Source organism: Photobacterium sp. GB-210, from assembly GCF_003026075.1.
Lineage (GTDB): Bacteria > Pseudomonadota > Gammaproteobacteria > Enterobacterales > Vibrionaceae > Photobacterium.
Window position 1 is genome coordinate 1 of record NZ_PYNU01000017.1, and the last position, 57,295, is coordinate 57,295.

59 protein-coding genes and 2 tRNA genes (1 of these 61 cut by a window edge) are annotated in these 57,295 nt (G+C 40.8%); 43 read left to right on the forward strand and 18 right to left on the reverse strand.

Annotated features, from left to right (window positions below):
• Positions 1 to 27 precede the first annotated feature (27 nt).
• Positions 28 to 103 (forward strand) — tRNA-Gly (locus C9J38_RS16110).
• Between the two features lie 52 nt (positions 104 to 155).
• Positions 156 to 231: transfer RNA gene (locus tag C9J38_RS16115), tRNA-Gly, on the forward strand.
• 748 nt (positions 232 to 979) lie between these two features.
• Here C9J38_RS16115 and queG read toward each other — a convergent pair.
• Positions 980 to 2,113 (reverse strand): tRNA epoxyqueuosine(34) reductase QueG, encoded by a 1,134-nt coding sequence (queG, locus tag C9J38_RS16120; RefSeq protein WP_107207998.1) that lies wholly within the window; start codon positions 2,111 to 2,113, stop codon positions 980 to 982.
• 201 nt (positions 2,114 to 2,314) lie between these two features.
• Between queG and C9J38_RS16125 the strand changes: the two genes are divergently transcribed.
• The 12 genes from C9J38_RS16125 (at position 2,315) to C9J38_RS16180 (ending at position 15,542) form a co-directional block, all read left to right on the forward strand.
• The gene (locus C9J38_RS16125) at positions 2,315 to 3,799 is read left to right on the forward strand and encodes an NAD(P)H-hydrate dehydratase (RefSeq protein ID WP_107207999.1); all 1,485 of its coding nucleotides are present in this window, start codon (positions 2,315 to 2,317) and stop codon (positions 3,797 to 3,799) included.
• Between the two features lie 4 nt (positions 3,800 to 3,803).
• A complete protein-coding gene (gene tsaE / locus C9J38_RS16130; RefSeq protein ID WP_107208000.1) occupies positions 3,804 to 4,268 on the forward strand; it encodes a tRNA (adenosine(37)-N6)-threonylcarbamoyltransferase complex ATPase subunit type 1 TsaE in 465 nt (154 codons plus the stop codon).
• A 5-nt stretch (positions 4,269 to 4,273) separates the two neighbouring features.
• On the forward strand, positions 4,274 to 6,016 hold the full coding sequence (locus tag C9J38_RS16135; protein WP_199187171.1) for an N-acetylmuramoyl-L-alanine amidase: 1,743 nt from the start codon (positions 4,274 to 4,276) through the stop codon (positions 6,014 to 6,016).
• Between the two features lie 2 nt (positions 6,017 to 6,018).
• Positions 6,019 to 8,190: a DNA mismatch repair endonuclease MutL gene (gene mutL, locus C9J38_RS16140; protein ID WP_107208002.1), complete on the forward strand. Its 2,172-nt coding sequence runs from the start codon at positions 6,019 to 6,021 to the stop codon at positions 8,188 to 8,190.
• A 2-nt stretch (positions 8,191 to 8,192) separates the two neighbouring features.
• Complete coding sequence (gene miaA, locus C9J38_RS16145; protein ID WP_045129185.1) at positions 8,193 to 9,128, forward strand: tRNA (adenosine(37)-N6)-dimethylallyltransferase MiaA; 936 nt, start codon at positions 8,193 to 8,195, stop codon at positions 9,126 to 9,128.
• A gap of 86 nt (positions 9,129 to 9,214) precedes the next feature.
• The gene (gene hfq / locus C9J38_RS16150; protein WP_005372819.1) at positions 9,215 to 9,481 is read left to right on the forward strand and encodes an RNA chaperone Hfq; all 267 of its coding nucleotides are present in this window, start codon (positions 9,215 to 9,217) and stop codon (positions 9,479 to 9,481) included.
• Positions 9,482 to 9,509: 28 nt separating this feature from the next.
• Positions 9,510 to 10,799: a ribosome rescue GTPase HflX gene (gene hflX / locus C9J38_RS16155; protein WP_005372817.1), complete on the forward strand. Its 1,290-nt coding sequence runs from the start codon at positions 9,510 to 9,512 to the stop codon at positions 10,797 to 10,799.
• A gap of 54 nt (positions 10,800 to 10,853) precedes the next feature.
• Entirely contained in the window at positions 10,854 to 12,020 is a 1,167-nt protein-coding gene (gene hflK / locus C9J38_RS16160) for an FtsH protease activity modulator HflK (protein ID WP_107208003.1), read from the forward strand.
• Between the two features lie 2 nt (positions 12,021 to 12,022).
• The gene (gene hflC, locus C9J38_RS16165; protein ID WP_107208004.1) at positions 12,023 to 13,024 is read left to right on the forward strand and encodes a protease modulator HflC; all 1,002 of its coding nucleotides are present in this window, start codon (positions 12,023 to 12,025) and stop codon (positions 13,022 to 13,024) included.
• Positions 13,025 to 13,097: 73 nt separating this feature from the next.
• The gene (locus C9J38_RS16170) at positions 13,098 to 13,292 is read left to right on the forward strand and encodes a DUF2065 domain-containing protein (protein WP_105061373.1); all 195 of its coding nucleotides are present in this window, start codon (positions 13,098 to 13,100) and stop codon (positions 13,290 to 13,292) included.
• A gap of 121 nt (positions 13,293 to 13,413) precedes the next feature.
• Positions 13,414 to 14,730 (forward strand): adenylosuccinate synthase, encoded by a 1,317-nt coding sequence (locus C9J38_RS16175; RefSeq protein WP_107208005.1) that lies wholly within the window; start codon positions 13,414 to 13,416, stop codon positions 14,728 to 14,730.
• A 182-nt stretch (positions 14,731 to 14,912) separates the two neighbouring features.
• A complete protein-coding gene (locus C9J38_RS16180; RefSeq protein ID WP_107208006.1) occupies positions 14,913 to 15,542 on the forward strand; it encodes a tetratricopeptide repeat protein in 630 nt (209 codons plus the stop codon).
• Positions 15,543 to 15,618: 76 nt separating this feature from the next.
• Here the strand turns inward: C9J38_RS16180 and hmpA are convergent, their stop codons facing one another.
• Positions 15,619 to 16,821: an NO-inducible flavohemoprotein gene (hmpA, locus tag C9J38_RS16185; RefSeq protein ID WP_107208007.1), complete on the reverse strand. Its 1,203-nt coding sequence runs from the start codon at positions 16,819 to 16,821 to the stop codon at positions 15,619 to 15,621.
• A 104-nt stretch (positions 16,822 to 16,925) separates the two neighbouring features.
• On the opposite strand from hmpA, the gene nsrR reads away from it, so the two are divergent.
• The 7 genes from nsrR to rplI all read left to right on the forward strand — a co-directional run bounded on the left by nsrR (position 16,926) and on the right by rplI (position 22,522).
• Positions 16,926 to 17,360, forward strand: a complete 435-nt coding sequence (gene nsrR / locus C9J38_RS16190; protein WP_005372804.1) for a nitric oxide-sensing transcriptional repressor NsrR — start codon at positions 16,926 to 16,928, stop codon at positions 17,358 to 17,360.
• A gap of 139 nt (positions 17,361 to 17,499) precedes the next feature.
• A complete protein-coding gene (gene rnr / locus C9J38_RS16195; RefSeq protein ID WP_107208008.1) occupies positions 17,500 to 20,058 on the forward strand; it encodes a ribonuclease R in 2,559 nt (852 codons plus the stop codon).
• A 3-nt stretch (positions 20,059 to 20,061) separates the two neighbouring features.
• The gene (gene rlmB, locus C9J38_RS16200; RefSeq protein WP_005372799.1) at positions 20,062 to 20,796 is read left to right on the forward strand and encodes a 23S rRNA (guanosine(2251)-2'-O)-methyltransferase RlmB; all 735 of its coding nucleotides are present in this window, start codon (positions 20,062 to 20,064) and stop codon (positions 20,794 to 20,796) included.
• 290 nt (positions 20,797 to 21,086) lie between these two features.
• A complete protein-coding gene (gene rpsF, locus C9J38_RS16205; protein WP_107208009.1) occupies positions 21,087 to 21,476 on the forward strand; it encodes a 30S ribosomal protein S6 in 390 nt (129 codons plus the stop codon).
• 9 nt (positions 21,477 to 21,485) lie between these two features.
• Entirely contained in the window at positions 21,486 to 21,788 is a 303-nt protein-coding gene (gene priB, locus C9J38_RS16210) for a primosomal replication protein N (RefSeq protein ID WP_005372796.1), read from the forward strand.
• A 15-nt stretch (positions 21,789 to 21,803) separates the two neighbouring features.
• Entirely contained in the window at positions 21,804 to 22,031 is a 228-nt protein-coding gene (rpsR, locus tag C9J38_RS16215; protein ID WP_002539422.1) for a 30S ribosomal protein S18, read from the forward strand.
• Between the two features lie 38 nt (positions 22,032 to 22,069).
• Positions 22,070 to 22,522, forward strand: a complete 453-nt coding sequence (gene rplI / locus C9J38_RS16220) for a 50S ribosomal protein L9 (RefSeq protein ID WP_005372794.1) — start codon at positions 22,070 to 22,072, stop codon at positions 22,520 to 22,522.
• A gap of 95 nt (positions 22,523 to 22,617) precedes the next feature.
• Here the strand turns inward: rplI and C9J38_RS16225 are convergent, their stop codons facing one another.
• Positions 22,618 to 23,376, reverse strand: a complete 759-nt coding sequence (locus C9J38_RS16225; protein WP_107208010.1) for a YdiY family protein — start codon at positions 23,374 to 23,376, stop codon at positions 22,618 to 22,620.
• Positions 23,377 to 23,625: 249 nt separating this feature from the next.
• Here C9J38_RS16225 and C9J38_RS16230 point away from each other — a divergent pair, with 249 nt between their 5' ends.
• The 3 genes from C9J38_RS16230 to C9J38_RS16240 are packed head-to-tail and all read left to right on the forward strand — an operon-like array spanning position 23,626 to position 27,427.
• Positions 23,626 to 25,023 carry a replicative DNA helicase gene (locus tag C9J38_RS16230; protein WP_005372791.1) on the forward strand — a complete coding sequence of 466 codons (1,398 nt, stop codon included), beginning with the start codon at positions 23,626 to 23,628 and terminating at the stop codon, positions 25,021 to 25,023.
• A gap of 27 nt (positions 25,024 to 25,050) precedes the next feature.
• Positions 25,051 to 26,130, forward strand: coding sequence for an alanine racemase (alr, locus tag C9J38_RS16235; RefSeq protein ID WP_107208011.1), 1,080 nt, complete (start codon positions 25,051 to 25,053; stop codon positions 26,128 to 26,130).
• A 28-nt stretch (positions 26,131 to 26,158) separates the two neighbouring features.
• A complete protein-coding gene (locus C9J38_RS16240; RefSeq protein ID WP_107208012.1) occupies positions 26,159 to 27,427 on the forward strand; it encodes a BamA/TamA family outer membrane protein in 1,269 nt (422 codons plus the stop codon).
• A 64-nt stretch (positions 27,428 to 27,491) separates the two neighbouring features.
• Here C9J38_RS16240 and C9J38_RS16245 read toward each other — a convergent pair whose 3' ends face one another.
• Positions 27,492 to 27,911 carry a secondary thiamine-phosphate synthase enzyme YjbQ gene (locus C9J38_RS16245; protein ID WP_045131110.1) on the reverse strand — a complete coding sequence of 140 codons (420 nt, stop codon included), beginning with the start codon at positions 27,909 to 27,911 and terminating at the stop codon, positions 27,492 to 27,494.
• 255 nt (positions 27,912 to 28,166) lie between these two features.
• On the opposite strand from C9J38_RS16245, the gene pgi reads away from it, so the two are divergent.
• Positions 28,167 to 29,819 carry a glucose-6-phosphate isomerase gene (gene pgi, locus C9J38_RS16250; protein WP_107208013.1) on the forward strand — a complete coding sequence of 551 codons (1,653 nt, stop codon included), beginning with the start codon at positions 28,167 to 28,169 and terminating at the stop codon, positions 29,817 to 29,819.
• Between the two features lie 86 nt (positions 29,820 to 29,905).
• On the opposite strand, the gene C9J38_RS16255 is transcribed toward pgi, so the two are convergent.
• The 3 genes from C9J38_RS16255 to zur form a co-directional block, all read right to left on the reverse strand.
• Entirely contained in the window at positions 29,906 to 30,112 is a 207-nt protein-coding gene (locus C9J38_RS16255; protein ID WP_005372779.1) for a cold-shock protein, read from the reverse strand.
• A 224-nt stretch (positions 30,113 to 30,336) separates the two neighbouring features.
• Complete coding sequence (locus tag C9J38_RS16260; RefSeq protein ID WP_005372777.1) at positions 30,337 to 30,798, reverse strand: chemotaxis protein CheX; 462 nt, start codon at positions 30,796 to 30,798, stop codon at positions 30,337 to 30,339.
• 24 nt (positions 30,799 to 30,822) lie between these two features.
• Positions 30,823 to 31,278, reverse strand: a complete 456-nt coding sequence (gene zur / locus C9J38_RS16265) for a zinc uptake transcriptional repressor Zur (protein WP_107208014.1) — start codon at positions 31,276 to 31,278, stop codon at positions 30,823 to 30,825.
• Positions 31,279 to 31,672: 394 nt separating this feature from the next.
• On the opposite strand from zur, the gene C9J38_RS16270 reads away from it, so the two are divergent.
• Entirely contained in the window at positions 31,673 to 31,915 is a 243-nt protein-coding gene (locus C9J38_RS16270; RefSeq protein ID WP_107208015.1) for a hypothetical protein, read from the forward strand.
• Positions 31,916 to 32,628: 713 nt separating this feature from the next.
• Positions 32,629 to 32,793 (forward strand): hypothetical protein, encoded by a 165-nt coding sequence (locus C9J38_RS21785; protein WP_158259512.1) that lies wholly within the window; start codon positions 32,629 to 32,631, stop codon positions 32,791 to 32,793.
• A 30-nt stretch (positions 32,794 to 32,823) separates the two neighbouring features.
• On the opposite strand, the gene C9J38_RS16275 is transcribed toward C9J38_RS21785, so the two are convergent.
• Positions 32,824 to 33,129 carry a helix-turn-helix transcriptional regulator gene (locus tag C9J38_RS16275; protein WP_107208016.1) on the reverse strand — a complete coding sequence of 102 codons (306 nt, stop codon included), beginning with the start codon at positions 33,127 to 33,129 and terminating at the stop codon, positions 32,824 to 32,826.
• A 294-nt stretch (positions 33,130 to 33,423) separates the two neighbouring features.
• Here C9J38_RS16275 and C9J38_RS16280 point away from each other — a divergent pair, with 294 nt between their 5' ends.
• The 12 genes from C9J38_RS16280 to C9J38_RS16340 all read left to right on the forward strand — a co-directional run bounded on the left by C9J38_RS16280 (position 33,424) and on the right by C9J38_RS16340 (position 44,166).
• Entirely contained in the window at positions 33,424 to 34,515 is a 1,092-nt protein-coding gene (locus C9J38_RS16280; RefSeq protein ID WP_107208017.1) for a DUF2806 domain-containing protein, read from the forward strand.
• 266 nt (positions 34,516 to 34,781) lie between these two features.
• On the forward strand, positions 34,782 to 35,381 hold the full coding sequence (locus C9J38_RS16285) for a recombinase family protein (protein ID WP_107208018.1): 600 nt from the start codon (positions 34,782 to 34,784) through the stop codon (positions 35,379 to 35,381).
• 259 nt (positions 35,382 to 35,640) lie between these two features.
• A complete protein-coding gene (locus tag C9J38_RS16290; RefSeq protein ID WP_107208019.1) occupies positions 35,641 to 36,969 on the forward strand; it encodes an S-type pyocin domain-containing protein in 1,329 nt (442 codons plus the stop codon).
• Between the two features lie 2 nt (positions 36,970 to 36,971).
• Positions 36,972 to 37,226: a bacteriocin immunity protein gene (locus C9J38_RS16295; RefSeq protein ID WP_107208020.1), complete on the forward strand. Its 255-nt coding sequence runs from the start codon at positions 36,972 to 36,974 to the stop codon at positions 37,224 to 37,226.
• Between the two features lie 223 nt (positions 37,227 to 37,449).
• Complete coding sequence (locus C9J38_RS22065) at positions 37,450 to 38,640, forward strand: PAAR domain-containing protein (RefSeq protein ID WP_233218517.1); 1,191 nt, start codon at positions 37,450 to 37,452, stop codon at positions 38,638 to 38,640.
• A gap of 595 nt (positions 38,641 to 39,235) precedes the next feature.
• Entirely contained in the window at positions 39,236 to 40,567 is a 1,332-nt protein-coding gene (locus tag C9J38_RS16315) for an S-type pyocin domain-containing protein (protein ID WP_107208022.1), read from the forward strand.
• 1 nt (position 40,568) lies between these two features.
• Complete coding sequence (locus C9J38_RS16320; RefSeq protein WP_107208023.1) at positions 40,569 to 40,853, forward strand: bacteriocin immunity protein; 285 nt, start codon at positions 40,569 to 40,571, stop codon at positions 40,851 to 40,853.
• Between the two features lie 217 nt (positions 40,854 to 41,070).
• Positions 41,071 to 41,244 (forward strand): hypothetical protein, encoded by a 174-nt coding sequence (locus C9J38_RS21790; RefSeq protein ID WP_158259513.1) that lies wholly within the window; start codon positions 41,071 to 41,073, stop codon positions 41,242 to 41,244.
• Positions 41,245 to 41,247: 3 nt separating this feature from the next.
• Positions 41,248 to 42,012 (forward strand): hypothetical protein, encoded by a 765-nt coding sequence (locus C9J38_RS16325; RefSeq protein ID WP_107208024.1) that lies wholly within the window; start codon positions 41,248 to 41,250, stop codon positions 42,010 to 42,012.
• Positions 41,987 to 42,433: a hypothetical protein gene (locus C9J38_RS16330; protein ID WP_107208025.1), complete on the forward strand. Its 447-nt coding sequence runs from the start codon at positions 41,987 to 41,989 to the stop codon at positions 42,431 to 42,433. Before C9J38_RS16325 ends, C9J38_RS16330 begins: the two co-directional genes overlap by 26 nt.
• A gap of 169 nt (positions 42,434 to 42,602) precedes the next feature.
• Positions 42,603 to 43,772: a PAAR domain-containing protein gene (locus C9J38_RS16335; RefSeq protein WP_107208026.1), complete on the forward strand. Its 1,170-nt coding sequence runs from the start codon at positions 42,603 to 42,605 to the stop codon at positions 43,770 to 43,772.
• Positions 43,765 to 44,166 carry a hypothetical protein gene (locus C9J38_RS16340; protein ID WP_107208027.1) on the forward strand — a complete coding sequence of 134 codons (402 nt, stop codon included), beginning with the start codon at positions 43,765 to 43,767 and terminating at the stop codon, positions 44,164 to 44,166. Before C9J38_RS16335 ends, C9J38_RS16340 begins: the two co-directional genes overlap by 8 nt.
• A gap of 271 nt (positions 44,167 to 44,437) precedes the next feature.
• Here C9J38_RS16340 and C9J38_RS16345 read toward each other — a convergent pair whose 3' ends face one another.
• Both C9J38_RS16345 and C9J38_RS16350 read right to left on the reverse strand, forming a co-directional pair.
• Positions 44,438 to 45,718 carry a Y-family DNA polymerase gene (locus C9J38_RS16345; RefSeq protein WP_107208028.1) on the reverse strand — a complete coding sequence of 427 codons (1,281 nt, stop codon included), beginning with the start codon at positions 45,716 to 45,718 and terminating at the stop codon, positions 44,438 to 44,440.
• Positions 45,715 to 46,422, reverse strand: coding sequence for a S24 family peptidase (locus C9J38_RS16350; RefSeq protein WP_107208029.1), 708 nt, complete (start codon positions 46,420 to 46,422; stop codon positions 45,715 to 45,717). Before C9J38_RS16350 ends, C9J38_RS16345 begins: the two co-directional genes overlap by 4 nt.
• Positions 46,423 to 46,822: 400 nt before the next feature.
• On the opposite strand from C9J38_RS16350, the gene C9J38_RS16360 reads away from it, so the two are divergent.
• The gene (locus C9J38_RS16360) at positions 46,823 to 47,260 is read left to right on the forward strand and encodes a PACE efflux transporter (protein WP_107208030.1); all 438 of its coding nucleotides are present in this window, start codon (positions 46,823 to 46,825) and stop codon (positions 47,258 to 47,260) included.
• 194 nt (positions 47,261 to 47,454) lie between these two features.
• Here the strand turns inward: C9J38_RS16360 and C9J38_RS22160 are convergent, their stop codons facing one another.
• The 6 genes from C9J38_RS22160 to C9J38_RS16390 all read right to left on the reverse strand — a co-directional run bounded on the left by C9J38_RS22160 (position 47,455) and on the right by C9J38_RS16390 (position 52,682).
• A complete protein-coding gene (locus tag C9J38_RS22160; RefSeq protein ID WP_107208031.1) occupies positions 47,455 to 47,589 on the reverse strand; it encodes a prepilin-type N-terminal cleavage/methylation domain-containing protein in 135 nt (44 codons plus the stop codon).
• 383 nt (positions 47,590 to 47,972) lie between these two features.
• Entirely contained in the window at positions 47,973 to 48,236 is a 264-nt protein-coding gene (locus C9J38_RS16370) for a hypothetical protein (RefSeq protein WP_107208032.1), read from the reverse strand.
• 118 nt (positions 48,237 to 48,354) lie between these two features.
• Positions 48,355 to 49,506: an iron-containing alcohol dehydrogenase gene (locus tag C9J38_RS16375; protein WP_005372756.1), complete on the reverse strand. Its 1,152-nt coding sequence runs from the start codon at positions 49,504 to 49,506 to the stop codon at positions 48,355 to 48,357.
• Positions 49,507 to 49,746: 240 nt separating this feature from the next.
• Complete coding sequence (locus C9J38_RS16380) at positions 49,747 to 49,989, reverse strand: hypothetical protein (protein WP_045085049.1); 243 nt, start codon at positions 49,987 to 49,989, stop codon at positions 49,747 to 49,749.
• A gap of 374 nt (positions 49,990 to 50,363) precedes the next feature.
• The gene (locus C9J38_RS16385) at positions 50,364 to 50,576 is read right to left on the reverse strand and encodes a cold-shock protein (protein WP_006647715.1); all 213 of its coding nucleotides are present in this window, start codon (positions 50,574 to 50,576) and stop codon (positions 50,364 to 50,366) included.
• A 915-nt stretch (positions 50,577 to 51,491) separates the two neighbouring features.
• On the reverse strand, positions 51,492 to 52,682 hold the full coding sequence (locus tag C9J38_RS16390) for a site-specific DNA-methyltransferase (RefSeq protein ID WP_107208033.1): 1,191 nt from the start codon (positions 52,680 to 52,682) through the stop codon (positions 51,492 to 51,494).
• A 20-nt stretch (positions 52,683 to 52,702) separates the two neighbouring features.
• Between C9J38_RS16390 and C9J38_RS16395 the strand changes: the two genes are divergently transcribed.
• A complete protein-coding gene (locus C9J38_RS16395; RefSeq protein WP_158259514.1) occupies positions 52,703 to 54,070 on the forward strand; it encodes a DNA adenine methylase in 1,368 nt (455 codons plus the stop codon).
• Positions 54,071 to 54,173: 103 nt separating this feature from the next.
• Here C9J38_RS16395 and C9J38_RS16400 read toward each other — a convergent pair whose 3' ends face one another.
• Positions 54,174 to 55,400, reverse strand: coding sequence for a phospholipase D family protein (locus tag C9J38_RS16400; RefSeq protein WP_107208034.1), 1,227 nt, complete (start codon positions 55,398 to 55,400; stop codon positions 54,174 to 54,176).
• 634 nt (positions 55,401 to 56,034) lie between these two features.
• Between C9J38_RS16400 and C9J38_RS16405 the strand changes: the two genes are divergently transcribed.
• Together C9J38_RS16405 and C9J38_RS16410 are read left to right on the forward strand one after the other, a co-directional pair.
• Positions 56,035 to 56,283: a pyocin activator PrtN family protein gene (locus C9J38_RS16405; protein ID WP_158259515.1), complete on the forward strand. Its 249-nt coding sequence runs from the start codon at positions 56,035 to 56,037 to the stop codon at positions 56,281 to 56,283.
• Positions 56,284 to 56,978: 695 nt separating this feature from the next.
• The gene (locus tag C9J38_RS16410; protein WP_107208036.1) at positions 56,979 to 57,218 is read left to right on the forward strand and encodes a hypothetical protein; all 240 of its coding nucleotides are present in this window, start codon (positions 56,979 to 56,981) and stop codon (positions 57,216 to 57,218) included.
• A 53-nt stretch (positions 57,219 to 57,271) separates the two neighbouring features.
• On the opposite strand, the gene C9J38_RS22070 is transcribed toward C9J38_RS16410, so the two are convergent.
• Positions 57,272 to 57,295: the final stretch of a tyrosine-type recombinase/integrase gene (locus C9J38_RS22070; RefSeq protein WP_199195427.1), read on the reverse strand. It continues 411 nt past the right edge of the window; only the last 24 of its 435 coding nucleotides appear in the window; the start codon falls outside the window, past its right edge — the gene reads right to left on this strand; its stop codon occupies positions 57,272 to 57,274.

A 57,295-nucleotide genomic window follows, 5' to 3' on the forward strand; every position in this document is an offset into this window, starting at 1 on the left:
TGAACGTTAGGTGAAAGACCTAGCTATGCGACACTAGCTCAGCTGGTAGAGCGCAACCTTGCCAAGGTTGAGGTCACGAGTTCGAACCTCGTGTGTCGCTCCAATTTGATAGTTCATGGCGAAAGCGATGAACGTTAGGTGAAAGACCTAGCTATGCGACACTAGCTCAGCTGGTAGAGCGCAACCTTGCCAAGGTTGAGGTCACGAGTTCGAACCTCGTGTGTCGCTCCAATTTGATTGTTTATTTCATTGTAGATAAACAGAGTTATCATCGAACTTATCGATGAACTATTGCTGTGAAGTAATAGTCCTAATGTAGTATTCCTGAGGTATTCGATTACCGATATCATCAGTGTACTGCTTCAAGTGTTTCTAGCTTAGCTACGAAGCCCACTTAGAAGCGATCGGCTTCGACAACAGAACTCACTTTGTATAAAGCAACCTTTAAGGGTTGTTTTTGCTGTCTCAGCAATACAGGGTATTCATGTTGTAACATCAATACTGCTGTATTGGCGCGATATAACTAACGCGTACGCTCTTTTCTTAGTAATGTTTATCTATTGCAACAGTAGTGCATAAAGCTGTGCCATCTGAGCGAATAACATTGCAGATAGTGCTAACACATTATTTTTATAATAGTATTTCACCGTTAGATCACAATGAAATTAACAGAGTTATCCACACTACATGTACTGTGGGTAAGTTGGTTGATTAGATGTGCTGATGCTATGTGAGTAACTTTGAATTTTAATTTGAATAGTGTTTAATTACCGTTATCCACAGGTGTTTTTATTTCATTTAACTTTATGTTTTATAATGTAAATATTGATTTTTATACCTGCTTTTCAACAGTTGTTGTGTCATACTCTTCTTCGGGATAACTATCTTGATTATGTTATCCACCTCCTGTGTTTAATCTTTACCTATCCCCAAGAAAAAACCTAACTTTAAAAAGTTTTCCACATATCCCCCGAGTGACTTATGCATCTCGAGGTAAGCCTTTCTCAATAATCCGTACTAAACGTTTTGTTTTAGTAGGTAAAATTTCGAGAGCGAGTTGATCTTTTCTTTGTTGTTGTTGCGATAGCGCCCAATCGATATGTGTATCAAGTAATTCAGAGATCCCTTGACGCTGCTGAAGTGCTTCAACAATTTCTATTTGATAAGAAGCATTACCCAGAGCAATTGTGATATTTCTGAGCCATTGAATATGGCCTATCCGGCGAATAGCTGAGCCTTCGGTATTTTTTAAGAATGTCGTTTCATCCCAAGCATAAAGAGTTAGCAAGTCTTGTTGGTATAAGCTGTCACGACAGTGGTAATCGTGCTCTTCTGTTAATTGTCCATGTCTGTTTATGGGGCAGACTAATTGGCAGTCATCGCAACCATAGATACGGTTACCGATAGCACTGCGGTATTGCTCTGGGATCACACCATCAAATTCAATCGTTAAGTATGAGATACAACGACGCGCATCTACGATTCCTTCTTCAACAATAGCACCTGTTGGACAGCTCGTTATACAAGCGACACATTTCCCACATTGCTCACTGCTTGGTTTATCAATTGGCAGTGGAATATCAACTAATAGTTCACCTAAAAAGAACCAAGAGCCTGCTTGTTCATTTAAGATAAGTGAATGTTTGCCTGTCCAACCAAGCCCTGCTTTTTGTGCCAAAGGGCGTTCTAGAATAGGCGCTGAGTCAACAAAAGGTCGGCAGCCAAACTGCCCGACGGCTTGCTCAATACGTTGCCCTAATTGTTTCAGTCGATTACGGATCAGCTTGTGGTAATCACGACCGAGTGAATAGCGACTAATAAACGCTTTTTGAGGTTGCTTAAGTGTTTGGGCAAACTCGGCGTGAGGCGGAAGGTAATTCATTCTTACGCTGATCACACGGATAGTGCCTGGTAACAGTTCAGCAGGGCGCGCACGCATCATGCCATGACGTGCCATCCAGTCCATATCACCGTGATAGCCAGCATCAAGCCAGCGTTGCAATTCAGCTTCGTGTTGTGACAAATCAATATCAGTGATACCCACTTGTTGAAAGCCCAGCTCTTGTCCCCAAGTTTTGATCTGCTCAGCAAGTTGATGGTAATCGATAGTCATAACCGAACTCTTTTATATTGCGCTAAATGAAAGGGGGCGCATTCTAGCATATTCTTGTTTTGATCATAGCGGTGAGAATGTGGATTGCTAAGAATAGACTGCGATAATGACCTCTGACGTTGCGATTATAGATGTATAAAATTAACACTGTGCATTTTGATTAGTTATAGTTGTTACACGTTTATTGAGGGCACTTTACCTATGATCACTCATGACATCCCCTTATTTCTCTATACCTCAGAGCAAATCAGGCAAGGTGAGCAATTACTCACAGAGCAACAAAATAGTCTCACGCTTTATCACTTAATGGAACGTGCTGGAGAGGCAACGTTTGATCTTATGAGGCAGCGGTATCCTCAATGTAATAAATTATTAGTGTGCTGCGGTAAAGGTAATAATGGTGGTGATGGCTATGTAGTGGCTCGTTTAGCACATGATCAGGGTATTGATGTTACTGTGTGGGAATCACCCAATGTTGAACATTTACCTGCTGACGCTCGATGTGCTCGTTCTCACTGGTTGCAATGTAATGGGAAAACGATCACTGATACGCCAACCACAAGTTATGAGTTAATTATCGATGCGTTATTAGGGATTGGGGTTAAAGGTGAAGTTCGCTCAGAAATCGCTGAACGCATTCGTTGGATCAATGATCAAAAGACGCCTGTGATTGCAGTGGATGTGCCTTCAGGATTATGTGCAAATACTGGTGCAACTTTTGGTGCTGTTATTAAGGCCTCACAAACGCTCTCTTTTATTGGTTTTAAACAAGGGCTGACAACAGGGCAAGCAGCACAATATTGTGGGGAACGTTACTTTTCAGACTTAGGATTTGATCTGCAATTCTCGCAAGTCATGAAACCATCAGCATTACACATTACAGAATCGCAGGTACAGTCATTACTTTTTCCGCGCTCACGTGTTGCTCATAAAGGGTGTTTTGGACGCGTGCTTTGTATTGGTGGTGATCTTGGAATGGCGGGAGCTATTCGATTATCGTCAGAAGCTTGTAGCCGTGCAGGTGCTGGCTTAACGTCTGTGATAACACGACCTGACAATGCACTGTCAATTGTGATGATGAGACCTGAGATAATGGCCATTGGTTGGCAAGAGTCTTCAAACATACTTGTTGATAAGCTTGCTTGGTCAGATGTGGTTGTATTAGGGCCTGGGCTTGGAACCAGTGATTGGGGACAATCTCTCTTTGCGCAGTGTCATCATATTGATAAACCTTGTGTCGTTGATGCTGATGGCCTTAATTTACTGGCAAAAACCCCTGACTACCGAGATAATCGAATCATTACACCACATCCCGGCGAAGCGGCGCGATTATTGGATGTCTCTATTAATGAGATTGAAGCCGATCGGTTTGTCGCGATTCAGCGCTTACAGCAAAATTATGGCGGTGTTGTTGTTTTAAAAGGGGCTGGCAGTTTAATTTATGATGGTAAAACATTATGGATTTGTACTTGCGGCAATCCTGGAATGGCAACGGGAGGGATGGGGGACGTATTATCAGGTATCATTGGTGCTTTATTCGGCCAAGGTTTAGCGTTAGTTGAAGCAGCCTATGCGGGAGTCTGGATCCATAGCCGAGCCGCAGATTTGTGTGCGCAAAGCGGAGAGCGTGGTATGCTGGCATCAGATCTCTTTCCGTTTATTCGTCAATTAGTCAATCCAAGATAAAAACATGCAAACATTTGAAACCTTTCTTGCTGATGAGCAGGCAACAGTAGATTTAGGCCTTAAATTAGCTAAAGCCTGTACGCAACAAACAACGATTTATCTTCACGGCGATTTGGGAGCCGGAAAAACAACGTTTAGTCGTGGTTTTATTCGTGCGCTAGGCCATCAAGGGAATGTTAAGAGTCCGACATATACCCTAGTTGAACCTTATGATCTTGCTCCTTGGCAAGTGTATCATTTTGATCTCTATCGCCTTGCAGATCCTGAAGAATTAGAATTTATGGGAATTCGTGATTATTTCACCCAGGATGCTATTTGCTTAGTGGAATGGCCAGAGAAAGGTGATGGGTTATTACCTCAACCCGATCTTGAATTAGAAATGTGTTATCACGGTGAGCAGAGAAAAGTATTGATCCGCGCCAATACGGAATATGGTGCAGCATTGATCAATCATTTGGAGTTGAGTTAATTAGGATGGCGTTACGGACGTATTTAAAGTTCCTGATAGTAGGAGCAGGATTAGTGAGTTCTGCTGCCTCTTGGGCAAATGAACTCAAAGGGGTGAGAATTTGGCCTGCGCCAGATGAAACTCGCGTAGTATTAGATCTGCAAAGTAAAGCAGACTATTCTCACTTTTCATTAGCAGGACCTTCTCGTTTAGTGGTTGATCTTAAAGATACAAAGATCAAAACTAAACTTCCTATTGCGGTTCAGAAAAGTGATATTTTAACCAAAGTTCGCACCAGTACAGCGCCTGCAAAAGGTACAACGCGACTGGTGTTTGAAGTTAAGCGTGGTGTAACGCCAACAATATTCTCTTTATCACCAACGGGCAGTTATGGTTACCGTTTAGTTTTAGACTTGCCGAATGGAACGTCTAAAACAGTGGGTGCTAAAGAAGAGCAAGCAGAAGAAAAAGCGACGGCAAATAACTTAGCGAAAATGCCATCTGGTACCGCTGATATCGTGGTAGCGGTGGATGCAGGTCACGGTGGTGATGATCCTGGCTCTATTGGTCCAACGCGTAAATATGAAAAAAATGTCACACTAGCGGTTGCGAAAAAACTGGCAGCTAAGATCAATGCAACAACGGGTATGCGTGCAGTACTAACTCGCCGTGGTGACTACTTTGTTCCATTGGGTAAGCGTTCAGAAATTGCACGTAAGAATAAAGCCCTTCTTTTAGTTTCTATCCATGCTGATGGCTTTACAAAACCGCAACCTCGTGGTGCTTCTGTATGGGTGCTCAACACACGCCGTGCGAATACTGAAATAGGTCGCTGGTTGGAGCAAAGTGAGAAGCAATCTGAGTTATTAGGTGGTGGCGATGTTTTATCAAGCAATACCAATGATAAATATCTTGGCCGAGCGGTATTAGACCTTCAATTTAGTTACTCGCAAAAAGAAGGCTACGATGTTGCTACTCGTGTATTACATGAGTTACGTAAAGTGGCACGTTTGCATAAAACGGTTCCGCAATACGCAAGTTTAGCGGTATTGAAATCACCTGATATTCCATCGCTATTGGTTGAAACGGGTTTTATTACCAATCCGACAGAAGAGAAATTACTTAATACGACATCACACCAAAACCAATTAGCGAATGCGGTTTATAAAGGGGTGTTGGAGTATTTTGAAGCAAATCCACCTGAAGGTACTTTATTTGCTTCTCGTTTGAAAGGACGTGGAAGTAAGCATAAAGTGACATCGGGTCAGTCATTAAGCGGTATTGCCCAGAAGTATGGCGTGTCGATGGCATCAATCAAAGCTTCGAATAATCTGAAATCAACCTCAGTGAACATCGGTCAAGTGTTGATTATTCCTGGCAACATTAAGACAGCGTCGGTTTCGACGCCAACGAAAACGGTGAGTACGACATCGAGCAGTGCTACAGTGAAACCTGTTGCCTCAACCAAGGTGATTGTGCATAAAGTCGTTCGTGGTGAATATTTAGGTAAGATTGCAGCAAAATATGGTGTTACCATGAGCAGCATCCGTCAACTTAATCACCTAAAATCAGACAATGTGATGCTTGGGCAAAAATTAAAAATTGCCGTTCCTGCGCCGAAATATGTTCAACATAAAGTAAAGCGTGGCGAGTTTTTGAGTAAGATTGCTGATAAATATGGTGTGTCAGTTGCAAGTATTCGTGCTACGAATAAGCTACGTTCTGATAAACTAGCTGTAGGACAGACGCTAATCATACCAAGAAGTTAATTATGCCGATTCAGATTTTACCCGCTCGGCTGGCTAACCAGATTGCAGCGGGTGAAGTTGTTGAACGCCCAGCTTCTGTAGTCAAAGAGCTTGTTGAAAATAGTCTTGATGCCGGTGCTACTCGAATCGATATTGATATCGAAAAAGGTGGCAGCCGGCTCATTCGTATTCGTGATAATGGAAAAGGGATCCCTAAAGATGAGCTTGCGCTCGCCCTTAGCCGTCATGCGACTTCTAAAATTACTACTCTGGATGATCTTGAAGCGATAGTCAGTCTTGGCTTTCGTGGTGAAGCGCTTGCCAGTATCAGTTCCGTCTCTCGTTTAACGTTAACCTCCCGCACCCAAGCGCAAGAAGAAGCGTGGTCAGCGTATGCTGAAGGGCGAGATATGGACGTCCAGTTAAAACCTGCAGCCCATCCGGTAGGTACAACGCTAGAAGTGCTTGATCTTTTCTTTAATACACCTGCGCGTCGTAAGTTCTTACGGACAGAAAAAACAGAATTTAATCATATTGATGAGTTGATCAAACGTATTGCGTTAAGCCGCTTCGATGTTGCTATTACTTTGCGTCATAACGGTAAGATCATTCGACAATACCGAGCGGCACAAACGCCGATTCAAAAAGAGCGTCGATTAGCAACGGCATGTGGTTCAGGCTTTTTGCAACATGCATTGGTGGTTGAATTAGCGCACGGAGACTTGAAATTATCCGGTTGGGTATGTAGCTCTCAAGGCGCTCGTGCACAAAATGATATTCAGTATTGTTATGTTAATGGACGGATGATGAAAGATAAGCTGATCAATCATGCGATCCGTCAAGCTTATGAGTCGAGTTTACGATCCGATCAGTATGCAGCTTACGTACTGTATATTGATGTTGATCCTCACCAAGTTGATGTGAATGTTCACCCAGCAAAACATGAAGTGCGTTTTCATCAAGCACGGTTGGTACATGATTTTATCTACCAAGCCTTACAAAGTGCATTGCAGCAAGGGGCATTAGAAGAAGAGCAGCATCAGTATCAATCACCGATACGATCGAGTGCTCACCGTATCGAAGTCGATGAAGATGGTGTCGTGATTGAACCAACAAACTCTGTGACGCAGAGGGTCGCTCAAGCGATAGATGCGACGCCAGAGTATCCTCATAAATCACCGTCATCGGAATGGAATAAGTCTGCATCGACACCGTCACATTCAGCAAGAGCACCCATTGATAGTGATATGCGTGGCTTAGCAGTATCAGCTGAATATGAGGTAAGTGAAGCGTCTGAACATAGTAAACCATCTTCTTATTCGGCTTCACCAAGCACAAATAATAGAGATCAGCATCAGTATGATCGCAGCCCTTGTGAGCGACAAGGCAGTGAGCAAACAATAAATACCACGAGAACTTCTGATGCTTCATCTGGCGCCTCACGTTCTCCTAAACCGGAAGGGCCGACGGCGGCTGAGATCAAAGCATACCAAAAGCTGTTACAAACGGAATCGCCGACAAAACATGTTTTAGCCGAACAACCGATAGAGCGTATTGCCGAGCCGCGTAGAGAGTGGCAAGCAATGCCTTCAACAGCAGTTGTTAAACAACATGCGATAGCGGGTAAAGCTATGGGGCTTGGTAAAGCATTATGTTTGGTGGCTGAGCGTTACTTACTAATGCAGCAAGAGACCAATATTGCCTTACTGAATTTAGATCATGCAGAGTTACTACGCTATGTTGGACAATTGCGTTTAGCGCAAACGGATGGATTAAAACCTCAACCGCTTTTGATCCCACTATCGGTACCTGTAGAGAGCGATTTAATTGCCTGTGCTGAACAACATGCGATGCTACTTAAACAATTAGGGATTCAACTGAAAGCGAAAGGGAGAAATGGCATAATAATCATGTCAGTATGTATGCCATTAAGACAACAAAACTTACAACAGTTGCTCCCGAATTTGTTAACCTACCTACTTACAGCTTGTGATGATCCAGAAGCACAAGGGTGGGATAAATTATTATATTGGTTAGCTGAACAATGTGTTGGTACAGTGGCAAGTTATAGTTTGTCGCAAGCCATTCAGCTAGTCTCTGAATTAGAGCAGCTATGGGGAGAGAATTTGGCAGGTCATGAAAGCCAATTACTTCGACCGGTAGATATGCAAGCAGCAATAGAAGCCTTTAAATAATGATAACTAAGCCACAACCTCAAGCCATTTTTTTAATGGGACCAACAGCTTCGGGTAAAACCGATCTTGCCATTCGATTACGAGAGCAACTGCCTGTTGAGTTGATTAGTGTTGATTCTGCCCTTATTTATAAGGGAATGGATATCGGTACAGCAAAGCCAGATGCGCATGAACTTGCATTAGCACCGCATCGTTTGATCGATATTCGTGATCCAGCGCAAAGTTATTCGGCTGCAGACTTTCGTGCTGATGCACTGAAAGAAATGGCTGATATAGTTGCAGCAGGGCGAATTCCTTTATTAGTTGGTGGTACTATGTTGTACTACAAGGCTTTATTGGAAGGTTTATCGCCTTTACCTGCTGCAGATCTTGAGGTTCGCGCAGGGATTGAACGAGATGCTGCTGAGCATGGATGGCAAGCATTGCATGATGAATTAGTAAGGATTGATCCCGTTGCCGGAGCAAGAATTCATCCCAATGATCCACAGCGATTATCTCGTGCATTGGAAGTTTTCCGAATTTCGGGTAAAACTTTAACTGAGTTAACAAAAACTCAAGGTGAATCTTTACCTTACAAGGTTCATCAATTTGCAATCACTCCCATGGATAGGGCTGTACTGCATCAGCGAATTGAGCTTAGGTTCAATAAAATGATCGAGGCAGGTTTTGAGCAGGAAGTACGTGCGTTGCACGAGCGTGGTGATCTTCACCTTGAGCTTCCTTCTATTCGTTGCGTTGGTTATCGTCAGATGTGGGAATATTTGGACGGGAATTATGACTTAGATGAAGCGGTTTTCCGTGGTATCTGTGCTACCCGTCAATTAGCAAAGCGTCAAATTACCTGGCTTCGCGGTTGGAAAGATTTGACCTGGTTGGATAGTAGTGATGTGGATTCCGCGTTACAAACAGTCACAAACTCAGTTAGATGTGATGTTTGATTAACGTGTATACTCTGAACTGCTTTGCGTATTTTTAGTTTTTGTTCGTTGCTAATACAACTACAAACAAATAAGGAAAAGAAATAATGGCTAAGGGGCAATCTCTGCAAGACCCGTTTTTAAATGCGCTGCGTCGTGAACGAATTCCGGTCTCAATTTACTTGGTAAACGGTATCAAACTACAGGGACAAATTGAGTCTTTTGACCAATTTGTGATCCTATTAAAAAACACTGTAAACCAAATGGTATATAAGCATGCTATTTCAACGGTAGTTCCTGCTCGTCCAGTGAACCATCACCATGCAGGTGATCGTCCAGCAGGTACTGAACGTCCAGAAAAAACTGAAGAATAATTTATTCTTCCATTAAGGAGTTAATGGCTTGTTTGACCGTTATGAAGCCGGTGAACAGGCGATTCTTGTTCATATTAACTTCACGCAAGATGGGGAATGGGAAGATCTTAGCGAATTTGAAATGCTGGTCTCCTCAGCGGGCGTCAATACACTGCATGTTGTCACTGGCAGCCGTAAGACTCCGCACCCTAAATATTACGTTGGAGAAGGTAAGGCACAAGAAATTGCCGACGCGGTAAGAACAGCGGAAGCTGATATCGTTATCTTTAACCACTCCTTGTCTCCCGCTCAAGAGCGTAACTTGGAGCAAATTTGTCAGTGTCGTGTACTCGACAGAACAGGTTTGATCTTAGATATATTTGCTCAACGCGCACGTACCCATGAAGGTAAGTTGCAAGTCGAGCTTGCACAGTTACGTCATATATCAACCCGATTGATTCGTGGTTGGACTCACCTTGAGCGACAGAAAGGGGGGATAGGTCTGCGTGGACCTGGTGAAACGCAGCTTGAAACAGATAGACGTTTATTGCGCGATCGAATTAAAACAATTCTACGTCGTTTAGATAAAGTGGCTAAACAGCGTGATCAAGGAAGACGTGCGCGTAATCGTGCAGAAATTCCAACGATCTCATTAGTGGGATATACCAATGCTGGTAAATCCACACTCTTTAATCGGATCACCGATGCGGGGGTTTACGCCGCCGATCAACTGTTTGCAACTCTAGATCCTACACTACGTAAAATAGCAGTGGCTGATGTAGGTACAGCGATTTTAGCTGATACCGTTGGATTTATTCGACATCTTCCCCACGATCTAGTGGCAGCATTTAAAGCTACCCTTAAAGAAACACAAGAGGCTGATCTTTTACTTCATGTGGTTGATGCAAGTGATGATCGCTTCCGTGAAAACATTGAAGCTGTTGAAACAGTACTAGAAGAAATTGATGCGGGTGAGGTGCCTACTTTAATTATCATGAATAAAATTGATAATTTAGAGCATGCAGAACCTCGTATTGAACGAGATGAAGAGGGAGTTCCTCGTCGCGTTTGGGTTTCAGCGATGGAAGGGCAAGGCATTGACTTGTTATTCCAAGCACTAACTGAACGCCTCTCCGGTACGATGGTAGCGCATACCTTACGTGTACCCCCTGAAATGATTGGGCGTATCCGTAGCAAGTTTTATCAGCTGGGATGTATTTTACAAGAAGAATACGAATCAGACGGTTATTTGATGATTGATATTCGTTTGCCTTTGGCGGAATGGTCTCGATTACAAAAAAGAGAAAGTACTTCGTTAGATGACTTTATCGTTGCTTAATGGATTACTAGAGTGATAAAAACTGTCGTCATATCATATTGATGGAGTTCTATAATGGCGTGGAATGAGCCTGGAAACAACGGCGGCCGTGATGATAAAGACCCTTGGGGTAATAATAATCGCGGTGGACGTGAACAAGGACCACCAGATCTCGATGAGGTTTTTTCAAAACTAAGTCGTAAAGTTGGCGGTGTGTTTGGAAATAAAAAAGGGCCGAGTGGCAGCGGGAGCGCTGTTGGCTTGGGGGCTGTTGCCGTATTAGCTGCGGCGGTTTGGGGTTTTTCTGGTTTTTACACCATTGGCGAAGCAGAGCAAGGTGTTGTGCTACGTTTTGGTAAGTTTGATCAAGTTGTAAAACCCGGTCTGAACTGGAAACCAACGTTTATTGATGAAGTTATCCCAGTCAACATTCAAGCAATTCGTTCTCTTCGTGCATCTGGCTTGATGTTAACGAAAGATGAAAACGTTCTGAAAGTTGAAATGGATGTTCAGTACCGTGTTGATAACGCTGAGAAGTACCTATTTAGCGTAACGAATGCTGATGACAGTTTGCGTCAGGCAACCGATTCTGCACTTCGTGCCGTGATTGGTGATTCAACGATGGATCAGGCATTGACGACAGGTCGTCAGACTATTCGTGCGAATACTCAAGCAGCAATTGATAAAATTATTGCAAAATACGACATGGGTATCCGTGTTGTTGATGTGAACTTCCAATCAGCTCGTCCACCTGAAGCGGTGAAAGATGCATTTGATGATGCTATCGCAGCGCGAGAAGATGAAGAGCGTTACGTTCGTGAAGCAGAAGCTTACAGTAATGATATTTTGCCTAAAGCAACGGGTCGTGCTGAGCGTCTGAAGAACGAAGCTGAAGGTTACTCTGAGCGTGTTGTTAATGGCGCATTGGGTGATGTAGCACAGTTTGATAAATTGTTGCCACAATACCTAGCAGCGAAAGAAGTGACACGTGAGCGTTTGTATCTAGATACCATGGAGAAGGTGTACAGTAACACCAGCAAAGTGTTAATTGATACGAAATCAGGTGGCAGTAATAATATGATGTACTTACCACTTGATAAGCTGATGTCTCAGTCAAATCAAGCTGATAAGAAAACCGATAATTCAGATCGTTTAAGCGGTATTGAATTAGAAAAAGTAGAAACTCCAACTCCAGTTGCACCTGCTTCTCGTGCTGATACTGGCCGTCAAGGGAGATATTAATTATGCGTAAGTTAATGATCCCAGTAGTAGTGATTTTTATTGCTCTATTATTGATGTCAGTGTTTGTCGTTAAAGAAGGTGAGCGTGGTATCGTGGTGCGTTTCGGTCGTATCTTAAAAGATAACAATACTGAAATTGCCCGTATTTATCAGCCCGGCCTACATTTTAAAGTACCAGTGTTTGACCGTGTTCATGATTTAGATGCGCGTATTCAAACTATGGATGATCAGGCTGATCGTTTCTTAACAGCTGAGAAGAAAGACGTGATCATTGATACCTATGTGAAATGGCGTATCAAAGATTTTGGTAAGTACTACTTAGCAACAGGTGGTGGTAATACATCAACTGCAGAAGCGCTATTAAAGCGTAAAGTAGTCGATAGCCTACGTGCTGAAATCGGTTCGAAAGAAATTAAGCAGATCGTGTCTGGAGAAGACAGCATTTCAACACCAACTACAGCGTCTGATATTGCACAAACTAAAGCGGCTAAAGCTGCTCTAGCGGTAATTGAAGGTGTAGTACCGGTGAAGGAAGTTGAAGGCCAGCGTGATAAAATCATGGCAGATGTACTTGAAGAAACGCGTGAAAGTGCGAAAGATTTGGGTATTGAAGTGGTTGATTTCCGAATTAAGAAAATTAACCTACCAGATGAAATCAGTGAGTCTATCTACCGTCGTATGCGTGCCGAGCGAGAATCAGTAGCGCGTAGTTACCGTTCGCAAGGTCGTCAACGTGCTGAAGAGTTACGTGCACGTTCTGAGCTTGAAGTAGCGACTGTTCTTTCTGAAGCAAAACGTAAAGCACAGGTTATTCGTGGTGACGCGGATGCAAAAGCGGCAGAGATTTACTCAAAAGCTTATAGCCAAAACCCAGAGTTCTACAGCTTCTGGCGTTCGCTTAAAGCTTACGAGAAGAGCTTCAACTCTAAAAATGATGTATTGGTTGTTGATCCTAACAATGAATTCTTTAAGTACATGAATCATTCAGAACTTAAAGCAAACTAAACCAATCACAACAGACATCTGTTATTGTAAAGACAAGGCCTCGGCCTTGTCTTTTTTTATGGGGAAAAGAAAAATGTCACATTCAATTTGGATGGCACTAGGCTTAGTATTAGTGGTTGAAGGCTTAGGGCCATTACTTGCGCCTCGCGGGTGGCGAGAGATGGTTAACCAGTTAAGCCAACAAAATGATAATAATTTGCGTCGTATTGGCGGCTGTCTGGTTGTTGCCGGTGCGGTTATTGCGTATATGATGTATAGGCAGATGTAAAATACATAGCACACAATGGTGACAATTAGCTTGCAGAAACGGTCTACACGGCTAAAAAATGACTGCAAGCTGAATGTTAAGGTGCTAGAATCCCTTTTTAACTACTGATAGATGAAGAAAGATGGCAAATAATGTAGTCGTTCTTGGCACCCAATGGGGTGACGAAGGTAAAGGTAAAATCGTTGACCTACTGACCGAAGATGCAAAATATGTGGTTCGCTACCAAGGCGGTCACAATGCAGGTCACACCCTAGTTATTGACGGTGAGAAAACAGTTCTTCACCTGATCCCATCAGGTATCCTACGTGACAATGTTAAATGCATCATCGGTAACGGTGTGGTGCTTTCTCCTGATGCGTTAATGAATGAAATGGGCCCACTAGAAGCACGTGGTATTCCTGTTCGTGAGCGTTTATTCCTGTCAGAAGCTTGTCCGTTAATTCTTCCTTACCACATTGCTCTTGACCAAGCGCGTGAAGCTGCTCGTGGTAAAAAAGCAATTGGTACGACTGGTCGCGGTATCGGTCCTGCTTACGAAGATAAAGTTGCACGTCGCGGTCTACGCGTTGGCGATCTTTTCAATAAAGAAGCATTTGCAGAAAAGCTTAAAGAAGTGATGGCTTACCATAACTTCCAGCTTGAGCATTACTACAATGCTGAGCCTGTAAACTACGAAGAAGTGCTAGAAAAAGTACTTTCTCAAGCTGATATCCTAACGTCTATGGTTATCGACGTCACTAAAGAGCTTGATGATGCTCGTCTACGTGGCGACAAGATCATGTTCGAAGGCGCGCAAGGTACGCTACTTGATATCGATCACGGTACTTATCCGTACGTAACCTCTTCTAACACAACTGCTGGTGGTGTTGCTGCAGGTTCTGGCTTTGGTCCTCGTCACCTAGGTTACATTCTTGGTATTGCGAAAGCTTACTGTACACGTGTTGGTGCTGGTCCTTTCCCTACAGAGCTATATGATGGTCTAGACAAGCAAGATCCAGTAGGTAAGCATTTAGGTACTGTTGGCCACGAGTTTGGTGCAACAACAGGTCGTCTACGTCGTACCGGTTGGTTCGATGCCGTTGCTATGCGTCGTGCGGTACAAATTAACTCTATCTCTGGCTTCTGTCTAACTAAATTAGATGTACTAGATGGCTTAGAAGAGCTAAAAATCTGTACTGCATACAAAACGAAGACGGGCGAAATCTTAGAAGTTTCACCAATGGCTGCTGACGAGTACGAAGATCTAGAGCTTGTTTATGAAACAATGCCGGGTTGGAGTGAAACTACATTTGGTGCTAAGTCATTAGACGTGCTTCCACAAGCAGCATTAGATTACATTGCACGTATCGAAGAGCTAACAGGCGTTCCAATTGATATTATCTCTACAGGTCCTGACCGTAACGAGACAATTATCAAAGTTCACCCATACGGTGAATAATTATCGCTGATGCGAATTGATTTAAAAACCAGCTTTCGGGCTGGTTTTTTTATATCTAATTAAAATGAATACTGCCTTATTCGTATATTTTGGAAGTGATATCATTAATTAACGATAGAATGTTAGCTAAAGTCTTTAGGCTAGATGTCGATAAAAAGTTATCCCTAGCCTGAGATCTAATGATGAAAAAGCTTCCGATCTTATTATTGACTAGCCAGTTATTTATATCTGCCGCTTACGCATTGGATAATGTGGGAGATGCTGTTCCCATTTATAGCGATGATGAACTGATACAGCTTTTTGAAACGAACCAGCATTTAAAAAAAATAAAAGCTGATGATTGCCAGCTTGTACAAGATATTAAAGCGCGCGCTGAGCGAGTAGAGTCACCTTCTTATCAGTTTTTATATGGTGATATGTTGGCTTGGGGCGTGTGTGTAGACAAAGATGTAGAGCAAGGTTTGTATTATATGCGAGCGGCTGCGCAGCAAGGCTCACCGGTAGCACTTGAACAATTAGGGCGTTATTATGCGAACGGAGTGTTATTGCAACAAGATAAAGAGCGTGCGATCCCGTATTTACGAGAAGCTGCGGCGCTAGGAAATATTAAAGCGCGTCTTCAGTTAGCTGAACTATTAGTGTCAGATCATGGTAGTCCACTTGATTACGAAGATGCTTATCGCTGGCTGTATCAAACCACGACGGCGAATAAATCGTTATATAACCAACTGAATACGTTACGTCGAAAATTAGAATTACGTATGCCTGAAAATATTATTGCTCGGGCAAAACAACGTTCAAGTTTATGGTAACCTGTCCCAAATAACCCAGTAACCAGATAAAAAAGCACAGCATTTCGCTGTGCTTTGTTGTATTAGCTGCGTTAAGTTATAGGACTTTGTGTGGGCCGAAACATTCGTAGTGAATACGATCTTCAGATACACCTAATGCTAATAGCTGTTTAGCGATATATTGCATGAAGGCAACAGGACCACAGAAGTAAAAGTGCATGTTTTCATCTGTTAGCTGTGGTGCTATCGTGCTGAGATCCATCAAACCTTGGTAGTCATAATCTTCGGCAGGAAGATCGCTATCAAGTGGTGCGTTATACCAAGTGATATCTTGAATGTGATTGTGCTGCTGCGCGAGTGCTTTTACCTGCTTTTTGTAGGCATGATGTGCGCCATTTTCTGTGGCATGTAGCCAGTTAACAGGTGCTTGGTGATCTGTTAGTGATTCAAGCATTGAAAGCGTTGGCGTTAAACCCACACCTGCGGAAAGTAATGTGACAGGTGTGTTTGCTTCAACATCTAAGAAGAAGTCACCAGCAGGGGCGGCAAGCATTACTTTATCGCCAATATTGATATTGTTATGTAAGTAGTTTGAAACTTTACCGTGAGATTCACGTTTTACTGAAATACGGTACTGATCATCTTGTGGTGCCGAAGATAAGCTATATTGACGGATTTCTTGGTTCTCTAATTCGTCAGCATTAAGGTAGATCCCCAGATACTGCCCAGGTTTATAGCTTGCGACCTTACCGCCATCTGTAGGTTTAAAGGTAAAGCTCGTGATAAATTCACTGTCTTTTTGCTTGTTAGTGACTACGAACTCACGAGTGCCACGCCACCCACCAACTTTATTCGCATTTTCTTGATAGATTTCTTCTTCACGATTGATGAAAATATTAGCCAGTAAACCATAAGCTTCAGCCCAAGCGTCTAATACCTCTTGTCCTGGCGCTAATAATTCATCAATGGTGGCGATAAGGTGAGAGCCAACAATATTGTATTGCTCAGCGGTGATCATAAAACTGGTATGTTTGTGAGCAATCTTTTCTACTGCTGGTAAAAGCACAGCAAGATTTTCGATATTATTGGCATAAGCACAAATGGCATTAAATAACGCTTTTTGTTGGCTAGAAGGTTCGTTATTTTCCCCATTTTTTTGGTGGCTCATGTTAAAAACATCTTTTAACTCAGGGTTATGGTTAAACATACGTTGATAGAAATGTTGGGTAACCATAGGGCCTGCTTCTGCAATGACAGGAGCTGTTGTTTTAACAATATCGATCGTTTTTTGACTAAGCATGAGCACTTCCTATAAACATGTATTTATAATGTATGTTATAAGTTGTATCTGATCTGTATCTTTTAGTCAATAAGAAGATTAAAATAACAACAGGAGGAGCCATTGTGCAGTTAACTAGTTTTACCGATTACGGCTTACGAGCTCTGATATATCTTGCGTCGCTACCAGAAGGTGAGCTAACAAGTATTACGAAAGTGACAGAAATATACAATGTGTCACGTAACCATATGGTTAAAATAATCAATAAATTAGGTCAATTAGGCTATATCGAAACGGTGCGCGGAAAAAATGGTGGTATTCGTTTAGGTAAGTCAGCTGAATCTATTATTGTTGGCGATGTCGTACGTGCAATAGAACCGTTACAGATTGTTAATTGTAGCCTTGATTTTTGCCATATAACGCCAGCTTGCCGATTAAAAGGTGTGCTTGCTGATGCAAGAGAAGCATTTTTGGCTGAGCTAGATAAATATACCTTGTTAACCTTAGTTGAAGATAATGCGCCGTTGCTGAATTTATTAAGCAACCCTAACAAGTTATAAAACATCATTTGGTTATACGTTTAATTAGCATATTCCTCCCAAAATTTAGTGGAGCAGCAGTCTTAATAGCGCTGCTCCCGTCTGATCACCTAAAAGCCAGATATACCTCAGGTATAGGTTGGCCTACAGGAAAAATATAATGTCTAAAGGTACTACCGATTTACCGGTCGACCCTTTTCGCGATCGCGAAGCATCTAATTATGAAAACCCGATCCCAAGCCGTGAACACTTACTTGAAGTGATTCGTGGTTTTAGTACCCCGGTGAGTCGTGACCAGTTATTTGCTGAGCTAAAGCTAGAAGGCGATGATCACTATGAAGGCTTACGCCGTCGTTTACGTGCGATGGAGCGTGATGGCCAGTTAATTTTCACCCGTCGTCAATGTTATGCGTTGCCTGAACGTTTAGATTTGATCAAAGGTTACGTTATGGGTCACCGTGACGGCTTTGGTTTCTTACGCCCCGAAGGTTCGCTAGGTAAAGACAATGATTTGTTATTACCGCATCACCAAATGCGTGGTGTGATCCACGGTGATTACATTTTGGCGCAAGCGGGCGGTGAAGATAAGCGTGGTCGTAAAGAAGCACGTGTTGTTCGTGTGTTAAAAGAAAGCACAGCTCAGATTGTTGGCCGTTTTTTCCTTGAAGATGGCATGGGCTATGTGGTGCCAGACGATTCTCGCATTGCTCAAGATATCATTATCCCACAAGACGTTCGCCAAGGCGCACGTATGGGGAATGTTGTGGTTGTCGAAATTAACCAACGAGCGACGCGTCAACACAATGCTGTTGGTCGTATTGTAGAAGTACTGGGCGAAAATATGGCGCCGGGTATGGAAATTGATATTGCGTTACGCACCCATGATATTCCGCACGTATGGCCATCAGAAGTTGATAAAGAAATTCAACATTTGACAGAAGAAGTGCCAGAAGAGGCGAAAAAAGGCCGTGTAGATTTACGTCAATTACCACTGGTCACCATTGATGGCGAAGATGCTCGTGACTTTGATGATGCGGTTCACTGTGAGCGTACTACATCAGGTGGCTGGCGTTTATGGGTTGCGATTGCCGATGTGAGTTATTACGTCCGTCATAAATCAGCACTTGATAACGAAGCCGTTAAGCGTGGTAACTCGGTTTACTTCCCTGCACAAGTGATCCCAATGTTGCCGGAAGTACTCTCGAATGGTTTATGTTCACTAAACCCGCAAGTTGATCGCTTGTGTATGGTGTGTGAAATGACCATTTCTGACACCGGTGAGTTAACAGGTTACAAGCACTACGAAGCGGTCATGAATTCTCACGCTCGTTTGACTTACACCAAAGTCAGTAAAATGCTTGAAGGCGATGAAGAACTTCGTCAGCGTTATGAACCACTTGTTCCGCATTTAGAAGAGCTTTACAGCATGTTCAAAGTGCTGAAAGCAGCACGTGAAGAACGTGGTGCGATTGAATTTGAAACGGTTGAAACCCAGTTCATTTTCAATGCGGATCGTAAGATTGACCGTATTGTGCCTGCTGTGCGAAATGAAGCGCATAAGATCATCGAAGAATGTATGATTTTAGCCAATATTGCCTCTGCACGTTTTGTTGAAAGTGCAAAAGAGCCAGCATTATACCGTGTTCACGATACCCCAGGTGAAGAGCGCCTACAGGGCTTTCGTGATTTCTTAGGTGAACTAAGCTTACATCTTGGCGGTGGTTTAGAGCCTACACCAAAAGATTATGCAGAGCTGGCAAATGCGATTCAAACTCGAAAAGATCGCGAGTTGATCCAAACCATGCTGCTACGCTCAATGAAGCAGGCGGTATACCAAGGTGACAATATTGGACACTTTGGCTTGGCATTAACTGAATATGCGCACTTTACCTCGCCAATTCGTCGCTACCCTGATTTAACGCTGCACCGCGCGATTAAATACTTAGTTGCGAAGCAAGCAGGTAACAGTGGTAACACAACACCAACGGGTGGTTTCCATTACTCATTTGATGAAATTGATGCATTAGGTGAGCAATGTTCAATGACTGAGCGCCGTGCTGATGACGCAACGCGTGATGTCTCTGATTGGCTTAAATGTGAATACATGCAAGATCACTTAGGCGATGAGTTCGACGGTGTGATTGCCAATGTGACAGGTTTTGGCTTCTTTGTTCGCTTAAACGAATTGAACATTGATGGCTTAGTTCATATTTCAAACCTAGCGAATGACTACTACCAGTTTGATCCAGTAGGTCAACGCTTGGTAGGTGATAGCTCAGGTGTGGTATACCGTTTAGGCGATACCGTGAAAGTGAAAGTGGCATCGATTAACTTAAACGATCGTCAGATTGACTTTGATATTGTTGGCGCTGAGCGCAAGCAACGTGGCGCAGGTAAAACGGCTAAGAGTCATGAGAAAAAACAGCGTTTACGTAAAGCCGATGGTCTACGTCGTCAAAGCCTGAAAGTGTACAAATCAGAAGATGGCGTGGCAAAACAAGAAGAGCGCAGTGAATCAAAACGCGAACGTTCTTCGGTACGTAAAAAGCTAAAAGAAGGCGCAATTCCACTGGCGGACGAGAAGAACAAACCGAAGCCAAAGAAACGCCGTAAGCCAACGGATGAAAAACCGAAAGCTGAGACAAAAAAGAAACCGAAATCTCGCAAAAAGAAAAAGCAACGTGCGGGAAAAGCCGAACGCGCAGCAAAGAAGAGTTAAACCATGAGTAATGATATGATTTTTGGCATCCATGCCGTGAAAGCCGTGCTGGCATCTGATCCAGTTCGTTTTATTGAAGTCTTTGTACTGAAAGGACGAGAAGATGATCGTTTACTGCCGTTAGTCACTGAGCTGCAATCACTGGGCATTACGATCCAAGAAGCAGGGCGTAAAGCACTTGATGACAAAGTTAAAGGTGCTTCTCACCAAGGTATCGTTGCTCGCGTGCGTCCAGGTAAGCAATACAACGAGAACGATCTTGATGATTTATTGGTGGGTAAAGAAAATCCATTATTATTGATTTTAGATGGTGTGACCGATCCGCATAACTTAGGCGCATGTCTACGTAATGCGGATGCTGCGGGTGCGGTTGCTGTTATCGTCCCGAAAGATCGCTCGGCACAGCTCAACGCAACGGCAAGTAAAGTTGCCTGTGGCGCGGCTGAAATCATGCCATTAGTACGTGTGACTAACTTGGCGCGTACCATGCGTGCACTGCAAGATAAAGGTGTATGGATTGTCGGTACGGCTGGTGAAGCAACGCATGATATTTACCAAAGTAAGCTGACTGGCCCATTAGCGATTGTGATGGGTGCAGAAGGCGAAGGTATGCGTCGTTTAACCCGTGAAACCTGTGATGATTTGATCAAAATTCCAATGGCAGGTTCGGTATCAAGCTTAAACGTATCAGTAGCAACAGGTATCTGTTTGTTTGAAGCGGTACGTCAACGTAGCTAATATGTTACTGACAACAGTAAAGAAAGTTGCACATTTAACCTGGTGTCAGTAATCCCACACCCTTATTCGGTTTAACTGGATAAGGGTGTTTTTATTGGGATAGACAAACAGTCAAGATAACTTGCCAGTGGGCAGGAAAAACCTTGGCGTAGAGCACAGAATTTTCTTGCTTCAATTGATCATTCTCTGTACTATCCATCGTCCAAATTCTCGGTTCTTTTTTTAGTTCCTTGCTTCCCCAGGATAACCGAGCCGACAAGGGAAGCTGAATAATCCGTAAGGAGCAACCTATGCGTCATTACGAAATCGTATTCATGGTGCACCCTGATCAAAGCGAGCAAGTTGCTGGCATGATCGAGCGTTACACTGCTGCTATCAAAGATTCTGGTGGTCAGATTCACCGTCTAGAAGATTGGGGTCGTCGTCAAATGGCTTACCCAATCAACAAACTGCACAAAGCACACTACGTTCTAATGAACGTTGAAGCTGAGCAGTCTGTAGTTGACGAGCTTGAGTCAAACTTCCGCTTCAACGACGCAGTGATCCGTAACATGATCATGCGTACTAAGAACGCTGTTACTGAGCCATCTCCAATGATGAAGGCTAAAGAAGAGCGTTTCACTAAGCGTGAAGATCGTGCAGAAAATGCACAATCTGAAGGCGAAGCAGCTGCTGAGTAATTTGTATAAATGACCAATCGTCTGGAGTTAGTTGGCACTATTGCTAAACAACCCAAACGAAGCCAGTCTCCTGCGGGCATACCTCATTGTCACTTTGTGCTTGAGCATCGTTCGATTCAACAGGAAGCAGGCTTACCACGCCAAGTATATTGTTATATTAACGTGGTAGTCAGTGGCAAAGGTCAACAAGTACTCACTCAAGATTTAGTTATCGGAAGCAATGTTAAGGTAGGAGGGTTTATCTCTTATCAAACCGGCCGTAATGGCATTGGTAAATTAGTATTGCACGCCGATCACATTGACATAATTTAGATCAGGAGATAGCCCATGGCTCGTTTCTTCCGTCGTCGTAAATTCTGCCGTTTCACTGCAGAAGGCGTACAAGAGATTGACTACAAAGACGTAGCAACTCTAAAAAACTACATCACTGAAGCTGGTAAAATCGTACCTAGCCGTATCACTGGTACTCGCGCTAAATACCAGCGTCAGCTAGCTCGCGCTATCAAGCGTTCTCGTTACCTAGCACTTCTACCGTACACTGACAAGCATCAGTAATCGGTAGTAGTTTTTAGACTTTTATAGAGGACAAGATAATGCAAGTTATTCTACTTGATAAAATCGCTAACCTAGGTAGCCTTGGCGACCAAGTTAACGTTAAAGCTGGCTACGCTCGTAACTTCCTTATCCCACAAGCTAAGGCAGTAATGGCAACTAAAGCTAACGTTGAAATGTTCGAAGCACGTCGTGCAGAGCTAGAAGCTAAAGTTGCTGAGCAACAAGCTGCTGCTCAAGCTCGTGCTGAAGCACTAAACGCACTAGAAGCAGTAGTAATTGCTTCTAAAGCTGGTGACGAAGGTAAACTATTCGGTTCTATCGGTACTCGTGACATCGCTGATGCAGTTACTGCTGCTGGCGTTGCACTTGTTAAGAGCGAAGTACGTCTACCTGAAGGTGCACTACGTACTACTGGCGAATTCGAAGTTAGCGTTCAGCTAAATTCAGATGTATTCGCAACTGTTAAACTAAACGTTGTTGCTGCAGAGTAATCGCTTTTAGCTTTAATAGAAAAAAACCAGCCTTCGGGCTGGTTTTTTTATGTCTGAAATATGAGAAAAAACAACGTTAGCGTCAACCCTTAGCTTTACTTCATACTGTAAATCAGGCTAACAATCGTACTAGAATCGAAGTTTTTCATATTGTTAGGTACCCACGTGTAATAGGTATAGTTAAAGCCAATACTCAATGCGATGTTATCAGTGATGGAGTTGGTCAGTGATAAATCATTTTGGATCGTAGTATTACTTTTACCAGCCACAATATTGGTTTTATTTTCCAAGGAAAGTGTTTTAAGCGGTTTCCATGTCATGGTTAATGAGCTTTGTAAAACAGCTTCATTCACTACTTCTGGTTTGACTATATCACCATCAATTTCATCTAGGTTAGGATCTTGGTGGCGAAAACCAGGACCGATATCGACCAAGGTTTGAAACGTTTCATAGCTAAAGAGACGATAACCGATACCAGCAGAAGCGAGTGAATCAACATAATATGGACCATAGCGATCATCAATATAGCTGCCGCTACCATATAAGTAATAGCCGTCACGGATCAGCATTTGTGATTTCAAATTGGCTGAAATCTTACGTTTATCTTCTTCGCCATTTTTCTTCGCCATTAGTAGGCTAGTATCTGCGTTAGTTTTATAACGACCTTTGATATATTGCAGATCATAATTAGCGTTTAGCGTCTGTGAATCTGAATTACCAGCAAGTGCTGTAAACCCAAGCCCCACCTCACTGGTAAAGTGAGAAGGCGAGACATCTTCTTCGATATCTTGATCGTCAGCAGCATAGGCTGCAGTATTGGCAAGCAGCAATAATGTCAGTAGGTATCTTGCCAAAGGTCCTCCCACGGCAGGTGTTGTAAATTGAGTGTTATTGATAATAAGTATTATGCGCTCGCATTCTAACCCAAATTTGTCAGCTTTTGGTTAGGAATCGTTACGCTTGACTGTTAGTTAATTTAAAAAGGCGCATAATTAAATAACCATCAGGTTTGAGGCGAGTCGTAAGTTTATGACTGCTCAGAATCGAATGTATGGGGTATACTACTATGCTTCATTCTTGTTCTTGGCTAATACGCAATTTCTATGGCAGATAATAGTAAACCGAAAAAACCAAAAGATAATCAAATGGACGCCATTAAGATGCCGCCTCACTCTTTAGAGGCAGAGCAATCTGTTCTTGGTGGTTTGATGCTGGATAACGAAAAGTGGGACATGGTGGCTGAAAAAGTCGTTGCCAATGATTTCTACAGTCGTCCACACCGGATTATTTTTCAGGCGACAGCGGCACTATTAGAAGCGGGTCAGCCGCTAGATTTGATCACCCTGTCTGAAAACCTTGAGCAATCAAGCACACTTGATGATGTCGGCGGTTTTGCTTACTTAGCTGAACTGGCAAAAAATACACCATCTGCGGCAAATATTTTAGCGTACGCTGATATTGTCCGTGAGCGTGCACTTATTCGTGACATGATTGGTGTGGCAAATGAAATTGCCGATGCCGGTTATGATCCACAGGGCCGCACCAGTGAAGACTTACTGGATATGGCTGAAAGTAAAGTCTTTGCGATTGCAGAGCAACGTACCAACGATAAAGAAGGCCCACAAAGTGTTGATACGATCTTAGAAAAGACCTTAGAACGTATCGAGATTCTATACCAATCGCCGCAAGATGGTGTGACAGGTGTATCGACAGGTTTTACCGATCTCAATAAAAAAACCGCTGGCCTTCAAGGTTCAGATTTAATCATTGTTGCGGCACGTCCATCGATGGGTAAAACTACCTTTGCGATGAACTTATGTGAAAACGCCGCAATGGAGCAGGAAAAACCTGTACTTATTTTCTCGTTAGAGATGCCAGCTGAACAGATCATGATGCGTATGTTGGCGTCACTTTCGCGAGTTGACCAAACTAAAATACGTACCGGTCAACTCGATGATGAAGACTGGGCACGTATATCATCAACAATGGGTATTCTGATGGAAAAGAAGAATATGTTCATTGATGATAGTTCGGGCTTAACACCAACGGAAGTCCGCTCACGTGCCCGTCGTATTGCCCGCGATAACGGCGGTTTAAGCCTTATAATGATTGACTACCTTCAGTTAATGCGTGTACCTGGTTTGCAAGATAACCGTACATTAGAGATCGCTGAAATTTCCCGCTCGTTAAAAGCGCTGGCAAAAGAATTAAACGTCCCGGTTGTTGCCTTGTCGCAGCTTAACCGATCGTTGGAGCAACGTGCCGATAAACGCCCTGTTAACTCAGATTTACGTGAATCCGGTGCGATCGAGCAGGATGCCGATTTAATTATGTTTATTTATCGTGATGAGGTTTATCACGAAGATAGTGCCCTGAAAGGGATCGCTGAAATCATCTTAGGTAAGCAACGTAATGGTCCTATCGGTACCGTCCGTTTAACCTTCCAAGGCCAGTTCTCTCGCTTTGATAATTATGCAGGCCCCGCCTACGATGAAGAGTAAGCGTAAGAATATTATTTAGGATTTTGGATGAAAGCTGCAACCGCACATATAGATACTGAAGCATTAGCCCACAATTTGGGGTTAATCCGTCATCATGCACCAAATAGTAAAGTTTTGGCGGTCGTAAAAGCCAACGCTTATGGGCATGGCTTACTTCGAGTTGCTCAAACGCTTACAAATGTTGACGCGTATGGTGTTGCTCGTATTGAAGAAGCATTAATTTTACGTGCAGGTGGGATCGTGAAACCTATTTTATTATTAGAAGGGTTTTATGCACCGAGCGATCTTCCAGTATTAGTGACCAATAATATTCATACTGTGGTTCACTCGATTGAGCAATTGGAAGCATTAGAGCAAACAGAGCTTGATAACCCAGTGCGAGTCTGGGTTAAAATTGATACCGGTATGCACCGCTTAGGGGTACGTCCAGAAGATCTGACGGATTTTATGGCGCGTTTACATGCCTGTGAAAATGTCGCAAAGCCACTACGTTTTATTAGCCACTTTGGTAATGCAGATGATTTAAGCTCTGATATTACATTAAAGCAGTTAGATACCTTTTTGGATTTGACTCAAGATTATCAAGGTGAACGTTCATTAGCCGCCTCTGCGGGTATTTTAGCGTGGCCTGATAGCCAGCTAGAATGGATTCGCCCAGGGATCATTATGTATGGTGTTTCACCATTTAATGAGTCTGAACGTTTTGCTTCGGCTTATGACTTAAAGCCAGTGATGACATTAACCTCTAGCCTGATTGCTGTACGTGATGTTAAAAAAGGTGAACAAGTTGGTTATGGCGGTATTTGGACAAGTGAACGAGATACCAAAGTTGGTGTGATTGCGATTGGTTATGGTGATGGTTATCCACGTACCGCACCTAACGGCACGCCAGTGCTTGTTAATGGCCGTATTGTGCCGATGGCTGGGCGTGTATCAATGGACATGCTAACGGTGGATTTAGGGCCCGATGCTCAAGATAAAGTTGGCGATACTGCCACATTATGGGGCGAAGGATTACCTGCTGAAATTGTAGCAGAGCACATTGGCACGATTGCGTATGAATTGGTTACTAAATTAACACCACGGGTTGCGATGGCATATACGTGATGATTTAAATATTGGACGAAAAGCTTTAATGGAAGATATAAAATTAAAAGCCGTGGCGTATGCTGCGGCTTTGTTGGTTTCAGTAGATATTTATGCTGAAAATGAATTGCTTGATATTGAGGGTTCTGAAACGGTAGAAAAGACGGATTCAGATATTGCCGCAGTACCCTTTATGTTTTCTACCGATAGCATGGGATTGTCTATTGGTGCCGCAGGTGTGGTCAAAAAAGCAGGGCAACCACAAGCTTCACTATTAGTGGCTGGATTGGTAACAGATAAAGGTACATGGATGACGTATCTGGGGGCTTACAATTACGCGTTATCCGCCGACAGCCGCTGGCTATTTGGAGCAGAGCTTTACAGTGGTGATTATAAAGATTTTAATTACTATGTAGGAAAAGCGACCCAAAATGATTCCCACCTCGATGATAGGATCATTGCCGATGCGCAAGAGTCACTGTATCAACTGAGTGCGCGTTATATTTTGCCTATTGGCCAAGGTAAGCATGATCCTATTCAATCTGCGCTTTATCCTAACCGTCAATTAACGGGTCATACGCCATGGGAAAGTGGCGTATCGTCAATAGATTTTCGCCCGTTCTATCAATCTCGTCAGTTTGCTAAAAACACACCGAACCCACCTTCTGATTTTTCACATAATGACAGTGTGTGGGGGCTAGAAACGCGGTTTGAATGGAACAACCAAAACAATACTGCGAATCCAACTCAAGGCAGTAAAAGTCAATTTAAGCTGACATATGCGCCTGATACTTCAGATCAAACAAGTTGGTGGAAATGGGAAATCAACCAAAGTTGGTATTTGAATTTAGGCAAGCTGGATAACTTATTTGATCAGCAAGTCTTGGCGTTTAATGTGTATACCGCCGATACCCCAAGTTGGAATACAACGGATTCAAAGCATGGTTATCATCGTCCACCTGAGTATGCAGGAGTCAAACTGGGGGGCTTATATCGCTTGCGGAGTTTTCAAACGGGGCGATATGTTGGGCGATCTGCAATCAGCTACAGCGCAGAATATCGCGTGATGCCAGAATGGCAACCTCTGAGTGAATGGCCTGTCTTTAATTGGTACAGCGTGCCTTGGTGGCAGTGGGTCGCATTTGCTGATGTTGGTCGTGTTGCGGATAGTTACAATCTCTCTGAGTTGCATTCAGACATGAAATGGAGCGCCGGTGGCGCGGTACGTTTTCAAGTCGAAGGTGTTGTTGTCCGAACCGAAATGGCGTGGGGTAGTGAAGAAAGCACCTTCAGAGTGATGGTTAACCAGCCGTTCTAGTCTTAAATATAAAGCACTTAACCATCATTGTTAGGGATAAGTGCTTTTTTGTCTCTTCAATATACTATTCGCCTTGAATAGTGATCACGATTTGGCGAGAGCCGCCATGATCACGGTGCTCACCTAAATAAATACCTTGCCATATACCCAATGCTAAACGTCCTTGTGAAATAGGGATCGAGATACTATTACCTAACAATGAACTTTTAATATGTGCCGGCATATCATCATCTCCTTCATAGGTATGTCGATAATAAGGCGCGCGTTCTGGTACAAAATGATTAAAGTGTTTCTCCATATCATGACGTACCGTAGGATCGGCATTTTCATTAATGGTTAAGCTTGCCGAGGTGTGTTGAAGAAAACAATGGACTAATCCAACGCTTAAAGGTCGGATCTCATGTAAATGTTGCGCTATTTCCTCAGTGATAAGGTGAAAACCGCGCTTTTGAGGAGTAAGATTAATTGTTTTTTGATACCACATGGCTATTTACCTATAGGTTTAACCTTTTAGTTTGATTAGTTATTCGCATTATTACATTGATGCGAAATACAGGTATGATGCATTCCAAGTTTTCGTGATTTTCCGCAATGACGACCTTTTTCTTTTCGCGGCATCATCACAAGTGATCAAAATTATAAATAAGCCTGCCATCATAGGCTAATGAGCAAAATCGGGGATCTTTCGCAAACAGTGTATGGGCGCGAAAGGTAAACATAACAAAATTAGGATATTTTTATGTTGAAGAACATCAACCCAACGCAAACTCAAGCGTGGCAAGATCTAACCGCACACTTTGAACAAGCTCAAGATTTCCAATTAAGCGACTTATTTGCTAATGATAGCGCTCGCTTTTCTAAGTTTTCTGCGCAATTTGGCTCAGATATCCTACTTGATTACTCTAAAAACCTTATCACTGAAGAAACGCTAACTAAGCTGTTTGCTCTTGCAAAAGAGACAGAGCTAGATGCTGCTATTGCAGATATGTTTAGTGGCGAGAAAATTAACCGTACAGAAGATCGCGCAGTCCTTCACGTAGCACTACGTAACCGTAGCAACACACCAATTATGGTTGATGGCGAAGATGTGATGCCTGCTGTGAATGCGGTACTTGAGAAGATGAAGTCTTTCTCTGATCGCATTATCAGCGGTGAATGGAAAGGTTACACAGGTAAAGAAATTACCGATATCGTGAACATCGGTATCGGTGGCTCAGATCTTGGCCCTTACATGGTATCTGAAGCGCTAGGTGCTTATAAAACACGCCTAAACATGCACTTTGTTTCTAACGTTGATGGCACGCACATTGCTGAAACGCTAAAAGATCTTAACCCAGAAACAACATTGTTCTTGATCGCATCAAAAACCTTCACGACTCAAGAAACCATGACTAACGCGCTATCTGCACGTGACTGGTTCTTAGCAAAAGCAGAAGATAAAGCACATGTAGCGAAACACTTTGCTGCGCTTTCAACAAACGGTGAAGCGGTTGCTGAGTTTGGTATTGATACGGACAACATGTTCGAGTTCTGGGACTGGGTTGGCGGCCGTTATTCACTATGGTCTGCAATCGGTCTATCAATCTGCTTATCAGTCGGTTTTGATCACTTTGTTGCGCTACTTGATGGCGGTCATGCAATGGACAAACACTTTGCAGAAGCACCATTAGAACAAAAGCTACCGGTTATCCTTGCGCTTATCGGTATCTGGTACAACAACTTCCACGGTGCAGAAACAGAAGCGATTCTTCCTTATGATCAGTACATGCACCGTTTTGCAGCGTACTTCCAGCAAGGTAACATGGAGTCAAACGGTAAATACGTTGATCGTGGCGGTAACCCAGTGGATTACCAAACAGGCCCAATTATTTGGGGCGAACCTGGCACCAATGGTCAACATGCTTTCTACCAGTTGATCCACCAAGGTACGAAATTGATCCCATGTGATTTCATTGCTCCTGCGATTAGCCATAACCCATTAGGCGATCACCATCCAAAATTAATGGCGAACTTCTTCGCGCAAACTGAAGCACTAGCATTTGGTAAGAGCCGTGAGAAAGTTGAAGCAGAATTCTTTGCTGCGGGTAAATCACAAGAAGAAGTGAATGAACTCGCAGAATTTAAAGTATTCGAAGGCAACCGCCCAACGAACTCAATCTTAGTGAAAGAAATTACGCCTTATACACTTGGTGCATTGATTGCGCTTTATGAGCACAAGATTTTCACTCAAGGTGTTATTTGGAATATCTTTAGCTTTGATCAGTGGGGCGTAGAGCTTGGTAAGCAACTGGCTAACCAAATTCTGCCAGAACTAAATAATAAAGAACAAGTATCAAGCCACGATAGTTCGACTAATGGTTTGATCAATGCATTTAAACAATGGCGAGCATAATCTTAGGCTAATGTACTAAGCCATATGTTTGTATAATAAAAACGCCGCTAAATAGCGGCGTTTTTTTATCTTTTCAGTGATGGTTATTACAGTGCAATAACTTCGCTAGCTTGTGGGCCTTTCTGACCATCCGTAACGATAAACTCAACACTTTGGCCTTCACGTAAGGTGCGGCGCCCTTGAGCTTGAATAGCACTGAAGTGTACAAACACATCTTTGCCATCCGTTCCAGAAATGAAACCAAAGCCTTTGTCATCGTTGAACCATTTTACGGTTCCAGTCAGTTTACTCATGTACGTCTTTCCCTTTTAGACAAATAATATACAGTCATCTCGCAGTTATAAGTAACATGATGCGTATGACATAAACTAGTCTAGATCGAAAAAAGAGCGGAGAGTAGTCTTTTATTTAAGAATGGTTTTATTAATAAAAGACTTAATAAAGAATTAGATAGCGTTAAGTAAAGTAAAGAATTTATCGTGTAATTGACGCTATATTTTCATTAAAAAAGACGATATCAATCGAAACAAATTTCGATATAGGCTTTGCCATAGTCAGAATCAAATGGCATTAAGATGATCGCATTATCACATTTATGGGTAATGGTATGGCCTTTACCAGAAACAACCGCAGGTGTTGCCATATCAAAATCATAGCCATTTTCAGCCAGTGCACGTTTTGCACCACCTGTTACCATATTAGTAATTTCACCAACCATATCAGTAACATCTTCATTAATGCCTGCTGGACGTTCACCGAGCATGCGTTGCATGATTTCAAGCGCCAGATCTTGCTCAAACGTGATTGACATCGACCCTTTGGTTTTTGGGCCAATCATACCGATTAAGCCTGATACATCACCACGCGCAATTTCATCTTTCTTTAGTCTTGGCTTTTGTGGTGTCATTGGCATAGATGCCATGGTGTTAAGCACATTAATCAGAGATGCAAGAAAAGGGTTTATAAATTCTGCGCGCATAATTGTAAGACTTTTCGTTGTAGGTTAAATAATAGGTTTATTGCCTTGGCATTTTTCACAAATACCATGGCTTTCAACAACATGATGATTAATCTTAAAACCAAGTTTTTCTGATTTTTGACGAAGCAGTTTGGCTAACTCATCATCATGGCACTCTTCAACACTGCCACATTCATCACAAATCAATAACTGCGAACAGTGATCGGCATGTCCTAGTACACAGCAAGCAATATAGCTATTTGTGGACTCCACTTTGTGAACAAAACCTTGTGCTAAGAGAAAATCTAAAGCTCGGTAAATCGTTGGCGGCTTTGCTTGCGGTTCTGAAATTTTGAGTTGATCTAATAACTCATAAGCGCTGATTGAGCTATGGTGCTCAATAATCAACGCCAACACTTTTAAGCGCTGTGGCGTAAGTCGAACGCCTCGCTCTTCACAGAGTTGCTGCGCCTTTGTTAATAATTGGGCTTGATCCGCCATAAAACCTCAAAAAACTACAATAACCGTTTTATTTTATCACAGCCTATTTGAAACATATCGTAACTTAGCAATTAAGCTGCAATAAGCTGTAGTGTTTCGTGTAGAGGATCACGTAATAAGAAAAATAAGAATAAGTGAGCACTGATTTTTTCATTGATGCTTGCGGTGACTCGAAATATTCCTTTTAGGTGTTAATCATCGTTTATACGCTTCAAGGAATAGTGGGGTTAAGCCATAAGGTGGAGGGCTGATTAGATTTCCTCTTCTATAGTTACTTGTTGGTAATAATCTTTTGTTATTTTATTGTATTGTTGTTTTTGGTGTAACTATTGATAATACACCCTTCGAAACGCACAGGCGTTTATAAACATAAAGACACAAGGTTTTATTACTTATGAAAACAGTTATTAAAGCAACTATCGCAGCCGCTATCATCGCTATGTCTTATAACGCTTCAGCTAAAGATGGTGCGTTTACAGGTAATGTTCAATTTCAAAAAGCAGCCGTTAGCAACATAAATGTCGCACATTACCAAAAACAAGGTACCGCAGAGCGTTCACACTCAGGTGTGGTATTTACACAATCAGCATCACAACTCACATTTACTGGAAAGTTACTGTCTGCAGCTGATAAATAAGCCGCAGATATCGGCAAGCGATACCTCATTTTAATTATTACGTTTACGTAATAGTGGTTAACTTTTCATTTTATTGTTTATTTCCAGTAAGTGAGATGTTGTTAGCATTAACACTAAGAATCACCATAAAAATTTGGTGCTGGTAACATTCACCTTCCACAAAAAGAACAATTAATGAGGATTTATTCGAATTTAATGAATGGTTATTGGTGGGGTTGATATGTAATATTTACATTAGTAAAACTAATGCAAAGAAACATTATTTCTCACTTTTAAAAGCCGATTAAACTCCTATAATGCCCCCCATCGAAACGCGACCAATGCCTTATAAATAGTGTGTTTAGGCAAGGTTGTACATTATATAAAACTTGCTTTATTAAGGAATTCACAATGTCACGTATCATTAACAAAATTGTTGGCTTATACACTCCAGTTTTCGCTTCTATGTACAAAGCGCAAATCAAATAAGTGTTTAAAGAATTTAAAAAAGGGCGTTGAAGGTAACTTCAACGCCCTTTTGCTATTTGGTAAAGAGATAACTCAAAAACGCAGCGAAGAATGATCCAAGAGTGATATTCTCTAAGTCATAATCCTGATTTTATGATATTTCGTTAATTGTTATATTGATGACTTCAAATTATTACTTAAATATAACCCTGTATTTATGACTTCATAAATACGGGGGGTCTATTGTAAGTGCGTGAGATTCGGGCTTGTTTAACGAGATCCCCCGCCCACCCAATGTAGCCCGCTTGGTGCTAAAAAATGGTGTCTACGCTTTTGGCCTATCCGTATTTGGTTACAGGCTTTATTTACTGTATTTCTATGGCGGTCTACGTGGGCTGGTCGTTGCGGTAAAACAAGATCAAAAGCAATAAAAAAGCCTGCTGGCGCAGGCTTTTATCGTTTTAATGCGGTATCGCGTCAGCAATGTTCGGTACTTTTTTTAAGTACCGTTCTTGAAGTTCTTCAAATAACTCCATGGTATCAAAATTGTCTAACGAGGGACGTTCGCCAGTAAAATACGAAATATTTTTATTAAAAAGTGTCGATAGCGTAATCAGTGTATCTAGTCGTGGTAGTGTTTTTCCGTACTCTAAATCTAAGTAGGTTTGCCTTGCTATTTTCAAGTGTTTAGCGGCATCGACTTGCGTCATGCCATGCTCTTCACGAACTTGCTTTAGCAAAAAGTGAAATGCGTTAGGGGTGTTCATTATTTTAGTTCTTCTATATTTTTATACGTCGGACCAAGAGATTGTATCGCTAAACGGGAAGTTGAAAAGTAGGGGGAAGTGATTTTTCGTTACAAATGGTTAGGTTGGAAAGTGCCATTAACCAGACGATATAACGCTTTGTGTTTAATCGTTATATTTGAAATACAAAGCTTGTAATATTGCCTTATATGTACGGATATAATGCTTATAATCAAACGTTGTTCACTTATCCTTTCAAAAAAAAGTGTTAAATTAATCAGTAATTAACATCTTATATTGTAATGAGAGTCGCATATGAATTGGCCAGGTGAAAAAGCATTAATAAAGTTGGGTGATTTAGTATCTGATGGAATTGGAGGTATTTTTGCTCCCAACCAAGTCAAGCGAATAGGTAAAGCAGAGGTCGATGCCCAACGTGATAAAATGCTTATGCTTGCACAGACTGAGCAACAGATAGCTGATATCAAAGCAGGAAAATTACAATATACAGAAGATCGTAGACTTATTGCTATAGATTCTGAAGCTAATATAAAACCGTTAATTGATATTCAGAAAGGTAACAAAGTTGAGCCATATTTGGATTTGAAAAGTTTAGAGAGGCAAGGTAAGACTCGAAAACAGGTTCAGGCGATGCAAGAAGAAGTAAATCTCACCAAGACTGTTTTGCTTGCCGAACAAGAACTTGAATCAGGTAAATATGAAGCTAATGATGATCCTGTAGATCCTGACTGGTTTACCCGTTGGCGAGATAATGCTGAAAAAATAAGTGATGGTTACTTGCAGTCATTGTGGGCGAGGGTTCTTGCTGGTGAGGTTAGTACTCCGGGAACTTACTCTCTACGCACAATAGACTTACTCAAAAGCTTATCGAAGAATGAAGCGGAGCTTATTAGTAAACTAGGTGAGTTTATTATCAATGATCGAGTTTTCAAAAGTATTATTAATACTAGTGGCTTTGAGGTTGAATCCGATATCGTTGAAAAAATGATGAGCCAAAAGGGGTTAAACTTTACTAACCTTCTCTACCTTCAAGAAATTGGAATTATCTCCGGTGTAGACTCTATGGGTCTTAGTACTGAATACAACTCAAGTGACACATCTAGTTTTTTAAGAGTTTTAATTAGTAAAAGTAATGCTTTAGTTATTAGACATGCTGATCCTAAGAAAAAAATTGAATTTAATGTTTTACTCTCCACTCGTCTTGGGCGAGAGGTCTTCAATTTAGCCGACTTTAAAACTGATAAAGAATATTTAAAATTTATTGCACAAGGCGTCGCTAATGCTGGGTATGATGTTGAAATTGGAGATTGGCAGCAAGTTGATAAAAAATCGGGTAAGTTGCTTAATTCTGAAGTGATACAAGCTAATAACGCCCCGTCTCAATAAATATTAAAAACTATACTACCTCTAGTGCTTTGTTGTAATAATAGTGCCAGAGGTAGTGGGTTGAAGTTACATTATCAATAGCACCATTTTAACTAATAATTTAGTGTGAATATTAAAAATCCAAACCTGTACGATAGTTTTATAAGCTCATACCCTAACGAAACCACTCCCCGCTGCCTCTCAACCCTTACCGCTTCATTTATGAAACCATCTATACTAAACTGATTTTAGAAACCAACTTAAATTAAACCAGTTTAGGGAAAACCATGCTGATCCGTGCTTACCTTCGCGCCTCAACCACCGAGCAAGATGCCCAACGGGCAAAAGAGGAACTCAAAGCCTTTGGCGCCAAATTTAATAGTCGTATTGCTGGCTACTACATCGAAAACCAATCTGGCACCAAGTTAGAACGGCCAGAACTCAACAAGCTAATAGACGATAGCGAAGCCGGTGATGTGTTGCTAATTGAAAAGATGGATCGCCTTACTCGCTTACCTTGGCTGGAATGGAAAACCTTAAAAGCCCGCATCATGGAAAGAGGGTTAGTGATAGTGGTGGCAGATCAGCCAATGACGCATGCAGTGTTCAGCGCGGGTGAGCAAAACAGCATTACTTTGGCCTTAACCGAGTTCATGTTGGATTTAGGTGCAGCCATGGCCCGTGATGATTATGAAACTCGCCATAAACGCCAAGCACAAGGTATTGCAAAAGCAAAAGCTGAAGGTAAGTATCGCGGTCGCCGTGTGAATGAGTCATTGCATCAAGATATACGGGATCAGTTAAAACTTGGGCGGAGTTATTCAGAAATACAGCAGAAGTTAGGGTGTAGCAGGGCGACAATAGCGAGGGTGGTGAAAGAGGGGTAGTTTTAGTGTGTTGGTAACAATACTTGTGTGAATTGCTTTCGATGTGATTTGTTAAGTCTTTAACAAATAATAAATGCGGAACTTTAGCCACAAGTGATGCTGAAATGATGTAAAAACAGGGCTTAATGCCCTGTTTTTGTGTGTAATGTGATTCTGTGGTGCGCGATAGATGTTTATTGTTAAATAGAGCCTGTTTCGGGCAAATTATTGCCCCTTGTCTTTTTGTCTTATCATTTGGGAATAGTACAAGGATAAGACGATGTGGAAAGCAACCGAAGTTAGCGCAAAACCTAATGTTAAATATGCAAAGATTAAAAATACTCCTCCAGTAGAACCTCAAACAGAAGAACAAATACCAAAGCCTTTTAATACAGAAGAACCATTACCATCGCTTATTTCGGATAATTTCAATAAGGTAAAGTCTGATAAAGTTTTCGCTAAATCGTGCTCACAACCTTTTGGCAATACCGATGCGTGCCAAAAAAAAGAATCGATTAAAAATAGTTTTAATCCTTGGGGACTATTTATAAGTTCAGCAGAGGCAATGCCTCTTGCTATACCGCCTCCAGTCATTTCTAGTAGTGCGACGATGTCCGCAGGAACACAAAACCAATCAAATAATGATAAAGCGGCACGCGCACTGTCTCAGGTTGCGGGAAAGTTTAAGGATAAATCACTCGATAACTTACGCTTTGTTGTTGAAACCTCACCTGTTATTAATTTCTCTTTAATGCTGTTTAAAGCCTTGCAGTTTCCTGATGATACGCAGCATACAGAAGAAGAATTAAGGCAAATGCAAGAAGTCAAAAGCCGTATTCGTGTGCAGATAATAGAACCCGAAGGTGATGATGTTTACCCTACAGTCAGAGCTTTTCATGTTGGCGATGGTGACGACAAAGTACCTGTTCGGTATGTGGGTAAGAACGCACAAGGTCAATATTCGGTCGCATTAGAAGAAGGTGGCCCAACGATATATTGGTCACCAGACGAGACTGGAAATCAAGTACCCCATACAACGCCGTCTCAAGATGATGGTGTGTCATTCGATGATATTTGGGTAAATCCACTCAGTGATGCGGTTAATGACTCATCGACTGTATTACCGATGCCTGCTGAGAGTGATTGGCAAGATAGAATTCTTGTGTTCCCTGAAGGTTCAGGGATTGAGCCTCTGTATCTGGTCTTTAAGACAACCGCTCGTAATGAATCTGGGGTGGTTACTGGGAAAGGTGAAGATATAACAGGGATCTGGTTAGAAAAAGCAGGACAAGAATTAGGAGCACCAATACCATCCCAGATAGCCGATAAATTAAGAGACAGAGAGTTTTCAAGTTTTGATACGTTTAGAGAAGCGTTTTGGTTTGAGGTTTCTAAAAATCACTCTTTAATGAGTCAATTTATACCTGCAAATATTAAGCGAATGCAAGACGGTAAGGCACCACGAGCAAGGTTCAAGGATACAGTGGGTGGTAGACGTTCTTTCGAATTGCATCATATTGAAGAGATACAACACGGTGGTGAGGTTTATAATATTGATAACCTTAGAGTTAACACTCCTCGTAACCATATAGATATACATAAGAGCTAATAATGGAATTAAAAGACACGATAAATGACTATACAGAAATTGAGTTTATTTATTTGATAAATGAGATTATTGAATCTAAAGGAACCAATGATTATCAAGATGAATTACTTGAACATTTTTGTCAGATAACAGAACACCCAGATGGTTCTGACTTAATTTATTATCCTGAAAATGAGAACGATGGAAATCCAGAACGGATCGTTGAAATTGTGAAAAGTTGGCGAAATTCGCAAGGCTTATCGTTATTTAAAGTTTAATAGAAACAAAAAATATTAGCACCACAGTAACTTTCAATTCAGTACGCATAAATATAATTACTGTTAAATGACCGCCCATCGAGGCGGTCTTTTAGTATCTGGACGTTACGGCGTATCGGATCGCTTTAGATAACATATGTTAAATAGAGCTTATTTCGGGCAAGTTATTGCCTATGCGTATTCTTTAGTATTATTGCGTCTTCATAAAATAAAGGACTAGCTGATGAGTAATGACGTAATAACAGTTGGCAGTAAAACAACAACGGGCGGTTCTGTTATATCAGGTCACGGTGGTGTCATTATAAACGGACAAAAGGTTGCCCTTGTTGGTGATATTGCGACTTGCCCATGCGGCAGCAAAAGTTGCAGAGGTCAAGGTCCGATTGTCGCCCAATCCCCAAGGGCTGCAAATATGTTTGGTACAAACCTAGCTCGTGTCGGTGATCTTGTTGATACTGGGTGTGGTAGCTGCTTTCTTGACGCCAGTTCTCATCAGGTAAGTTTGAGTACATCAACAGCGACTAATTTGAACATGGGTAGCGGTGTCAATATTGGTAATGGCGTTAATATTAATGGTGGTAGTGGAGTTACCTTTAGTAATAATTCCAACACTAGTGGCGTTGGAACTAACAACTCATTTGTATCCCCTCAATCTTCTAGTAAGGCGGCACAGGCAGCTTATGATCTGACAGAAAAAGAATGGAATGAAGATATAAAAAGAATTGCAAAAAAATATCAATGGGACACTTCTCAACAAGAGAACGTCAGCATTGCGATTATGACTGTCAAAGAAGCAAATGAGTATTTAGATTTGCTTATCAAAGACACACACGGACAGCTTTCCACAGGTAAAGACTACACAGGCGTAGGCATGGGACTGAAAGGTGCTTATGAAGTGGCTAAAGAACTTGGGGGATGGGGTGCAACCGCTAAGGCGATTAATATCAACGGGGTAATGAATATTGTGGTAGAGAACTACAAGCCTCGATATTTAGACCTTGGTATTAGTTGGCAAGAAGCAACGCCTCAAATGCTAAAAATTGGTCACGCCTTAAATACCGTTAAAGGGAATATTAGTTTTTTAAACGCAAACATTTATGCAGAAATTGTGTTTAGTGGTGCGGTCAATGCGGTTGATTACATGCTACACAATGAGAAGACGCTAGGCGAAGTCATAGGGCAATTTACTGCGGATATCTCTAAGGGGGTCGTGGCTGGTGTAATTGCTCAAGGGGCACTTTTAGTCGCTCGTGCTGGTGCTGGTTTTCTGTTTGGGTTCTCATTACCCGCAGCAGTTGGATTAGGTTTATTTGTTTATTCAGCATTTAAGATAGGGGGTTATATATCTGACTTGGATAATCAGTATGAGTTTACTAAGCCAATGAAAGAAACAGTAGAGGATTTAATTGACTAATCATGTTAGATACTTTCAAAAAACTTACATTTTTAATGTTTTTTATAGGGGTTGTGTCATGGTGCGGTTGGGGAGCTTATGATTTAAGTCATACGGTGGAGATAGTAGGAATTAAACCTGTAATCAAAGTATCGGGATACCTTAACAATACATCGTCGTTTGTATTATTTGGTTTTTTCCTTCCTTCTATCCCAATGGCATTTCTTAATATATTCACTGGTATTCAACTCCCAAGGTTAACGCTAAGGTTAATGCTATTTGGTGCACTAATTGGTGCATTAATAGGGCACTATTTAGATGCCTCGTTGAGGGATAAAATACTCGAGTCAAACTACATCGAATGTACATCTGAGCGAGAACTTACTTTAAAATACTCGAGTCAAACTTATGTATTACCACCCACAAAATGTGATTATACCAAGCATAAATAGCTTTACTGTTAAATGACCGCCCATCGAGGCGGTTTTTTAGTATCTGGACGTTACCGCGTATCGGATCGCTTTAGATGTTTATTGTTAAATAGAGCCTGTTTCGGGCAAATTATTGCCCCTTGTCTTTTTGTCTTATCATTTGGGAATAGTACAAGGATAAGACGATGTGGAAAGCAACCGAAGTTAGCGCAAAACCTAATGTTAAATATGCAAAGATTAAAAATACTCCTCCAGTAGAACCTCAAACAGAAGAACAAATACCAAAGCCTTTTAATACAGAAGAACCATTACCATCGCTTATTTCGGATAATTTCAATAAGGTTAAGTCTGATAAAGTTTTCGCTAAATCGTGCTCACAACCTTTTGGCAATACCGATGCGTGCCAAAAAAAAGAATCGATTAAAAATAGTTTTAATCCTTGGGGACTATTTATAAGTTCAGCAGAGGCAATGCCTCTTGCTATACCGCCTCCAGTCATTTCTAGTAGTGCGACGATGGCCGCAGGAACACAAAACCAATCAAATAATGATAAAGCGGCACGCGCACTGACTCAGGTTGCGGGAAAGTTTAAGGATAAATCACTCGATAACTTACGCTTTGTTGTTGAAACCTCATCTGTTATTAATTTATCTTTAATGCTGTTTAAAGCCTTGCATTTTCCTGATGATACGCAGCATACAGAAGAAGAATTAAGGCAAATGCAAGAAGTCAAAAGCCGTATTCGTGTGCAGATAATAGAACCCGAAGGTGATGATGTTTACCCTACAGTCAGAGCTTTTCATGTTGGCGATGGTGACGACAAAGTACCTGTTCGGTATGTGGGTAAGAACGCACAAGGTCAATATTCAGTCGCACTAGAAGAAGATGGCCCAACGATATATTGGTCACCAGACGAGACTGGAAATCAAGTGCCCCATACAACGCCGTCTCAAGATGATGGTGTGTCATTCGATGATATTTGGGTAAATCCACTCAGTGATGCGGTTAAAGACTCATCGACTGTATTACCTATGCCTGCTGAGAGTGATTGGCAAGATAGAATTCTTGTGTTCCCTGAAGGTTCAGGGATTGAGCCTCTGTATCTGGTCTTTAAGATAACCGCTCGTAATGAGCCAGGAGTTGTTACTGGGAAAGGTGAAGATATAACAGGGATCTGGTTAGAAAAAGCAGGACAAGAATTAGGAGCACCAATACCGTCCCAGATAGCCGATAAATTAAGAAGCAGAGAGTTTTCAAGTTTTGATACGTTTAGAAAAGCATTTTGGCTTGCCGTATCAGAAGATATGGAGCTTCTAAAAGGTTTTAGTCGTTCTAATCAGCGCTTAATTAAGCGAGGGAATGCTCCATTTTGTGTTGAAGACGATACCGCAGGTGGAAGAGAACGATTTGAGATTCATCATATTAAAGAAATCCAATATGGTGGCAAGGTATATGATGTAGATAATTTAAGTGTTGTCACTCCAAAACGACATATTGATATTCATAAAGGGTTGTAAAATGAATCTGAAATTAGATGACAAGATTACCAACTATACAGAAGCTGAGTTCTATCGTTTCTTAGAAGACTTTTTTGAAGATACTGATACAAACAATTTATCTGATAGTGCTTATGATAAGCACATATCTAAACTAGCAATGCACTTCTCAAAGTTAGTTGCACACCCAAAAGGTAAAGATCTAATCTTTCATCCTTCTTCAAATCAAGAGGACTCCCCTGCTGGAGTTATTGCTTCATTAAAGCAATGGTACGCAGACAATGGGCTCGACTTATTTAAAGAGTAAAGTAATTTTTAAAAAAACTAGTTCTGTCTAAAAATAAGAATAAATAGAATTACCGTTAAAAGACCGCCCATCAAGGCGGTCTTTTTGTATCTGGACATTACCGCGTATCGGATCGTTTTAGATGTTTATTGTTAAATAGAGCCCATTTTGGGCAAATTATTGCCTAGTACCTTTTTTATTTACAATGATTCAAACTCAATAAACTTTTTATATTTAAATGCCTAAATCTCTAACATGGCTATCGCCGCCAACTGAATTTAATCGTCATGACAGCTTAGTCAAACAGACTGAACGTGCTAATAAATCCGAATTGGCGAAAGAAGCTAGGGCGCAAAAAACACTTGAGCAAATTGAGCGCATCAATGCCAAAAGTTCACTCAAGCATGAATAACTAATGAATGATATCTCTGGGAATGGAGTGTTTACTGGGCAATGTACACTCCAAGAAGAATTAGAAAAGAATCATCAAGCTGTGTTGCTTCTCACCGAAGAAGATTCATTCTATACCATTAAAAATTTGATTGATGAACGATATCATCAAAAAGGTCAAATACCATCAACATTGATTTTGAAAGACATTGATAAATCGAAGACATGGGCCGAATACTTAGCAACTGGTCTGGGGGCTATTAAGTTAGCCCAAGCCTTTGACGATTTTGGTGTGACAGCGCGATATTCCGTGATTAAAGGGAAAACTCGTGTATCAATTGCCACTCGAAATAATGGACAGCAGATGTTACGGCATGTGCTTGTTAATGGAATGCGTCTTAAGGTGAATGGAAAAAAGACCTATGCGATAGATAATCCGAAAGTTGTTCAATTAGGATTAGCGCCAACGCAGCGTATTAGTGCTGGCATAAAAGCTGGTGCTATGACCATGATTATTTCAGCCGCCATAAATACTAATGATCTGATCTTTAACGATGATTATGATTTTTATGATTGGTTTGGAAATATAGGAACGGATTTTATTAAGACAGCTATAGCATTATATGGCACAGAGATTGTGATAGGTGCAATTATTGGAGCTTGGGGAACGATAGCAATTCTCGTAATAGCTGCTGTATCTGTGACCTTAAGTTTTGCTATTGATAAATTATTCGAAGTTAATAACGTCTCAAGAGAACTTACAAATGCACTCAGAAAATTGCAATCATAACGGCAAATATGTATCTAAAAAATTAAAAATACAAAACTTTATTATCTGTATTCTTTTTACTGCTTTATCTTTGTGGTTTCTATCCTCTTGGATTCAAACAGTAAAATCAACTTATAGCTTATCCCATGTTGTAAAATTATCATTTGGAGATGCGTTAGGTGGCTTTATGAGTATAGGTTTGATCATTTATTTATGGTCTGGCCTTATTACAGTCATCAAAACAGGTGTGCAAGTGAAATACTCATGGTCAAAAAGAAAAATAAAAGTACAAAATAGAATAATGTTATTTTTCTTTATCGCCAGTTTTATTGTTACAGCCCTCACTTATTTTATTATCAATGATCGACTTTTATCTGAAGGGTACTCAGTCAAAACGAAGTACACCAATATGGGCATATATAAGACCTATACAAAGAATTAAAATAAGCAATGATAACCGTCTGTTTCTTCTTCGTCACAACAATCGCTACCGCGTATCTGTATCGGATCGCTTTAGATACATACTGTTAAATAGAGCCTATTTCGGGCAAGTTATTGCCTATGCGCATTTTTTAGTATTATTGCGTCTTTATAAAATAAAGGATTATCTGATGAGTAATGACGTAATAACTGTTGGTAGTAAAACCACAACGGGCGGTTCTGTTATATCAGGTCACGGTGGTGTCATTATAAACGGACAAAAGGTTGCCCTTGTTGGTGATATTGCGACTTGTCCATGCGGCAGTAAAATTTGCAGAGGTCAAGGTCCGATTGTCGCCCAATCCCCAAGGGCTGCTAATGTGTTTGGTACCAATCTAGCTCGTGTCGGTGATCTTGTTGATACTGGGTGTGGTAGTTGCTTTCTTGACGCCAGTTCTCATCAGGTAAGTTTAAATACATCAACAGCGACTAATTTGAATATGGGCAGCGGCGTTAATATAGGTAATGCCGTTAATATCAATGGCGGCAATGTCAATATTGGTAGTAGTGTAACATTTGGCTCTCAGTCAAGCATAACAGCAGGAACTGACAGTTCTGTTGCGTCTGTTCAATCATCCTCACGAATGACATCTCAACTAAATACACCAGAAATCAACCCTAATAATATGTACTGGCCTCCTTACAACTTTCTCGCTAAAGAGGGAGATAAAGAGATCCATATTCGATATATGCAAGATGTCGTAGAAACTACGGTTCTAGCCCCAGAAGAATGGAAAGAGTTTTTTGATGCGCTCGATAAAACTCAAAATATCGGTGGTGCAATGAAAGGCACTTACGATGCATTCGATACCGCTAAAAAATTAGGTGGTTTGGGTGTTACTGCTTATGTGAAAACACATAATGGTGTCGATTATTTGATCTTGAAAGGTTACAAACAGCACATGAAAACGTTGCTCGCGGGTAATCGTTTTAGAGCATCAAATCCTCAAGTGGTAAAACTTGCTTTAGGTGCTTTGGATTCACCCAAAGGTATGGCTCGTTATGTTAAGGTCACCGCTCCTATGGAAATATTGGTCGGTTCAGCCATTAACGTTTTAAAGTATGTTCTCAATGATGAATACACTTTAAAAGACCTAGGCGTCGATGAGGCTAAGTTACTTGTGAATGTTCTGGTTGTCGCTGGAACAGCTTTGGCTATAGGTACTCTTGCAGTTCCTACAACAGTTTTAGGAACTGCAATAATCTTGGTTTCAGCTAGTTTATTTATTTGGACTGTTGATCAAACTACTGATTTTGAAAAGAAGTTAGTGGATTTAGTTTTAGAGAATTTTGATGATTAGGACTTTATTGTCGCTACTATTAATTTTAGTATCTAGTTATACATCATACGCCACAATTAAGCCGTTATTATTACCAATTGAGCAGATTGATAAGGTTTTGTTTAGTAACTTAGCATTACCATTTATTGCCACATGGGGAATTGCATTCTTTAGCATCATGTCATTTTCTTTATCTGTAAAGAGCTTGGTAACGAAAGACAAATATCGAGGTGGAATGAAGTTATTTTATTGCTCTTTATGTCTGGGGGCTATTGTTGGTATAGGTGTTAATTATGCGAATTATTTTTTAGTTATAGAGCCTAATGACATGTTCGAATGCCCTAAGAAAATCGGTTACAAGAAAAACTTAATGCGTGAGTATGTTTCTGACCTTTCCTTGTGCGAGAAGTTATAGAGCCTGTCGATTTTGTGCGCATAAATTCTGATTACGTTAAAAGACCGCCTCATCATTCATCATGGCGTTTTTTTGTATTTGGTATAATGGGTTAATAAAGCCTTGGTGCCTTGGCTCTGTTGTATGGCCGAAATGTTCCCGTATAACCATGTCAGATGACTTAATACCCTAGATGTCACCATGTCAGAGAAAGATATTCAAATCGGACAGGTGTCCGATATGGCTTATAGAAGGTCTATCTTCAACTCTCAAGCTAATTCATTTCTTTCCACTAAACACACTTCACCACCACAATGTCTTTAATGTCGGTGTAGTAGTTCTCTAGCTCTAACATTTCTATTTCTCCCTGCCGTTCGTGGTAGCTGCGTTGCTGGCACGCAAAACCGATCACGCCTTTACCAAAGCGATCGCTTAATTGGTCGAGGGTGTTGTTTAAGGTGTCTTTGTTGTCAAAGCGGTTAAATAATTCGAACTGTTTTACTTCGGCATCAATCAGGCTTGGAGCGCCTACGCCCACTTTGTATATGGGTTGCTTGGCAAGGTTGTCGGGGATCAAGTCATCGAATAAGGCGCGTAATTGTTGCAGGGCAAAACTGGTATCGGTTAGGCCGCTTTCTAGGGTGAGTTCACCACGGCGATAAAACGGCGGGCAACGGTCGTATTTTGAGGTGCTGACAAATACGGAAAGGGTTTTCATCTCGCTTTTTTGGTCGCGTATTTTGCGCATGACTTCGGCGCAGTGGTGAGCCAATTCGGCAAAAAGATCGTCTCGGTGGTGTAGGCGATCACGGTAAGAAGCGGTAGACCATATCTGTTTTTTCTTTTCTCGCTCAACGGAAATGTCTAAACAGGCGATGCCATTCAGCTCTGAAATCACGTTAGCCACGTTGATGGAATAACGTTTGTGATAGGTTTTAGTGTCGCACTGTTTTAGTTGGTAGGCGGTTAAAATGCCTTCTTGTGTCAGGTGTTTATTCAGTTGTCTGCCTATGTTCCAAAGTTTACCTACGGGCATTTGTTTTAAAACTGCATCGGTTTCTTTCTCGCTTATTAATACACATTGTCCCTGGTAAGGTTGGCAGTTCTTCGCCGCCCACGAGGCGACTTTAGCCAAGGTCAGGGTTTTGCCGACACCAGCGCCTGTCGGTACACCAGTTTCTTTATAAATGGCTTTGCGTAAGGCTTGTACGTGTTCATTCAGATCGACGTTAATGCGGTACAGGTGGCTCACATCGTAAAACACTTCATCTACGCTGTAGCGCATAGAACGGGCACCTTGTATGTGCTTTTCAAGGGCGGTCATAAAGCGATCTGAATGGTGAGAAAAGGTGTTGAAGTTGGCTTTATACACAATGCCTTTGTGTACCCGCAAGCGGTCTATTTCTTCCCATATTGGGGTGAATTTTGAAATCCCGATGTTTGTGCAAGCACGGTTAGCAGCAATGGAGATCCCTTGGCCTGCTGTTACCAATAACGGGGTGTTTCTCAGGGCGGGCTTGTAGGTAATGCAAGATTCGGCGTAAAAACGGGTGCCATCAAGTAAGCAAATCATAAGGTAACAGGGCGGTGTAATCGTAGGCTGTAACGCACCACGCCATGTAAGCGGGTGTAGTCGTCTTGGTTTATTTTTTGTGGCTTAAAGCTGGGGTTATCTGAATACAGGGTTCTGCTGTGTAGGTTTACGCGCTTTACGACAAGATCATTATTTAATGAAAGTACGATAACGTCTTCGTTCTCGGGGGTTAGGTGGCGCTCTAATACCAGTATGTCGTGGTCCCAAATGTACGGCAGCATGGAAAGCCCAGCCGCACGGCACAAGATGGTGGAATGCTCTTGGGTGATCACCAGTTGGTGTAGGTCGAGTTCGGTTAAGTCATGGTGCCATGGTAATAACGGTGGTTGTCTAAAGTGATGGATAGAGAGTGTGATCACGCCTATTACGTGTAAGTCGTCCCACTCTTTGCCTGATGCAGCAATGTGTTGGCATAGCAGGTTCCAACGTGCGATGTGGTTGTCACCGTGTTGTTCAAATACAACAAGATCGCTGTTTAGGGGCTGTAAGGCACTGTCTATGAGTAGCCAATCTCCTTTTGCGATCCCTAGCTTTTTGTAGGTGTTATCGGCGCCCATTAACCGCATAGATGAATGGCTGTGAACAAACATGGTTTGTAGGTTTAGCGATTTTTTCCGAAAGCGAATAGTGGGGTTTTCAAAGCCGGTGATCCCCGCCTGTACGTAAGTGTTAAGTGTAATCATGGTTAAATATACTGTATGTATGTACAGTATATTTTAAGGGTGTTTTGGGCGAGTGGCAAGTATCGTGGTTGTTGTGTGAATGAAGTACTGCATCAAGATAGTCGAGAGCAGTTAAAACTTGGGCGTAGTTATTCAGAAATACAGCAGAAGTTAGGGTGTAGCAGGGCGACAATAGCGCGGGTGGTAAAAGAGGGGTAGTTTTAGTGTGTTACTTGTGAATACACGGAAAGATCGCTCATCAAGGCTAACACCTATCATTTAAGGTGTTTGGAATGAACTGGATAACGAATTTTATTGATACTAAATAGAGAGTACTATCTGTTTTTCGGATAGGTTCTAATTATTATCTTTTGTTTTCTTAGTTATACTTTGTTTTTTTATAAATATGGATGACAAACTAATGAGAACGACATCAGATCGTATCCGTCATGCTATTGGATTTGAAGTTATTGGGTTGTTGATTGTTGTTTTCGGCTTGAGTCAATTTGATTTCAACATCGGACATGTAGGGATTGTGGGCGTTTTGTTTTCTATAATTGCGACTGTTTGGACTTATTTTTATAATCAGTTTTTCGATAACTTTATGATGAAAACCTATAACGTACAAAAGAAAAAGGTACATCACAGGATATTACAAAGTATTGGGTTCGAGGTGGGGTTACTTATTATAACTATACCTGTGCTGTCGGTGGTATTGAAAGTCACACTAATAGAGGCTTTCATTCTTGATATCGGGTTAGTTGTCTTTTATCTGTTTTTCTCATATTTTTATAATGTTATTTATGACGCAGTGTTTCCAATTAAGCAATTGGTCGTACATGATAAACAAAGTGAATGAACGTTTATTTTATATAACACCCGTTACATGTACCAAATTTGAAAGGTCGCTTAGGCGGCCTTTTTTGTATCAACACTCCTCTGCCCCATACCACTCCCCTTCAACACCACATTGATATAAACGTCCCATCCATGTCATTTGCATCGTTAGGGCTTTGCCGCTTTCTTTCTCGAACGTGATCCAATCTACTGTCGCTAGGCTGTTGTTAAAATCAGGATGGCCATCTTGTTTATCAATACGGATTGTTGCGTAGCTGCCATGGCGATCAATATGCTTAACACGCTAATGGTGATGATTGATTCAAGTAAGGTAAATCCTTTAATTTTCATTGTATTAAATCCGTTTTACGTAAGTTATGTAAATTACATAAGTTAAGTAAGTTACGTAACTTAAATCAGTTTAAAGCGGTTGGCTTTCCACTCGGCAGCATCTATTAATCCGTTATCATAATAGCCACCCCAATTGAAAAAGAACGGGCTAAAACTGCCGCTTCCTGTTATGTGGCTAACTCCAATACAGGCAATAATCATTACTACTGAAATATCTGTTACTTTGGATTTAATTGAGTTCGCGCTGGATTTTGAGGTAGTTACTTAGAGAAAAAGAGAAGTTAGGGTGTAGCAGGGCGACAATAGCGAGGGTAGTAAAAGAGGGTTAGGGTTGGTGTGTTGCTCGTGAATACACGGAAAGACCGCTCATCAAGGCGGTCTTTTTATCTGCTATAGCAATTCATTCGAATGGTTGCACCATCGGCAATGTAGCTAAGTAAGGCTTTGCACTTATCTATAATATTTTGGCTTTTGCTCTTATTAAGAAGCTGAGTCAAAGATTGAGTTAATCCGGCAGATTCATATTGTTCTAATGAAATGATCACTGCACTCGGTAATTTCTGATTGTCATTACAATAGGCTTTTACGGAGACTTTCTTTGGCGAACTTCTGTGATTACTGATCTCAACGATAATATTTTCTGTCATTTCTTTACCCTCGAAATAGATGAGTTAACAAAAAGCCAGCGTTGTTCTACGGTTAGCTTTTTCGTTATTCGTTATAAAAAAGGCTGGGTTCTCCCAGCCTTTTTATAGCTGTTGCTAATTACATGCGTGCTTTAAAGATCGCTACGATTTCTTCTAGGCTCGCTTTGCGTGGGTTCGTTAAAGAACATGCATCGTTTAGGGCGTTTTGCGCCATGAACGCTAGCTTGTCTTCAGTCACACCTAAATCTGCTAGGCGTTGCTTAGTACCCACTTTTTCAGAGAGTGCATCAATCGCTTCAAGGGCTGCATTTACTGCTTGCTCTTGGGTCATTGCTGCTGTGTCGATACCCATTGCTTTCGCAATATCAACAAAACGCTCTGGTACTTGTTTAGCGTTAAAGCGTGAAACTTCTGCCAATAGGATCGCGTTACATAGGCCGTGAGCCAGGTCGTAAACACCACCTAATTGGTGCGCCATTGAGTGAACGTAACCTAAAGATGCATTTGAAAATGCCATACCAGCAAGGTACTCGCCGTATTGCATTGCATCACGTGCTTCGCGGTTTTGGCCGTCGTTAACAGCAGTTTCTAGGTTGTTTACAATCAGCTCAATCGCTTTAATGGCAGATGCATCAGTAATTGGTGTTGCAGCTGTTGAAACATACGCTTCAACGGCGTGGGTTAATGCATCCATACCGGTTGCAGCAGTTAGGAACTTAGGCATTGCGACCATTAGCTCTGAATCGTTTACTGCAATAATTGGCGTGAAGTGCTTATCAACCACTGGGTATTTAGTTTCATCTTCTTGGTTAGTGATGATCGCAAATACGGTCATTTCTGAAGCGGTACCTGCCGTTGTGTTCACGGTTACCAATGGAAGTTGTGGCTTTTTAGAAAGGTGTACACCTTTCGAGTAATCACGAATGTGACCACCGTTCGCTGCCACAAGTGCGATACCTTTAGCAGTATCGTGTGAAGAACCACCACCGAATGAAATCACAAAATCAGAATGGCTGCTTGCAAGTAGCGCTAGGCCATCTTCAATGTTTTTCTCAGTTGGGTTAGGTTGCACACCATCGTAAATAGTGTAATCAAGGCCGTGCGCAGTAAGCTCGTCAGTTAGTTTGCTCACTAAACCCACTTCAACTAATACACTGTCTGTCACGATTAGGGCTTTTTTCAGCTCTTTTGAGGCAAGTTCAGCACCTAAAGATTGAATAGCGTTAGGACCCATTAATGTTACAGGTGGCATGTAGAATACATTGCTCATAATGAAGCTCCGTTAATATTTAAGAATTTATGTTGGCTTATCGCATGTGCCATAAGCCGGAATTTTTTACAGAGTGTGAATAGCAAAGTGAGTGTTACCGGCACCGAATCTTTATGGTTGTTGTTGGTGTTGATGCTAACAACAGCTCACTTACCGGAAATAAACAATAAAATGAAAAGTTAACCACTATTACGTAAACGTAATAATTAAAATGGGGTGTTACTTGCCGATATCTGCGGCTTATTTATCAGCAGCAGACAGTAGCTTTTCAGCAAAAGTAAGTTGTGATGCTGATTGTGTGAATACCACACCTGAGTGTGAACGCTCTGCAGTACCTTGTTTTTGGTAGTGAGCTGCATTCATAGTGCTAGCCGCTGCTTTTTGAAATTGAACATTACCTGTGAACGCACCATCTTTTGCTGAAGCGTTGTAAGACATAGCGATGATAGCGGCTGCGATAGTTGCTTTAATAACTGTTTTCATGAGTAATAAAACCTTGTGTATTTATGTTTGTGAACGCCTTGTGCGTTTCGATGGGTGTATTATTAATAATTACACTAAAAACAACAATACGATAAAAGCACAAAAGATTATTACCAAGTGGTAATAATAATGAGGGGTGCAAGATAAAGGTAAGAAAAGAAGGGAGAGCAAAAGCGAAAGATAAGTACCGTGAGCGCCGTGTGAATAAATCTCTGCATCAAGATAGTCGGGAGTAGTTGAGCCTTGAGCAGAGTTATTCAGAAATACAACAGAAGTTGGGGTGTAGCAGGGGGGACGATAATGAGAGAGGGTAAATTACAGGTATAAAAAATGCCGGCCTTAGCCAGCATTTTTTATTTATCCGTAAGGATAAATTAGATAGCTACAACGTTTGCAGCTTGAAGACCTTTTTGGCCTTGCTCTACTTCAAAAGACACTTTTTGGCCTTCAGCAAGAGTTTTGAAACCTTCAGAAGCGATAGCACGGAAGTGAACGAATACGTCAGCACCGCCGTTGTCTTGAGTAATGAAACCAAAACCTTTCTCTTCGTTAAACCATTTTACTAAACCAGTAGTTTTGTTAGACATGTTATGCCCCTTATATATGTGATTAATTAACCGCTAAAATGCGATGTGCTAAGTGGTTAAATTATTAATGATACTGCCAAAACAAGGGAAACACTGAAGTACAAAACGAAAACGTTGATGTAGCTGAAGGTTTAACTGTGACTTGGTGCCGCATTTAATAACTCTCTAAACAACAGAGCGAGATGGATAATAACAGGTGTTTACTTTTTGTACAGTCTTTTTTGTCGATATAGTCAAAATAGATTATTGATAGTGCTGTGTGGACAAGAAAAAGAAGGGTTTTACATAATATTTATTAAAAAGCACAGAGCTTCTCTTTTTAGAATGCTTTGAAATAAAGCTATATGACAATGGTGTAAGTAAGTTCTCGCTTTCACTTTATTGCTTCTGCTTTGGCTTAACGACGTTTTAATGTAGAATCCGCTTTCTTCAGAATATCCCTCAAGCTACATCAGTTAAGCATTTAGCGATCGTATCTTTTAGATACTGCGCAGTGAGGGGGTAAGATTCTGAATTTAAAAGTAAAGCAATCCAAATAGGGTATAAAAATGACAAATGTTGTAGACGAGACAATGAAAAATAACTTGTCAACTCAAAGTGTTACAGGCGATTTTCCAATGCAGCGTTTTTCTGTCGCACCGATGCTGGATAAGAACGATTAAGAGCTAATTGCCTGAAAATAAAAATTAATTTATTTTTCTTTTGTCATCGATTTGACCGCTGTTTTTACACTTGTCAGTCGTTCCTATCAAAACTCCCGTATTCCTCTCTCTCTTCTTACTTTACCTTTATCATTACCAAGTAGATAACCATGATGGTTATACCCGATAATAGTTAATTCTTAGCTATAAACTTAGTTGAAATAGAGAAATTTGTAAGTCACCTGAGTTGAGCAAAGTATTAGCTAAGAGCGAATCAAGACGAACTGGCTATAGGCCATTCTCCGAGGAACTCGAAAAAACTATCTATAGATTTGGATTTCACCTGATAATATGAAAAGCTTTCCCCCCCGTTCCATGATTGAGTTTTCGATATACCACCATTTTCACCATCAATGACCATTTTCATCCTTTCTACACAGTGTGTAATGGCATGCTCGCCAACCTCTATACCGATATAGTTCCTATTCATTTTATGCGCTGTTGCAGTGGTTGTACCCGAGCCTAGATATGGGTCTAAGACTAAGTCACCTTCATTAGTCGCGATTTCCAAGATTCGACCTATCAAGCTCTCTGGTTTAGGAGTATCAAAAAGAGCTTTATCAGAAAATAGCTCTTTTATATGCTTTTTAGCTTGTTTGTTAGTACCGACGTCTTCACCAAGCCAAAGAGTTTCAGGTGTAAGACTCAAATTACTATCATGAAGAAACTTTTTACGCCTTGGGACACCATCACCTTTTGCACCAAACCAGATATTTCCCTCTTCAATTTCTCTCTCCATTCTTTGTTGATTATATGCCCAACACCTACCTTGAGGCGCGATATGTTTCTTACCATTGGGTGCAACAATAGTGTAGAACTGACTTTTAGTCGCATGCCCATCTTGTACATTGAGAGAAACTGACTGCCACGGACCTCTCGGATCATTATCAGGATTTTTATATCTAGCTAGTTGCTCTTCTGAAGGAGGTAAAGCATTTCGGTACTTAGAGAAAGCATTTAAATTTTTAGCATAAACAAGGATATATTCATGGTTATTAGAAAAAACTTTCCTATTTTCTCTTGTGGTTCTCTGCTGCCAAACAATCGTTGTCACAAAGTTCTGTCTACCAAAAACACGATCAGCTACAACCTTTAAGTAGTGCATTTCATTATCGTCAATAGAGATCCATACACTACCTGTCTCTTTAAGTAGCGGTTTGAATAGAAACAAAGTTTCCTCCATTTCATTCAACCAATCTTCATGCTCAAGGTTATCCTCATAGTGGTTGTATTTATCACCATTATTATAAGGTGGATCTAGGTATATGCATTGTACGGAATTAGCCTTTGACAATGACAAAAGGGGTAACACTTCTTTATTACAACCGTGTACAATCGCTCGTCGGGAAAGTGCATCATGCGACGCCTTCAACAAAGGTTGTTTGTTTGCTGTTTTATTATTCATTTAAATCAAAGACTTATGTTATGGTTAAGATGCAAAATTCAGAGCTAATTCTATCATGTGATGGAATTGATGAAAGTAAAAATGACATATTCAGGCCTATCCATTATCTAGGAAGCAAGCTAAGAGTTCTTGAACAAATCGATGGTATTATTTCAAACCTAGCCTCGACTGGAGATCATGTTGTTGATCTGTTCAGTGGCTCAGGTACTGTGTCGAACTTTTTATCCAACAAGTACTCTGTCACTGGTAACGATATCCAAGAATATTCGCGTGTAATCAATAGTGCGCTCCTGTGTTCGAGGGTTGGCATGTTGGAAGCTGAACGATTTTTAACATCATGTACTAACTCTTACTTTCATGATTTAAGTGAAAAATGTATAAACCCACTAATAAACCTCGAAAGAAGTGCGATTAAAGAATCATTTGATGGCGACAATCACCTTTTATGTAATGTCATCGAGTCAGGTTCAATAATGGCTAGTGATGCAATAGAAGGAAGCCCTTTATTTGAAGCATTAAATGTTGTCAAAAACAGACTAAACAGTGCTCAAGTCCTTCATTCAAATCAATTCATCGCAACAAAGTACTTTGGTGGGGTTTATTTTTCATATAAGCAAGCAGTAGATTTTGATGTGATTGCTTATGAAATATCGTTACTGAAAAACACACCAAAAGACATTTATATGGCCGCTCTACTTAGCACAGTCAGCGAAGTAGTAAACAGCGTAGGTAAGCATTTTGCTCAGCCAATTAGACCAAGATATAAAGATGGTAGACCAAAAAACAACCTAGCAAAGTCAGTTTCCAAAGATAGGGATATTGATGTGATGTCCACATATAGGAAATTCCTATATAAATACGTTGAATCTAGTAAGAGAAAGTATCCCAACTATGCAACAAAACTAGACTTTAAGAATGCACTAGAAGAAAGTGAAAACGTTAAAGTCGTATACGCAGATCCTCCTTACACGAGAGATCATTACAGTCGTTTTTATCATGTACTGGAAACGTTGGCTTTACAAGACTCTCCTGATATATCAACAACTAATATAAAAGGAGAAGTTAAGTACAGTCGCGGAATCTATCGTGAGAATAGGCATCAATCACCATTCTGCATTCGCTCAAAAGCGCCAAGTGCATTTGAGGAGTTATTTTATCTTACTAAAAATTCAGGTGCTTCCCTCGTTCTTTCTTACTCGCCATTTAGTAGTGAAAGTAAGGCACATCCTAGGGTAATGGATATCGATACAATTAATAACTTAGGTAAAAAATATTTCTCTAACATTGAGTGCATTAGCGCTGGAGAGTTACGTCACAGCAAGCTAAACCATTCCTCTAAGCATCTAAATGCCTCCGATGAAGCTGAACTATTCTTTATCTTTAAGTGATTTTTAAGTGTGCACTTTAAGTGCACACTCACAATCTTACAATTAGAAGATGTAAAATATTTATTTCTATATTTTAAATATCAGCTATCAGGAAAATATAATTTTATTTAAGTATTAATGATACTAATGGAGTATTACCAATTATATCATTAGCTTCAATTTCTGTTAGAACCTTTTCTTTTCTTCCTTTGAGGAAACCCTTTAATTTTAAGTGCAAAGATCCCAATCCATTTGATGGGTGAGAAAATATAACCTTATATGTATTGTTTGTTCTAATTATCAAAAAAATAGGTGCCGTATTTTTTATATTAGTAATATCTATCATAAAGTTAGATTTAATCTCAGGTTCAGCTTTGCCTTTTGATTTACCTTCTTTTCTACTTGCTATACCTATGGCATAGTTACTACTAGCTTTTACAGTAATGGAGGGATTTACCACCTGACCTAAATAACCATCCTTATTGTATATTTCGTAAAAAATACGATCACCAATCTTAAACTTAAAAAATTTTCTATAGGCTTCTTCACTAAATAGTATTTGAGAGTAATCTCCTCTTTCTCTAGCTGTCATAGCCTCTCTTGCAAGAAATGTGATTTCTTGACCAGTTTCAACCGAGAAATCAATTGGCGGCACAACTTCAACATCATCAGTCTTAGTCAACCCAGAAGAAATTCCTTTTAACATAGCACCGCTAGATGGTTTTGGTTTAAATGCTCCTTTCTTACTAGATTCCTCTCCCTTCTTCCCATTTCCTGAGTAAGATTTTGAGTCATTCTCTTTTGCTCCATTAACAATACTTTCATTATCAATGGATAAAAGAAAACTGCTGTGCTCTTCTAAAAAACCCTCCCAAGATTTTAATGTGCCAGAAAAGTCTTCTTTAGACTGTTCTATTGAAAAGAAAGCTTCCCAATTACTTGAGATCCCTGATTCTGTTAAATTGCCAGAACCAATAATTACTTCACCTTCTCCATTTTCTCTTAAAAACCATGTAAATTTAGGGTGAAACAACTTATTTTCTTTGTGATAAAAGACATTTACTTTAAGATTCGAATGTCTTTCTTGAAGCTCCGCTAATTTTGTTAGAGATTTTGTATTAGTGATTTCATCAATACCTACTATCAAATGATAAATACTACCTGGTCTTTCTAGAAAATGAGAAAAGTCGGCTTGTGAAAATAGTAAGTCAATCCCTTTCGCTGAGGCAAATGCGTAAGTGCCTCCACCCGAGACTGCCAACTTACTCCCTTTCCCCAAAGCATCAATTAAAGAGCCACTACCTTTAAATGGTGTTTGAATAGTAAAACTCATCTGTTTATCTACCTTCATCAGAACACTGTTCTGATAATACTATTTAATTATCAGTAGGTTAAAGGAAAATATTGTAATGTCTCAATAATTCGTGACATAGGTAACAAGTGATCTTAATAGTGTTTTTGAAAATAAATGTTGGTTTTCCTAAGATCTACTTGATTGATTATTTCGAACCTTAAAAATAATAACCTCTAATCACTTAGTACCTTTTTATCAGTGAAAAACAATCTCTCCAACATTTCAGAGTCAGAGCTCATCACCAACAATAAGATTAGAGAAATAAAAACTCTCCTCTGCTTTGCTTTGCTTTAAAACAACGTCAGACCCCGCAGACTGCCTATGAATATAAATAATCTTAATTGGAAAAACTGTCATCAGTTATGGCGTGGCCCACTACAAACTAATAGGTATGTATGTATGTTGATAAAGAAAGTACTTGGTAACTTGGAAGAGATGGAAACTTTATATAAAAGAATTTCTGTGAGACTTAAAGTTAATGTAAATAAGTTTATGCCTATCTATTAGATCAAGATTATTTATGGCATTTATTGTTAATTAATACTAAACACGCAAAATCGCTCCACTAATGGGGTTTTCTCTCCACTTTTACGGTTATCCTTTCTTTAACAGCGGAAGATTGGATCTATATATGAGAAATAATTCAACGTTTACTGCGCTGCTAACGAAGTATGACAATCAAATTCTCGTTCCTCTGTCTGTTGTCTGTGATGAGTTTCTAGGTGTTAATTACCGAGTGGCACGCCGCCAATATGCGAACAATCGCTTACCTATTCCTACTTTTCGTCTGAGCAATTCTCAAAAAGCGCCGCTTCTCATCCACCTTGAAGATCTTGCTTGTTTTATTGAATTACAACGTTCACGTGCTAAGTATCAATAGTATGTGACAACCAGTTTTCCTAAGGAGTATTGATCATATTGATGATCATTAATCGTAAGAGCTCCGAACTGCCCGTGTGAGTAGCACATCGCACCGTCTTCTAAAGACGCACCTGCCCGCCTTCAGCAAATAAGACAATAACGACGATGGTTACTGTTTACTAACCTAATCATTCTTAAATGGATGAAACTTTTAATGTGTTGTTGAACTCACTGGGTAGAAAACATGTGGAGCGTTACTGGCAAAGGCACAATATTTAGCGGATTCTACTAAGCGTGATCATCACTATGCCATTGAGTATGTGTGGTGTGATTTGTTGGGGAGAATAGGTTAATGATAGGAAATTAATTAGCTGTCAGTGATAGATTAAACTTATAAAGATCAGAATCTTGTACTTTGGGGGGCAAATATTAAGAAAATATCTGGCCACGATTATAATGCACGTGATGATTTTTCGAAGAGTTGACGGACTTATTGCGTAATGTAACGAATGTTTTGCGGAATATAGCCAAAAGTTGTCATTGCTATAGTTGAAATTGATCTGAGTGTTTATTGTCTTAATCGTTAGAAGTTAAAAATGTATCAGAGGTAGTTAATAGTCGTGCTTAGAAACCTTTGCTCGACTAATGAAAATGTTGATTTCAATAAACTGATAATGATCTACTGATAAAGTAAAAACATGATGAGTGCTCGAAATGTTGAAAACGATTGAAACGCTAGCAGATATACGTGAATGGTTGGCCGCAGTTCGCTCTGAATATAAGTTAAAGATAGAAAATGTTGAGCTTATTGTTGCTTCTGGCACTTTCAATGACGGTTCGACTGGCTACGGATTGGAAGTGCGCAATGAACAGGGTGATTCTTTAGCTGCAACCCCAATATCAAAACTGCTCTACGATATGTTCCGTTCTGAGATTGATATTTTTGAAGCGTGATTATTAATATTATGAGCCGCCAGTTTATTAGGCGGCTTTTGTTGTTGGTTAATTTATTTTAAGAATCGCTTATGTAA

Excerpts from the sequence above, each read along its gene's own strand:
- C9J38_RS16170 (WP_105061373.1), top strand. The coding sequence starts at position 13,098 with ATGTCACATTCAATTTGGATGGCACTAGGCTTAGTATTAGTGGTTGAA.
- C9J38_RS16380 (WP_045085049.1), bottom strand. The coding sequence starts at position 49,989 with ATGAAAACAGTTATTAAAGCAACTATCGCAGCCGCTATCATCGCTATG.
- C9J38_RS16270 (WP_107208015.1), top strand. The coding sequence starts at position 31,673 with ATGAAAACAGTTATTAAAGCAACTATCGCAGCCGCTATCATCGCTATG.
- C9J38_RS16240 (WP_107208012.1), top strand. The coding sequence starts at position 26,159 with ATGGAAGATATAAAATTAAAAGCCGTGGCGTATGCTGCGGCTTTGTTG.
- C9J38_RS16350 (WP_107208029.1), bottom strand. The coding sequence starts at position 46,422 with ATGATTACACTTAACACTTACGTACAGGCGGGGATCACCGGCTTTGAA.
- queG (WP_107207998.1), bottom strand. The coding sequence starts at position 2,113 with ATGACTATCGATTACCATCAACTTGCTGAGCAGATCAAAACTTGGGGA.
- C9J38_RS16125 (WP_107207999.1), top strand. The coding sequence starts at position 2,315 with ATGATCACTCATGACATCCCCTTATTTCTCTATACCTCAGAGCAAATC.
- hmpA (WP_107208007.1), bottom strand. The coding sequence starts at position 16,821 with ATGCTTAGTCAAAAAACGATCGATATTGTTAAAACAACAGCTCCTGTC.
- mutL (WP_107208002.1), top strand. The coding sequence starts at position 6,019 with ATGCCGATTCAGATTTTACCCGCTCGGCTGGCTAACCAGATTGCAGCG.
- C9J38_RS16390 (WP_107208033.1), bottom strand. The coding sequence starts at position 52,682 with ATGAATAATAAAACAGCAAACAAACAACCTTTGTTGAAGGCGTCGCAT.
- C9J38_RS16280 (WP_107208017.1), top strand. The coding sequence starts at position 33,424 with ATGAATTGGCCAGGTGAAAAAGCATTAATAAAGTTGGGTGATTTAGTA.
- C9J38_RS16135 (WP_199187171.1), top strand. The coding sequence starts at position 4,274 with ATGGCGTTACGGACGTATTTAAAGTTCCTGATAGTAGGAGCAGGATTA.
- tsaE (WP_107208000.1), top strand. The coding sequence starts at position 3,804 with ATGCAAACATTTGAAACCTTTCTTGCTGATGAGCAGGCAACAGTAGAT.
- C9J38_RS16285 (WP_107208018.1), top strand. The coding sequence starts at position 34,782 with ATGCTGATCCGTGCTTACCTTCGCGCCTCAACCACCGAGCAAGATGCC.
- C9J38_RS16370 (WP_107208032.1), bottom strand. The coding sequence starts at position 48,236 with ATGACAGAAAATATTATCGTTGAGATCAGTAATCACAGAAGTTCGCCA.
- C9J38_RS16410 (WP_107208036.1), top strand. The coding sequence starts at position 56,979 with ATGTTGAAAACGATTGAAACGCTAGCAGATATACGTGAATGGTTGGCC.
- C9J38_RS16245 (WP_045131110.1), bottom strand. The coding sequence starts at position 27,911 with ATGTGGTATCAAAAAACAATTAATCTTACTCCTCAAAAGCGCGGTTTT.
- rlmB (WP_005372799.1), top strand. The coding sequence starts at position 20,062 with ATGAGTAATGATATGATTTTTGGCATCCATGCCGTGAAAGCCGTGCTG.
- C9J38_RS16405 (WP_158259515.1), top strand. The coding sequence starts at position 56,035 with ATGAGAAATAATTCAACGTTTACTGCGCTGCTAACGAAGTATGACAAT.
- C9J38_RS22065 (WP_233218517.1), top strand. The coding sequence starts at position 37,450 with ATGAGTAATGACGTAATAACAGTTGGCAGTAAAACAACAACGGGCGGT.
- C9J38_RS16375 (WP_005372756.1), bottom strand. The coding sequence starts at position 49,506 with ATGAGCAATGTATTCTACATGCCACCTGTAACATTAATGGGTCCTAAC.
- C9J38_RS21790 (WP_158259513.1), top strand. The coding sequence starts at position 41,071 with ATGCCTAAATCTCTAACATGGCTATCGCCGCCAACTGAATTTAATCGT.
- C9J38_RS16315 (WP_107208022.1), top strand. The coding sequence starts at position 39,236 with ATGTGGAAAGCAACCGAAGTTAGCGCAAAACCTAATGTTAAATATGCA.
- C9J38_RS16395 (WP_158259514.1), top strand. The coding sequence starts at position 52,703 with ATGGTTAAGATGCAAAATTCAGAGCTAATTCTATCATGTGATGGAATT.
- priB (WP_005372796.1), top strand. The coding sequence starts at position 21,486 with ATGACCAATCGTCTGGAGTTAGTTGGCACTATTGCTAAACAACCCAAA.
- C9J38_RS16320 (WP_107208023.1), top strand. The coding sequence starts at position 40,569 with ATGAATCTGAAATTAGATGACAAGATTACCAACTATACAGAAGCTGAG.
- hflK (WP_107208003.1), top strand. The coding sequence starts at position 10,854 with ATGGCGTGGAATGAGCCTGGAAACAACGGCGGCCGTGATGATAAAGAC.
- C9J38_RS16255 (WP_005372779.1), bottom strand. The coding sequence starts at position 30,112 with ATGAGTAAACTGACTGGAACCGTAAAATGGTTCAACGATGACAAAGGC.
- rpsR (WP_002539422.1), top strand. The coding sequence starts at position 21,804 with ATGGCTCGTTTCTTCCGTCGTCGTAAATTCTGCCGTTTCACTGCAGAA.
- C9J38_RS22160 (WP_107208031.1), bottom strand. The coding sequence starts at position 47,589 with ATGAAAATTAAAGGATTTACCTTACTTGAATCAATCATCACCATTAGC.
- C9J38_RS16330 (WP_107208025.1), top strand. The coding sequence starts at position 41,987 with ATGCACTCAGAAAATTGCAATCATAACGGCAAATATGTATCTAAAAAA.
- C9J38_RS16290 (WP_107208019.1), top strand. The coding sequence starts at position 35,641 with ATGTGGAAAGCAACCGAAGTTAGCGCAAAACCTAATGTTAAATATGCA.
- alr (WP_107208011.1), top strand. The coding sequence starts at position 25,051 with ATGAAAGCTGCAACCGCACATATAGATACTGAAGCATTAGCCCACAAT.
- rplI (WP_005372794.1), top strand. The coding sequence starts at position 22,070 with ATGCAAGTTATTCTACTTGATAAAATCGCTAACCTAGGTAGCCTTGGC.
- pgi (WP_107208013.1), top strand. The coding sequence starts at position 28,167 with ATGTTGAAGAACATCAACCCAACGCAAACTCAAGCGTGGCAAGATCTA.
- hfq (WP_005372819.1), top strand. The coding sequence starts at position 9,215 with ATGGCTAAGGGGCAATCTCTGCAAGACCCGTTTTTAAATGCGCTGCGT.
- C9J38_RS16260 (WP_005372777.1), bottom strand. The coding sequence starts at position 30,798 with ATGCGCGCAGAATTTATAAACCCTTTTCTTGCATCTCTGATTAATGTG.
- C9J38_RS16295 (WP_107208020.1), top strand. The coding sequence starts at position 36,972 with ATGGAATTAAAAGACACGATAAATGACTATACAGAAATTGAGTTTATT.
- C9J38_RS16175 (WP_107208005.1), top strand. The coding sequence starts at position 13,414 with ATGGCAAATAATGTAGTCGTTCTTGGCACCCAATGGGGTGACGAAGGT.
- rnr (WP_107208008.1), top strand. The coding sequence starts at position 17,500 with ATGTCTAAAGGTACTACCGATTTACCGGTCGACCCTTTTCGCGATCGC.
- C9J38_RS16325 (WP_107208024.1), top strand. The coding sequence starts at position 41,248 with ATGAATGATATCTCTGGGAATGGAGTGTTTACTGGGCAATGTACACTC.
- C9J38_RS16345 (WP_107208028.1), bottom strand. The coding sequence starts at position 45,718 with ATGATTTGCTTACTTGATGGCACCCGTTTTTACGCCGAATCTTGCATT.
- C9J38_RS16400 (WP_107208034.1), bottom strand. The coding sequence starts at position 55,400 with ATGAAGGTAGATAAACAGATGAGTTTTACTATTCAAACACCATTTAAA.
- rpsF (WP_107208009.1), top strand. The coding sequence starts at position 21,087 with ATGCGTCATTACGAAATCGTATTCATGGTGCACCCTGATCAAAGCGAG.
- C9J38_RS16385 (WP_006647715.1), bottom strand. The coding sequence starts at position 50,576 with ATGTCTAACAAAACTACTGGTTTAGTAAAATGGTTTAACGAAGAGAAA.
- C9J38_RS16340 (WP_107208027.1), top strand. The coding sequence starts at position 43,765 with ATGATTAGGACTTTATTGTCGCTACTATTAATTTTAGTATCTAGTTAT.
- zur (WP_107208014.1), bottom strand. The coding sequence starts at position 31,278 with ATGGCGGATCAAGCCCAATTATTAACAAAGGCGCAGCAACTCTGTGAA.
- C9J38_RS16335 (WP_107208026.1), top strand. The coding sequence starts at position 42,603 with ATGAGTAATGACGTAATAACTGTTGGTAGTAAAACCACAACGGGCGGT.
- C9J38_RS16360 (WP_107208030.1), top strand. The coding sequence starts at position 46,823 with ATGAGAACGACATCAGATCGTATCCGTCATGCTATTGGATTTGAAGTT.
- hflC (WP_107208004.1), top strand. The coding sequence starts at position 12,023 with ATGCGTAAGTTAATGATCCCAGTAGTAGTGATTTTTATTGCTCTATTA.
- C9J38_RS16230 (WP_005372791.1), top strand. The coding sequence starts at position 23,626 with ATGGCAGATAATAGTAAACCGAAAAAACCAAAAGATAATCAAATGGAC.
- C9J38_RS16180 (WP_107208006.1), top strand. The coding sequence starts at position 14,913 with ATGAAAAAGCTTCCGATCTTATTATTGACTAGCCAGTTATTTATATCT.
- C9J38_RS16275 (WP_107208016.1), bottom strand. The coding sequence starts at position 33,129 with ATGAACACCCCTAACGCATTTCACTTTTTGCTAAAGCAAGTTCGTGAA.